At 43.9% G+C, this 43,534-nt stretch carries 32 protein-coding genes and 1 pseudogene; 10 read left to right on the top strand and 23 right to left on the bottom strand.

The window, feature by feature from the left end; genetic code table 11:
- Nucleotides 1–133 precede the first annotated feature (133 nt).
- Nucleotides 134–427 carry a hypothetical protein gene (locus M2470_RS17595; RefSeq protein ID WP_280746323.1) on the top strand — a complete coding sequence of 98 codons (294 nt, stop codon included), beginning with the start codon at nt 134–136 and terminating at the stop codon, nt 425–427.
- Here the strand turns inward: M2470_RS17595 and ispF are convergent.
- From ispF to M2470_RS17565, 6 genes are read right to left on the bottom strand one after another with little or no spacing between them, the layout of a single operon-like run.
- A complete protein-coding gene (gene ispF, locus M2470_RS17590; RefSeq protein WP_280746322.1) occupies nt 410–889 on the bottom strand; it encodes a 2-C-methyl-D-erythritol 2,4-cyclodiphosphate synthase in 480 nt (159 codons plus the stop codon). The two genes, M2470_RS17595 and ispF, sit on opposite strands and share 18 nt — an antisense overlap.
- Nucleotides 890–894: 5 nt before the next feature.
- The gene (porV, locus tag M2470_RS17585) at nt 895–2,079 is read right to left on the bottom strand and encodes a type IX secretion system outer membrane channel protein PorV (RefSeq protein WP_280746321.1); all 1,185 of its coding nucleotides are present in this window, start codon (nt 2,077–2,079) and stop codon (nt 895–897) included.
- A 49-nt stretch (nt 2,080–2,128) separates the two neighbouring features.
- Nucleotides 2,129–5,533: a type IX secretion system sortase PorU gene (gene porU / locus M2470_RS17580; RefSeq protein ID WP_280746320.1), complete on the bottom strand. Its 3,405-nt coding sequence runs from the start codon at nt 5,531–5,533 to the stop codon at nt 2,129–2,131.
- A gap of 6 nt (nt 5,534–5,539) precedes the next feature.
- Nucleotides 5,540–6,154, bottom strand: a complete 615-nt coding sequence (locus tag M2470_RS17575) for a fumarylacetoacetate hydrolase family protein (RefSeq protein WP_280746319.1) — start codon at nt 6,152–6,154, stop codon at nt 5,540–5,542.
- On the bottom strand, nt 6,151–6,807 hold the full coding sequence (locus M2470_RS17570) for a redox-sensing transcriptional repressor Rex (RefSeq protein ID WP_280746318.1): 657 nt from the start codon (nt 6,805–6,807) through the stop codon (nt 6,151–6,153). Before M2470_RS17570 ends, M2470_RS17575 begins: the two co-directional genes overlap by 4 nt.
- Nucleotides 6,808–6,834: 27 nt before the next feature.
- Entirely contained in the window at nt 6,835–7,602 is a 768-nt protein-coding gene (locus M2470_RS17565) for a DUF6383 domain-containing protein (protein WP_280746317.1), read from the bottom strand.
- 102 nt (nt 7,603–7,704) lie between these two features.
- Here M2470_RS17565 and M2470_RS17560 point away from each other — a divergent pair, with 102 nt between their 5' ends.
- Nucleotides 7,705–8,985, top strand: a complete 1,281-nt coding sequence (locus tag M2470_RS17560; RefSeq protein ID WP_280746316.1) for a S28 family serine protease — start codon at nt 7,705–7,707, stop codon at nt 8,983–8,985.
- 24 nt (nt 8,986–9,009) lie between these two features.
- On the opposite strand, the gene rnr is transcribed toward M2470_RS17560, so the two are convergent.
- The gene (gene rnr / locus M2470_RS17555; protein WP_280746315.1) at nt 9,010–11,184 is read right to left on the bottom strand and encodes a ribonuclease R; all 2,175 of its coding nucleotides are present in this window, start codon (nt 11,182–11,184) and stop codon (nt 9,010–9,012) included.
- A gap of 287 nt (nt 11,185–11,471) precedes the next feature.
- On the opposite strand from rnr, the gene M2470_RS17550 reads away from it, so the two are divergent.
- The 3 genes and pseudogenes from M2470_RS17550 to M2470_RS17540 all read left to right on the top strand — a co-directional run.
- Complete coding sequence (locus M2470_RS17550; RefSeq protein WP_280746314.1) at nt 11,472–11,996, top strand: hypothetical protein; 525 nt, start codon at nt 11,472–11,474, stop codon at nt 11,994–11,996.
- Nucleotides 11,997–12,002: 6 nt separating this feature from the next.
- Nucleotides 12,003–12,170, top strand: a complete 168-nt coding sequence (locus tag M2470_RS17545; protein ID WP_280746313.1) for a hypothetical protein — start codon at nt 12,003–12,005, stop codon at nt 12,168–12,170.
- A 14-nt stretch (nt 12,171–12,184) separates the two neighbouring features.
- Nucleotides 12,185–12,988: pseudogene (locus tag M2470_RS17540) on the top strand (Fic family protein); the annotation flags it as partial.
- A 61-nt stretch (nt 12,989–13,049) separates the two neighbouring features.
- Here the strand turns inward: M2470_RS17540 and M2470_RS17535 are convergent.
- The 3 genes from M2470_RS17535 to M2470_RS17520 are packed head-to-tail and all read right to left on the bottom strand — an operon-like array spanning nt 13,050 to nt 20,240.
- The gene (locus tag M2470_RS17535) at nt 13,050–14,897 is read right to left on the bottom strand and encodes a glycoside hydrolase family 2 TIM barrel-domain containing protein (protein ID WP_280746312.1); all 1,848 of its coding nucleotides are present in this window, start codon (nt 14,895–14,897) and stop codon (nt 13,050–13,052) included.
- A 6-nt stretch (nt 14,898–14,903) separates the two neighbouring features.
- Nucleotides 14,904–16,715, bottom strand: coding sequence for a sugar-binding domain-containing protein (locus M2470_RS17530; protein WP_280746311.1), 1,812 nt, complete (start codon nt 16,713–16,715; stop codon nt 14,904–14,906).
- 33 nt (nt 16,716–16,748) lie between these two features.
- On the bottom strand, nt 16,749–20,240 hold the full coding sequence (locus M2470_RS17520; protein WP_348524230.1) for a family 43 glycosylhydrolase: 3,492 nt from the start codon (nt 20,238–20,240) through the stop codon (nt 16,749–16,751).
- A 286-nt stretch (nt 20,241–20,526) separates the two neighbouring features.
- Here M2470_RS17520 and frr point away from each other — a divergent pair, with 286 nt between their 5' ends.
- On the top strand, nt 20,527–21,087 hold the full coding sequence (frr, locus tag M2470_RS17515) for a ribosome recycling factor (protein WP_280746310.1): 561 nt from the start codon (nt 20,527–20,529) through the stop codon (nt 21,085–21,087).
- Between the two features lie 5 nt (nt 21,088–21,092).
- Nucleotides 21,093–22,025, top strand: coding sequence for a ribosome small subunit-dependent GTPase A (rsgA, locus tag M2470_RS17510; protein ID WP_280746309.1), 933 nt, complete (start codon nt 21,093–21,095; stop codon nt 22,023–22,025).
- A 4-nt stretch (nt 22,026–22,029) separates the two neighbouring features.
- Here the strand turns inward: rsgA and dgt are convergent, their stop codons facing one another.
- The gene (gene dgt / locus M2470_RS17505) at nt 22,030–23,355 is read right to left on the bottom strand and encodes a dGTP triphosphohydrolase (RefSeq protein WP_280746308.1); all 1,326 of its coding nucleotides are present in this window, start codon (nt 23,353–23,355) and stop codon (nt 22,030–22,032) included.
- A gap of 337 nt (nt 23,356–23,692) precedes the next feature.
- Between dgt and M2470_RS17500 the strand changes: the two genes are divergently transcribed.
- Nucleotides 23,693–26,698 (top strand): SusC/RagA family TonB-linked outer membrane protein, encoded by a 3,006-nt coding sequence (locus M2470_RS17500; protein ID WP_280746307.1) that lies wholly within the window; start codon nt 23,693–23,695, stop codon nt 26,696–26,698.
- A gap of 13 nt (nt 26,699–26,711) precedes the next feature.
- Nucleotides 26,712–28,397, top strand: coding sequence for a SusD/RagB family nutrient-binding outer membrane lipoprotein (locus M2470_RS17495; RefSeq protein ID WP_280746305.1), 1,686 nt, complete (start codon nt 26,712–26,714; stop codon nt 28,395–28,397).
- A gap of 110 nt (nt 28,398–28,507) precedes the next feature.
- On the opposite strand, the gene M2470_RS17490 is transcribed toward M2470_RS17495, so the two are convergent.
- The 10 genes from M2470_RS17490 to M2470_RS17445 are packed head-to-tail and all read right to left on the bottom strand — an operon-like array spanning nt 28,508 to nt 38,998.
- Nucleotides 28,508–29,116 (bottom strand): L-threonylcarbamoyladenylate synthase, encoded by a 609-nt coding sequence (locus M2470_RS17490; protein ID WP_280746304.1) that lies wholly within the window; start codon nt 29,114–29,116, stop codon nt 28,508–28,510.
- A gap of 6 nt (nt 29,117–29,122) precedes the next feature.
- Complete coding sequence (locus tag M2470_RS17485) at nt 29,123–29,980, bottom strand: SDR family oxidoreductase (protein ID WP_280746303.1); 858 nt, start codon at nt 29,978–29,980, stop codon at nt 29,123–29,125.
- A gap of 33 nt (nt 29,981–30,013) precedes the next feature.
- Nucleotides 30,014–32,479, bottom strand: coding sequence for a bifunctional UDP-N-acetylmuramoyl-tripeptide:D-alanyl-D-alanine ligase/alanine racemase (locus M2470_RS17480; protein WP_280746302.1), 2,466 nt, complete (start codon nt 32,477–32,479; stop codon nt 30,014–30,016).
- Nucleotides 32,480–32,482: 3 nt separating this feature from the next.
- Complete coding sequence (locus M2470_RS17475; protein WP_280746301.1) at nt 32,483–33,469, bottom strand: GSCFA domain-containing protein; 987 nt, start codon at nt 33,467–33,469, stop codon at nt 32,483–32,485.
- 11 nt (nt 33,470–33,480) lie between these two features.
- Nucleotides 33,481–33,930, bottom strand: coding sequence for a VTT domain-containing protein (locus tag M2470_RS17470; RefSeq protein ID WP_280746300.1), 450 nt, complete (start codon nt 33,928–33,930; stop codon nt 33,481–33,483).
- Nucleotides 33,915–34,934: a hypothetical protein gene (locus M2470_RS17465; RefSeq protein ID WP_280746299.1), complete on the bottom strand. Its 1,020-nt coding sequence runs from the start codon at nt 34,932–34,934 to the stop codon at nt 33,915–33,917. Before M2470_RS17465 ends, M2470_RS17470 begins: the two co-directional genes overlap by 16 nt.
- A gap of 2 nt (nt 34,935–34,936) precedes the next feature.
- A complete protein-coding gene (gene purD / locus M2470_RS17460; RefSeq protein WP_280746298.1) occupies nt 34,937–36,211 on the bottom strand; it encodes a phosphoribosylamine--glycine ligase in 1,275 nt (424 codons plus the stop codon).
- Entirely contained in the window at nt 36,208–37,629 is a 1,422-nt protein-coding gene (locus M2470_RS17455; RefSeq protein ID WP_280746297.1) for a THUMP domain-containing protein, read from the bottom strand. The genes purD and M2470_RS17455 overlap by 4 nt, the downstream gene beginning before the upstream one ends.
- 19 nt (nt 37,630–37,648) lie before the next feature.
- Nucleotides 37,649–38,545, bottom strand: coding sequence for a serine acetyltransferase (locus tag M2470_RS17450; protein WP_280746296.1), 897 nt, complete (start codon nt 38,543–38,545; stop codon nt 37,649–37,651).
- 3 nt (nt 38,546–38,548) lie between these two features.
- On the bottom strand, nt 38,549–38,998 hold the full coding sequence (locus M2470_RS17445) for a hypothetical protein (RefSeq protein WP_280746295.1): 450 nt from the start codon (nt 38,996–38,998) through the stop codon (nt 38,549–38,551).
- A gap of 591 nt (nt 38,999–39,589) precedes the next feature.
- Here M2470_RS17445 and M2470_RS17440 point away from each other — a divergent pair.
- The gene (locus M2470_RS17440; RefSeq protein WP_280746293.1) at nt 39,590–39,784 is read left to right on the top strand and encodes a hypothetical protein; all 195 of its coding nucleotides are present in this window, start codon (nt 39,590–39,592) and stop codon (nt 39,782–39,784) included.
- 139 nt (nt 39,785–39,923) lie between these two features.
- Here the strand turns inward: M2470_RS17440 and M2470_RS17435 are convergent, their stop codons facing one another.
- Both M2470_RS17435 and M2470_RS17430 read right to left on the bottom strand, forming a co-directional pair.
- Nucleotides 39,924–42,185 carry a leucine-rich repeat domain-containing protein gene (locus M2470_RS17435; protein WP_280746292.1) on the bottom strand — a complete coding sequence of 754 codons (2,262 nt, stop codon included), beginning with the start codon at nt 42,183–42,185 and terminating at the stop codon, nt 39,924–39,926.
- 152 nt (nt 42,186–42,337) lie between these two features.
- Nucleotides 42,338–43,414 carry an AraC family transcriptional regulator gene (locus M2470_RS17430; RefSeq protein WP_280746291.1) on the bottom strand — a complete coding sequence of 359 codons (1,077 nt, stop codon included), beginning with the start codon at nt 43,412–43,414 and terminating at the stop codon, nt 42,338–42,340.
- Between the last annotated feature and the right edge of the window lie 120 nt (nt 43,415–43,534).

Genomic DNA, 43,534 nt, shown 5'->3' with positions numbered 1-43,534 from the left:
AGATAAAGATACTAATTCTTGCAGATATAAACAAGAAATAATCAAACTAATATATTGTCAATCAAATAAATGAAATGCTTTTAAGGATAGACTATGTAAGTTACTGTTCGATACCGGTTCAAGCCCTTTTTCTTTGGCGACGACAAAAGAAAGAGCATTGGAAATGTCAAATGCCGTTATCATCGACTCTTTGAGTGGTCCCTTATGGTGGGGAAATGAAATCACCTTTTACGGACTCGAAATAAACAAACCCGTAGAGTTTGGAGGACAAGTTTTTGCAAACGGAATGGTGTATTACGACAAAGAAGGACTTTGGGAGGATAATGTCTTTAATCCTTTACAGGTTTGGGGATTAGCCGGAAATGCTTATTTCTTCGACAGTATCGTGATTATTGATTATAAAAATAGATTATTCCGTGTGAAGTAAGACCGTAGCGTAGGCGGCAACTCCTTCTTCGCGGCCGGTGAAGCCGAGTTTTTCGGTAGTGGTAGCTTTGATGGAGATGTCGGCTTCGCTTACTTGCATTACTTCCGCCAGCTTTTGTTTCATCGCTGGGATGTGAGGGTTTAGTTTGGGGCGTTCGGCGGCTACTGTGGCGTCTATATTGCCCAGTTCGTATCCGGCTTCGCGGATAAGTTTCATAGTATCGCGAAGCAGTATTTTGCTGTCTATGTCTTTGTATTCTCCGGCTGTGTCGGGGAAATGGTAGCCGATGTCGCGCATGTTGGCGGCGCCTAATAAGGCATCGCAGATAACATGGATCAGGACGTCGGCATCGCTGTGTCCCAGCAATCCTACGGTATGCTCAATCTTGATGCCGCCTAACCATAAATCGCGGTTAGCCGCAAACGCATGTACGTCATATCCGAAGCCTACCCGTATCTTCATTCTGATCAGCGGAAAAGGTTCTTAATACCGTCCATGTCGAAGGAAAGAGAGAAGCGCAAAGTCTGATCCAAGGGGTTGCTGGGCACTGTACTGATCAGGTAAGCAGCATCCAACTGGAATACGCTCATGCGAAAACCTGCCCCTACGGAGAAATACTGGCGATTTCCCTTGTTGGGATTCTCATAGTAATACCCTCCGCGAACAAAAAACTGCTCATTGTAGCTGTATTCGGCACCAAGAGAGAAATTGATTTCTTTTAATTCTTCTTTAAAGCCTCCGGGAGCATCATGGAATGATTTAAAAATACCGGTCATGAACGACATACTGTTATAATCTTCCACATCCTTCTCGTACTGTGCTTCTTCCTCTGCGTTGGTAGCTGTGTTCAAGGGATAAGTAGGCACCAGGTATTTGTTGATATCAAAATAGAAGCCCAGGCGATTATAGTCGTCCAGCGGATAAAGCAAACCTGTTCCCAGTCGCAGGTTGGTTGGTATAAACTTATTTGTTACTCCCCCGTCATACGACACCTTTGTACCGATATTGGAGATATTAAACCCAAACGTCCACAAAGCCTCACTATTGCCCAGTATCACATACTTTTCCAAGTAACCGGCTACGTCGGCAGCAAACGCATTATCAGGAGACATCTCTCCAGACTTATCACTCATGTCCGAACGAATATAGCGCAAGGCTACAGCCATTGAGTATGAATCTGATAGCTTGCGACTATAACTCACGTCGAGAGCCATTTCATAAGGATTCATATAGTAGTCTACCACATCGTTATTAGAGGTCATAGGTACCTCACCCAATGTAAAGTAACGAAGAGAGGCTCCGATAGCCTGATTGTCATTACTTCCGATCTTGTAATAACCGGATAGATAAGCCAAAGCCACATCATTTACCAGTTTACGCAACCAGGGAGTATATGACAAACCCACTCCTGCCTGACTATAACTGAATGCATATTTCGCAGGGTTCCAGTACTGAGAAGCAATATCAGGACTGGTAGCTACTCCGTTATCACCCATTGCACCTCCTCTGGCATCGGGAGCAATAGAGAGGGAAGGAACAGCCGTTTGAATCGGAGAAAAATCCTCCTGTTTATTAATCTGAGCATGTAACGTAGTTAAACTCGTTACAAACATGCAAACGATAAAAATATGTATTTTTGCTAATTTCGTCATATTACCCATTCTTTGATAGTGTAACACTTTAAACTGATTTTATCTGTAATTATTGTGCGAGGATTACTAATTTCTTGGCTTTAGTAGCCTCTTTGGAGTTGTCTGTACTGATTGCTGCACGATAGATATACACACCCGGCAACAAGCGGCCGCCGGCACTACTTCTAAGATCCCAGCTTACAATATAGGGGGATCCCCAGTCGGAGGCTCCGGTTTCTTCTCTTTTCCATACCAGACGCCCGTTCATATCAAACACCATTACATTTACTCGCAGGTTAGATTCCGGACGATTATGATAGATATAGAATTGTACACTGCTCCGCGCCGGGACAGGACTGGCAAATATTTCCGACATTACCGGTTTCATACCTTCAACTACCTCGAAAGTAAAGGTATCAACTGTTGAATTATTCAACACATCCCACACTCTGAATTCTGCCGAATACATGCCTGCTTCCAATGCTGGTATCTGGAATCCTACCAAACCCTCACCGTCTGAGTCCGGTATCAGTTTGTAATACGAGTTAAGCGTATGAATAGTTGTGGAGCTGATTAAGCTACTAATCGACAACGTTATATCATGCCCTACACTGCTTCCGCTGATATTAACTCCTGTCTGATCCCAAAGGCGAGCGATAAAGAGAGGGGTAGTATTTACCTTTCCTCCTTCTACAAAAGTAGTATCATTCAAATACAACTGACGTATCTCCGGGCCTTCGGTATCTTCTACTGGATTGTCTGCCGATCCTCCTACTACAAAGTTCTGATAATTCCCTTGCGCCTCAATACCGGAATCATCATCTGCAGCATACAGGTTCAGAATACCGTAATCATTGGAATAAGAGATATCTGTCGGGACAGTGAATGAGAACTCGAATGTTCCGTTCTTTACAACATCATTTCCTATATAGATTTTGTTGGGATAGTCCACATAGGTAAATGCCTCGTCCTGATTGGCATTCTGCAATGTTTTGATCGTTTGTTTACTGTCCAGGATAGTTATATCCAAACTACCGGAAAAATCAGACGCCAGATTACCATTCAGATCGGTTATTTCTCCGGTGATGGTTACTTTTGCCTCTGCTTTCAGCGAATCGGGTTGCTGTCCTACCGGATTCCCGTTTACAGTCTTCACATTTATGTGATATTCAGGATAAGCCAGCTTCATGGCCGGATCACCTATCAGGATAAAATTCAGCTTATTGGAGTTACTATAGGCCTTTGTTTTTCGCATAATATCTCCTAATGTAAGCCTGCTATTATCGCTATTCCTTTCAAACAAGGCATTAAGCAACTTTTGGTTCAGTTCAAAATTGTCGTTGGAATAAACAACACGGGTAGTGGTAAACAGGGCAATACCTCCACTCTTCTTCAAGAAAACATCTTCGCCGGCAGAGGTAGAAACATCATCAAAACGCGTAAAATCACAGGTTGCCGTTATCCAAAGCGGTAGATACGGATAGGTAAAGCCTGCGATATCCGTTTGATTCAAAACATCTTCGTCACTCCATGAACGGGTATTACCATGACCTGTGTAATTAATCATCAGTAAGCCGTCTTTTAATTGTTGCTGTATATTAGCCCTTACCGTCGGATAATTCGTATTCTTTTTATAGGCATCAAAGAATATCTTATTCACCAGAAATTCAGGATGATTACTTCTAACCATATCTGCCAACTTATTGGCTTGATCCATGTGATCATTTGTGAAAGTATCAGCTGCATTTCCGTCATCTGCTACAAAAGTAAGCTTGTTTTTCCATACACCGGTAACGGCATTGTCCATGTAAGATAATACCTTATCCACTGCTGCTGTGGCTTCTGCTACCGTACGTACAGGAAAACGGCCTATGCCTAACTGTATCGGTCCGTTGATGTATTTAATGTCTTCCAATGCTCCGAAGTAGTCATCGGTAACATACGATCCGCTATTTACTGAATTATCCGATTGATAAGTGAGCAACATATTTGTCCGGGAAATCTGTTTCCAGTCAGCCGTCACCCCTCGGTTATCATAGGCCCCGTCTCCAAAAAGAAGCAGATATTTGGGCTTGTCGACTTCCGAAGTATTCCGATCGTAGAACATCTTCATAAAACGGCGATAAGCCGTTGCGTCAGGCACACCACTTGAAAACTCATTATATATCTGTTGGGGGCTTACGACTAATACCGACAAACTATCTTTTTTTGTCCGATGACGCTCTGCCAGACGCTCTGCCTGCGTACGAAATGCATCCGGAGCAATGATTACCATATCAATCTGTTGATGCGCATGCAGGTTCTGATGCGGGATATCTCCCTCTTCTCTTGTCCAGCCTGTAAGGGGCTGATTTGCCTGTACGGCTACAAATTCACGCAATGTATCACTTGCCGGGATAGTAAATGTCAATTCGGATCCATTTAATTGTGCATCCATCAACCTGGGATTTTCTCCATCCGTGATATCAAAGACAAGGGTATTGGCATTGGCGTTTTGCAGAATAAAACGAGAAACATTCCCTCTTGTACTGAGACTACGGAAGAAGGTATACTCTCCATATTGCTTTAATTCGCGTTTCACATGCAAACGGATATAATCCAGATGGACATTTTCATCTCCTGATTTGTTATAGGAAACTACAAACTTAGGCTTCTCTGTTTTACTCCCATTCCAGGCTAAACTACCGGAAACTACTCTTGCTTTTGTGTATGTATCATTAACTGAAGTACCTACATGAGGAATGGATAGACTCATCAGATTATTCCCGTCTACACTTAAGCTTACCAATCCGGAAGTAGATTTCGGGCGGGCGATAAACCGCATGGTTACCTCTGCTTCATCATCTGTAATACCCGGAATGTTCGAGATAGGAGATGTAGCTGCTATTGTTCTGGAGCCTCCTGCTTCAAATGATTCTCCAAATAGTTCACGTCCTGATTTGTTGACAGATTTAAGGTCTTCTTCGTGTACCCTGTAATCATCAAAAACAGTAATCCCTAAAGCGGCTTCTCCTGATACGGAAGCGACTTTTTCCATCTCTTTCGGAGCAATACTGTCTGTCAGGAAATAAGCGCCATACAAGGCGTATGGGTTGTTCGTATGAACAAATGCTTTTACTCCGTAGCTATCATCATACTCCCATTTAACGGGTCCTTTACCGTAGAAAAGCAGGTAGTCGGAACCTTTGTATACTGCAACAGCCGGCAGATCGTCTATATATGGATACTTGGAGTTTGAGCTGAAATCTTCATCCAGCGGCCAGCCTCCATAGCCATGTACAGATACCTTTGAAGGATCAGAGAAACCCATCTTCTTCAGGTCGTCATACGTGATTTTATAAATACCTGTTTCTCCTACCTGTATCTTTACCCATTTACCACCCGAAAGGACAGACTGGGAAGCATACCGGCTACCATCTGCTTTTATGGAAGTAAGGAAACAAAGGCTTATCAGTAAAGCAATTATTATACGCATGCTAAATCATTTTACATAAAAATCCAATAGCTTTCTTTCGCCGATATAGCCTTCCAAATGGTCGTTTATCTGTACGGGGCCTACTCCTTCCGGGGTGCCTGTATAGATAAGATCACCTATTTTCAAGGTAAAAAAGCGGCTTACATAAGCTATTATCTTATCTACCGGGAAAAGCATATTGATTGTGTTACCCTCCTGTACCTTTTGTCCGTTAATATCCAGATGAAAAGAAAGATGATTCACATCTCCTGCTTCCTGAAGCGGAATAAAAGTACCTGTTACAGCCGAGTTGTCAAAGGCTTTACTTATCTCCCACGGCAGGCCTTGTTTACGGAGGCGGCTTTGTAAGTCACGAGCCGTAAAGTCAATTCCTACAGTTACTTCGCTGTAATACCGGTGAGCAAAACGCTCTGCAATATTTTTCCCTAACCGGTCTATCCTAACTACAATCTCCGTTTCGTAATGTATCTCCGATGAAAAATCAGGAATGAAAAAAGGTTTCCCGTCTTTTAGCAGAGACGAGTCGGATTTCATAAAAATAGTCGGTTCTGTTAATTCTAACGAATGATGCATCTCTTTATTGTGAGAAGCATAGTTCATTCCTACGGCAATGATCTTCATTTCTTCTTATCTAACATGCTCAGACGGTTAAACATTACTGCCAGATGCGCATACATGGATGTGTTCTGTACTACTACATGGCGGGGTACGCGGATGCGAAAGGGGGTGAAATTCCAAAGGGCTTTGATACCTTCTGTAATGATAGAATCAGTTACTTGCTGAGCTTGGTCTACCGGTACGGTTATCACTCCTATGGTAGCATTCAACTCTTTCTGCCGGGCAGGGAAATCCTTTAGGTGAAATACAGGTATCCCATTGATCACTTTCCCGGCTAATTCTTCGCGGACATCAAATCCGGCGACAATTTCCAAGCCATATTGCTTGAGTCCGGAGTCTTGTAACAGAGATGCTCCCAAGCTCCCAACTCCAAAGATAACTGCTTTATGCTGAGAAGTAAAACCCAAAAATTCTTCCAATACGGCAATCAAGGTATCAATCTCATATCCTACCCTGGTTTTGCCTGAAATATTTACATAAGACAAATCTTTCGCTACCTGACTTGAGTCTACACTGATTTCCTTGGCTATTTGTGTAGAAGAAACATTCGTCTCCCCTCTCCCTTTCAGGAGTTTTACAAAGGCAAGATACCATGGCAATCTTCTCAGCGTAGGCTCAGGGACATTCCATTGCTGTCTCAGTTTTTCATTAGACATTGTTGTCTGTTTTATTTTATTGTATGCTTATTTTACCCAAACTTTTACAGCAGGCTGATTGTCTATCGCGACAAAAGCAATACCGGATGGAACTGAAAGGCTTACTTCATTCGAGCTTACTATTTGTTTTGTAATTGTTTGTCCATATACATCTGTAACAACAGCCTTTTTACCATTGGCGCCTTTAATGATGATCCTGCCATAATCGGCTGTTACATCAAACAGATTAGCTGCCATCAGCACATCATCCATATTTTCCGGAAAACTGTTTTCAATATTAAAGATATCAGCCTCACTTTTCAGCGCCTGGTCTGCCAATGTTTTTATCAGAACAGGAGTTCCTTTGTCTATCTTTATCCACTCGCCTTCTCCTTCATTGTTACTCCAGGCTTCGATCAGGAAATCACCCTCTACATCATCCTTATTTACAAGGCGAAATGAAAACAAGGCTGACTCAAGGGTTAAACCTGCATCTTGAAGTACCAGGCTGTTATCTTCATAGAGGCTACCGTTTACAAAGGCCAGACGCGAGGTCTCTCCTTCTTGCACGCGTACCAGGAAGCGGGAACTTATATGATCAATCTCTTTCCGTACAGACTTGGTAGACATAATCAGATATTGAGGTTTTGATTCACCTTGCATGTATTTTATTGACATCTCTGTATGTTCACCATCCGAAAGATATTCATTTATCTGATTTACACTGAAAAATCTCAAAGCTTGCCCTTGCGCATTTACCGCTGAAACGGTAAGTAATAAAACACAAACCCAAATAAAAGAACTTAGTTTATTCATGATTCACAATCTTATTATTAATAAACTTATTAACAAACTGATGCAAATATAAAAAAATATCAACCTATTTTTTGTAGGTTTGCGAAATAAAAATAAACGCTTATGAAACGAATATCGAATTTTCTGCTGATTCTCCTCTTCTGCTTGTCTACTTCTGTCTCTGCAAGCGAGCTGAAAGAAAAACTGTCACAGTTAAAGGATATCAGCCAAATAGAGGCTTTAGAATCGGAACATTATGCCGAAAAATATGTAGTACGCATCACACAACCACTGGATCATAAACAACCACAACTCGGATCGTTCACACAACGCGTTGTTGTCAGTCATGTAGGCTTCGATCGCCCTACCGTTATTGTTACAGAAGGGTATGGCGGACGTTACGCTATGAATTCACGCTATCAGGAAGAATTGTCTAAGCTGTTCAACCTTAATGTCGTATTTGTGGAACATCGCTTCTTCCTGGAGTCAACACCCGAACCGCTGAACTGGGATTACCTGACAGCAGAAAACTCGGCTTACGACTTGCACCACGTAACTACAACATTCAAAAATATATACTCGAACAAATGGATCAGTACAGGGATCAGCAAAGGAGGGCAAACAAGTATGATTTATCGTTCTTATTTCCCGGATGATGTGGACTTTTCCGTACCCTATGTTGCCCCCTTGAACCGGGCAGTAGAAGACGATCGCCAGGAAGTTTTTCTGCGCAAAGTAGGCACAAAGAAAGAGCGGAAGCAAATCCAGAAATTTCAGACGGAAATACTTAAACGAAAAGAGCTTATGTTGCCATTACTGGAAGCATTCAGCAAAGAAAAGAATTATACCTACAGCATTCCACTGGCCGAAGTACTGGACTACTGTGTGTTGGAGTATGCTTTTGCTTTCTGGCAATGGGGAGCATCTGTAAGTTCGATACCTGCCTTAGACTCAAATGACAAGATGTTATTCGACCATCTGATGGATATCAGTGGCTCTGATTACTTCTCAGAAACACAGCCTAACGCCTCATTCTTTGTTCAGGCAGCTAAAGAATTAGGCTACTATGGATATGACACTAAGCCCTTCAAAAAGTATCTGACTATTAAAGATGCAAAAGGATATATGGAAAAAATCATGCTTCCGAAGAGCGCTGGAAAGATTACTTTCGATCCTGCCTTATATCACAAAATACACAATTACCTGAGAGATAACGATCCGAAGATGATCTGGATCTACGGAGAAGTAGATCCCTGGAGCGCCACACGCGTCCCCCACTTCAAAGGAAAAGTAAACGAACAAATCTATATCCAGCCAAGAGGTAGCCATCGTGCCCGTATCAGCAACATGCCCAATGATATGAAAGCAAAAATCATGGCTCAGATTGAAGCTTGGCTTCAATAATTGACAATTAGATTTTGCGCTTGTTTAAACAAGCGCAAAATCTAATTGTTTCCGTTCCAGATTGGCATTGGCTACTTTGATGGTGATAGGGTCACCAAGCCTGTATTGATGCTTTCTGCGTCTGCCAATCAGACAATAATTTTTATCGTCGAACTCGTAATAATCATCATGCAGATCCCGGATGGGGACAAGGCCTTCGCATTTATTTTCATTCAGCTCTACGTATAAACCCCACTCCGTAACACCGGATATCACACCGTCGAAAACCATCCCCAGTTTGTCGCTCATAAATTCCACCTGTTTGTATTTGATGGAAGCACGTTCGGCATTGGAAGCGGTCTGTTCCATATTGGAGCTATGATCGCACAACTCTTCATATTTACCTTTAGGAGCACTACGTCCGCCACTCAGATAACGTTCCAATAGGCGATGAACCATCATATCGGGATAGCGTCGGATGGGCGATGTAAAGTGTGTATAGTATTCAAATGCCAGACCATAATGCCCTACATTGTCTATCGAATAACGGGCTTTCTGCATGGCGCGGACAGCTAATGTCTCGATCAAGTTCTCTTCCGGTTTGCCTTTTACTGTGTCAAGAAGGCTATTGATGCTCTTGGAGACATCACTTTTCTTTCCTTCTGTCTTCATTTTGTAACCAAAACGACGAACAAAAGTGGCGAAATTCTCCATCTTTTCCGGATCGGGAAGATCGTGAATACGATATACAAAGGTCTTCTTAGCCTTTACTTTCGGCTCTTTACCTACAAACTCGGCAACTGTTTTATTTGCCAGCAACATAAACTCTTCTATCAGCTTATTCGCCTCTTTTGCTTCTTTGAAATAAACACTCAGAGGTTTACCCATTTCGTCTATCTCAAATTTCACCTCGTAACGGTCGAAGTTGATCGCTCCATTCTTGAAACGCTTGGCACGTAATATCTTTGCCAATTCGTTCAAGGCCAGTATCTCTTCTTTATAATCTCCTTCGCCTGTTTCTATTATTTGCTGAGCTTCTTCATACGTAAAGCGCCTGTCGCTCTTTATAACGGTACGCTTCAAGCGGTAGTTCTTTACTTCCGCATTCGCATCCATCTCAAAGATAGCGGAGAAACAAAGCTTTTCTTCATCAGGACGGAGTGAGCAGATCAAATTGCTCAGGCGTTCCGGAAGCATGGGTATCGTACGGTCTACCAAGTAAACAGACGTAGCCCGGCTTACCGCCTCTTTGTCAATGATACCATCCGGCTTTACATAGTGAGTCACATCGGCGATATGCACCCCTACTTCCCAGTTTCCGTTTGCCAACTTACATACCGACAAGGCATCGTCAAAGTCTTTCGCATCCTTCGGGTCAATCGTAAAGGTAAGTACTTCCCGGAAATCTTCCCGCTTGGCAATTTCCTCTTCCGATATGGTATCGGGTATCTTATCAGCCGCCTTTTCTACAGCCGCCGGATATTTATAAGGCAATCCGAACTCTGCCAGAATTGCGTGCATTTCCGTTGTATTTTGTCCGGCTATACCCAGGATATCAACCACTTCTCCCAATGGGTTTTTGGCTCCTTCCGGCCATTCCATGATACGCACAATCGCCTTATCACCGTTTTTCCCTCCCTTCAGTTTTTCTTTCGGGATAAAGATATCATTGGCCAGGGTTTTATCTTCTGTTATAAGGAAGGCAAAGCCTTTAGCTACCTGCAGTTTACCCACAAAGGTCTGTTCGGAACGTTCCAGTATTTCCACCACTTCGGCTTCCGGTTCGGCACCTTTTCGCTTTGCTAATAGCTGCACCCTTACCTTATCACCTTGCATGGCATGTCCGGAGTTACGCTCGGCAATAAAAACAGGAGCTCCTCCATCTTCTGGAATAAATGAATTCTTACCGTTACTTCTACGGCTAAACGTGCCTACAGCAATGGTTCCCAAGTTGTTCAGGCGATAACGCCCCCTATCTATTTCCGAAATAAAATCATCGGCAGCCAGGTCGTACAAAATGTCTACTACCTGTAGTTTTTGTACCTGTCCTTCTATACCTATGATTTTGCTTATTTGCTTATAATTAAAAAGCTCTTTAGGAGAGGATTGGAATGCCGAAATAATGGCATGAAGCATCGCCTGCTTCTTCATTCTCTTTACACCCTTCCGAGGCTCTTTTTTCTCTTTATGTTCTTTTCTTTTTGATTTATTTTTTGTCATAAATATTCCTATTAGTTAGGCTGTAATGTGTTCTTTAACATCACAAATATAATTAAAAAAGCAGATAGTCATAGCCGTTTGTCTTTTATATAATAACAATCAACTTGATTTTAAGTTCTGTCTATTTTAAAATCCCACAACTGTTGAACATATGTTCTACAATTGTTGAATTCATGTTCTACAGTTGTTGAACACAAGTTCAACAGTTGTGGGACGATATTCGTTTTGTTGGAATGATACCTCCCTGATTAGTTGCATAACTGATGTTTTTTTCGTATTTTTACAACATGAGAAGAGAAAAAAACGCAGGACTTGACTTTGAGATAGATAAACTGACAAATTCTATCGAAAATGTTCATTCTGGAGATAGTTTTCCAACCGAAGTTTCTCTTTTGTCAAAAACAGAACTCAAAAAGCTCACCCAAAAAAACGGTTGGAGATTTGATTGGAAGAATGAGTTTAAATTTCCTGAAAAAGAAGTTTATAAACTTACAATAAGCAACAATCCGAATATTATTCAAGGGGTAGTTAGTTTAGAAGTAAAAGATGATCATGTTTTTATGCATTTGATTGAAAGTGCACCATTTAATATTGGAAAAAGCAAGACCTACCTTGGTGTACCTGGAAATTTAGTTGCATTTGCCTGTAAGTTGTCTTTTCAACGCGGAGGAGAAGGTTATGTATCATTCATATCCAAAACAAAACTTATAGAACATTATGAAAAAAGTTTAGGAGCTGTTCATGTTGGCGGGCGTTTGATGATAATAAATACAGAAAACGCATTAAAATTAACAAACAAATATTTTAAATAACTGATTATGGGATTTATAAGAGAACCTCTTGATGTGGATTTTATAGTAGAATCCCGTCCACTTACTGATAAAGAAAAATCAGCTATTAGCGAATACATTCGTGCTGATAAAGAAAAACGCAGACAAATAGGTTTGCAACGAAAATCAAATCAGAAAAAAATAAAACAGGTTTAGGTTGAGTAAGAGCGATGAGTGATTTTGACGAATATATCAGGCAAGGCGAACCGGAGAAGAAGGAAAAAGGGTACGCCTGGCAAACGGCGATTGGTCTGCAAGATGTTGATGGACTGAAGCCTTCGTCGTATCTTATCGAAACCGCAAAGCAGAATATTGAGGGCTATATTAGTATTGGTGAAGCTAAAGATCGTATTGACAGTTATTACAAGGCAAAACCTGTTAGAGATGAGAATGATAGATCGGAGGAGGCCGATAAAGTATCTGTACAAATAGCCGAAATTTTGTCGGAAAAAACATTTACTTTTTCGCCGGCTGAATACCTAATTATCCACAAACGGCTTTTTGAAGGAATTTATTCATTTGCCGGAAAAATACGCGACTACAATATCAGCAAAGCCGAATGGGTGCTGAACGGAGAAACGGTTTACTACGCAAGTGCCGACAGTATTCGCGCAACACTCAGCTATGATTTTGAAAAGGAAAAACAGTTTAGTTATAAAGGGCTTAGCTTGCCTCAAACGGTTCAACACATAGCTGATTTTGTATCAGATTTGTGGCAAATTCACGCATTTGGCGAAGGTAATACAAGAACTACAGCTGTATTCACAATTAAATATTTGCGAACATTCGGTTTTGACATTAATAATGAGCTGTTTGCCCAACACTCATGGTACTTCCGAAACGCCCTTGTCAGAGCCAATTACAACAATTTCAAGAACAATATTCATGCTACAAACGAATATCTAGAACGCTTTTTTGGCAATCTCCTGCTAAACGAAAATAACGAATTAAAAAACAGAGAGTTATTAGTTAATTCTGGCGCTAAAGATTAAAAGAAGGATGTGCCCTTTTTGAACACATCCTTTTGATTTTGCTTTATTCCGGATCCTGGCTGAAGATGGTATGGATGCGTTTCATGTCGAACTTAGGCTTGCGGTCGTAGTAGTAGATGCCGTTTTGCTCTTGTTCTACATCGGTTAGCTGGGTGTAGCAATAGCCCCAGATATCAGCCGATAGGGATAATACATTGTTTACCTGTCCTTCCAGGCGGGCATAGAATTCTTCCAGCGATCTGGGCGGTTCGCCATATCCCCAGGAGGTGTTCTGTGCGCTTTCCATTTGCTGAGCAGGGTTCCATTTTATACCTCCGAATTCATCTACAATATAAGGCATGTCTTTCTTGTATTCCGGGAAGGTATACTGGTCGGTATATTTCAGTCCGTTAAAGCCTATATTCATGGGTTTAAGCTGGATTTCCCATACGGGTGTTTTAGCCAGCTTTCCGCCATTGTACAGGTTTTGTTTCAGTTTGGCAGGATCTTGCTCATAATCATGGATCGTCCAGATATCTGTTGCGATGTGTGTTCCACCGCTTGCTCCGTGGAAGGGGCGAGTCGGATCAATCATCTTTGTGAGTTTGTACAGGTCTTCCATCATACGGGGATACTGGATGCGATCCGGCCAGAACTGTTCGTTGGCAGGTGTCCATATAAGGATAGAAGGGTGATTCATATCGCGATAGACAATCTCAGACCATTCGGTGATAAAATTGCGGGCTACAACCGGATCGTTACAGTCCATCCCCCAACTGGAAGCCTCTCCCCAGGTGATATAGCCCAGCTTGTCTGCCCAGTAGTGGAAACGTTCTTCAAATACTTTCTGGTGCAAACGGGCTCCATTGAAACCAGCTTCCATAGAGAGTTCAATGTCCCTTTTCAGGGCCTCATCATTGGGAGCTGTCCAGATGCCATCGGGATAGAAGCCCTGGTCTAATACCAGGCGTTGGTAATAAGGTTTGTTGTTCAGGTGTACCTTATTTCCCTCGATATGTACTTTGCGCATGCCTACATAGGCTTTTACTACATCTACTACCTCTCCTTGCTTATTCAATACTTTGTACTCCACATCGTAGAGGAAGGGGCTTTCCGGACTCCAGGTCTTCAGGTTCTTCACCGGAAGTATGACAGTAGCTAATGAACTGGCCGACACAGCCTGTTTGGCTATAACTTTGCCATTATCCAAGAGTGATACTTCCAACTTACCTCCCAGTTCCTGATAGAAACGGGGACGGATCACCAGCTGCTTCTGGTCGATATCAGTCAGCACCTGTACCGAGCGTAAGCCTTCCGGATGAACAGCTTCCATCCACACCGTCTGCCAGATACCGGTAGTACGGGTATAGTTGCAGGCATACGACTCGTATTGCAAGTTTTGCTTTCCGGCCGCTTGCTGAGCACCCCGCACATCACTTTCCGCATATACCACCAGGCTATGCTCCTGCCCCGGCTTTACCAAGGAAGTAACATCTACCGAGAAAGAAGAAGTTCCTCCGAAATGACGGGCTGCGAACACCCCATCGATATAAATTTCGGCTTTGTAATATACCGCTCCGAAGTTCAGCAAAACCTTCTTCCCTGTCCAGCTCTGCGGCACGCTTATTTTCCGCTGATACCAGAAATGCTGGATAAAGTCTTTATAGCCTACTCCTGACAAGTCGCTTTCAGGGCAGAAAGGAACAGTAATTTTGCCGGCAAATCCGGTAGATTTGTAAAACTCCCGTTCCATACCGGAACCACTGAAATCATGTGAATACGTCCACTCCCCATTGAGGTTTACCCAGTCCGTCCGCTCAAATTGCGGACGGGGATATTCTGCTCGTGGTATGGCTAAAAGGGTTAATGTGCAGCATACCAAAGCCAGCATGCCGATCAGTATCTTTCTCATATTGTATTATTTAGATAATTCGTTTATTACTTCCAGGTTGGCCTTTCGTACCTCTGCTTCGTTTATTTTAATCTTCTTACGGTCATAGGTCATCAATCCGTTTACTTCTCCCTCTACATCTGTGGTTTGGGTATATACGGCTGCTGAGAAACCACGCTTTACCATCTCTTTCAGTTCCTTGGCATACTTCACATATTCGGCAGTTACTTCTTCTACGTTTTTAAACTGGATATATCCCCAGTTCCGCTTCTGCCACCAAAGATGCTCTTCCAATGGCAGACCGATACCGCCATACTCGCCCAAAACATTGACACGTTCGGCATCAAACAAGAACATTTTCGGCCCCGGATAGTTGTGTAGGTCAAGGATATCTCCACAAGGACGATGATTCCCTCCACTGGCAGGATTAACCAGACGGGAAGGATCGTAGGTAGCTGTCCATTCCGTTACTTTCTCGGTGTCAAACTGTCCCCAAGCCTCATTAAACGGTACCCAAACGACAACAGATGGGTTAGAGATACACAGATCCATAATCTCTTGCCATTCCTGGTAGTAGTTGGCTATTGATTCAGCCGAACGCTTTTTATCTGTTCCTCCATTATACACATGAGGAGCCCAGTTGTTACCCATGTCTCCGCTCGGCATATCCTGCCAAACCAGTATACCTTCCTTGTCGCAATGGTAGTACCAACGAGCCGGCTCTACCTTTACGTGCTTACGGATCATATTGAAGCCCCAGTCTTTCGTTTTCTTGATATCATAAAGCAAGGCTTCGTCTGTAGGAGCGGTGTACAAACCATCAGGCCACCATCCCTGATCCAGCGGGCCATAGTGGAAAAGGTCTTTGTTATTCAGCTGCATACGCATCAAGCCATTGGCATCACGTTTGGCCGATATCTTGCGGAAAGCTGTATATGATTTTATCTCGTCAACTACCTTACCGGCAGATGATACCGATACTTTCATATCATACAGGTAGGGGTTCTTGGTATCCCACAAGGTTGGATTCTTCACCGACAAGCGAAGCTCTTTTCTCTGTAAACCTTTGGCAGAAGCAACTACCTGTCCTTTATCCAATAACTTCACTTCTACAATGTCTGTTGCACAGCATTGAGCCGTTGAAACCGTTACATTCAGTGAGCCACTATCTACACAAGGGATAGCCTTAATAGCTGTGATATGATTGGGAGCTACCGGTTCCAACCATACCGTCTGCCAGATACCTGTAACAGGCGTATACCAGATGCTTTCCGGGTTCTTCACCTGCTTTCCGCGTGGCTGGAAGCCTTTGTCTGTAGGGTCCCATACACGTACTACCAGTTTATGTTTGGTTTTTCCACTCAGGAAAGGGGTAATGTCAAACGAAAACGGCGTGTATCCTCCCTGGTGCGAGCCAATCAGTATGTCATTAACAAACACATCTGCTTTCCAGTCTACGGCTCCGAAGTTTAGTTTTACATTTTTTCCTTTCCAGGCGGAAGGAACTGTAAACTCACGTTTATACCATAATTCATTGGTTTCGCCTACCTCTTTCATTACTCCGGAAAGGGATGATTCGATGGCAAAGGGAACCAGTATTTTGCCGTCAAAAGCTGATGGCTCCGCTGCTCCGCGTGTGGCGATAGCATAGTCCCATAAGCCGTTAAGGTTTGTCCATTCGCTCCGTTCGATCAAGGGTCGTGGATACTCCGGCAATACATTGTTCGGGTCGATCTTTTCCGCCCAGTCCGTCTTGATTTTATCACCAGCCGGTTTCCATTGTGCCTGTAGGCCTAAAGCCATTACCAAAGCACAGATTAACATTGTTACTTTTCTCATGATACGTTTAATTAATTATTATTGTAAAGTATGTTATTGCTTAAATACAGGTGCTTTCGCATCCAATGAGGGGGCATTACCCTTCACTTGCGGCCAGCCGTCTTTCCACAGAACCTGATCCATCATCAGTACACGTCCTGCCGGGTTTTCTTTATCTATGGCATGGTAGAATATCCAGTCATTGCCTTCGTCGTCCGATACTATTTCTGAGTTGTGCCCCGTACCTACAAAGCGGTTATTTCCTTGTATCAGTACCTCGTGATGATTGTCAAACATTAGTTGGCCCTCTTTGTCCATATAGGGGCCAAACAGCTTTTCCGAACGGCCAACTACCGTTGTATAGGTACTGTTTATTCCTTCGCAGCACGAGCCGATAGAAGCAAACAGATAATAGTATCCATCCCGTTTGTGGATATACACTCCTTCGTAAGCCGTACCTGCTATTTGTCTTTTTTCTGCCCCTTCTTTGACGGAGAGCCCATCGTCAGACAGTTCAATGGCATAAATGCCCCGGAAGCTACCCCAGAAAAGGTATTTCTTGCCTCCGTCTTCTATATAGAACTGATCAATCGAGTTTTGTACCTGTATGGTGTTACTCCTGAACAAGGCTCCTTTATCTATGAAAGGCCCTTCCGGAGTATCAGACACGGCAACGCCTACCCCGCATGTCCACTCGCCTCCCCAGACCGACATAGAGTAATACAACACATACTTGCCGTTGATATAATTGATATCCGGCGCCCACAAGCCTCCCTTAGGCTCAAACGAGGGGCGGGTATTGTCTGTAAAAGCAGTTCCTACAAACTCCCAGTCTATCAAATTAGCCGAACGGTGGATCGGCGTATTCCGGATATCTTCTGTTGCATACAGATAGAAGTAACCGTCTTTTGCCCGTATAATAGTAGGATCGGGAAGGCTATAGTCTATCACCGGATTCCGGTATGTTTTTTGTCGTTTCACTAAAGGAGCTGCTTTTTGCTCAGGTTTCTTTCCGTACGAAAAGGTTTTAGCTCTCATCATCTTGTCTTCCAACATCTTCATGAAATAACCTCCCACTACCGAGCGGGCACGGAAACCGACGGATTCACCGGTTGTTGTTTCGTGCCAATCGCTTAATGGTATCCTCGAAGCTGTCTCATTCACATATTTATACACCGGAGAGATCAGGGTGTAAAAGTCTTGCGGATTATCGGCCAGACAAGCGCTCCACATAATCCAGTCGCTCTTTGTATACGTTTTCCGGCTGTCTAATGGCAGGCCGTATTTTTGTTGCTTGGTTACATAATAGGAGACTTCTTTCATGGCTACATCTTCCGGGAAGATATTCATTCCGAACAGCTTATCCCATATCAGATTGTATTTCTGGCTCCAGGTAGCAGGTTGGTCAAAGGTCAGGCGGAAATGGTCGCCATCATCGGCCATCCTGACCCATTCAGCAGCCATTCTCCGAGCCGCTCCGATATATTTCTGAGCAGTTTCTTTGTTTCCCAGCATATCAGCCAGTTTGCCATATCCGGCAATCCCCATAATGGCTTTAACAGATAGATTGGCATTATGAGCAAAATGCCCGGCAAAGTCGTCTGTGCATAGTTGATTTTCGGGGTCAAGTCCTTCTTTCAACAGATAGTTAGCCCAAGTTGTCAATGAGGCCCAATGCTGTTTGGCATAATCGGCATTTCCTTCTACTAAAGCGAGAGCTGTTGTCAGAATAAGCATATTGCCTGATTCTTCTATCGGCATATCCCCACCATAGGTTTGCCCGTTAGCTATCGGATAGGTTCCCACGTCGTGCGCCGGAAAAGGCTTATTCCACTTTCCGCTTTCGCTGTAATAAAAGATAGGATTCATCATCCCTTTCAGTAGTTCAGGATTATAGATTAAAAACAAAGGAGAGGAGGGATATGTAATGTCTACAGTTCCGATGGATCCGTTGCTGAAATTCTCTTTCGACAGGAATAACAAATTGCCTTCTTTATCTTCTACCAACTTATGAGCGGCTACTGCCTGACGATAGGCCAGGGCACATAGTTCGGCATATTCTTCTCCGCCTACTCTTCGCGCATCCTCCATCATCTGAGTATCAAACTCAGCACAACGCCTCATCACCTTATGATAGTTTTTGTTGGCCGCTTCTAATGCCTGTATGATGTCTACTTCCCCATTCTGTTTCCAATAGGCCGGGCGATTGTCCTGGAAATACTGGATAGAGTAAAGGTCGTCATAGGCAAGCATAACAAAGCCTTCCTTGGGCGAACGGACACTCCCCAGTTCGCGGCAATAGCCCAAAACGGTAGGATTATCCTCTTTATTGTCACTGTCTGTGCTGGCCGAGTGAACAAAACCTTCCTCCACAAAACGCCTTTTAATCCAATGGTATTCTCCGATATTGATGTCTACATCCGCCTTTTTTTCCGAGGCAAGATAGAAGTACCCCCAGTCTATCCGTACGTTATCCCCTTTTTTCTGAAGAATGGGTTGTGCAACGGTTCCAACCTTGGCATAGGTCAGTTTAGAGCCTTCGTCTCCCTGATAAACAGAGGTTTTTACCTCCTGCTCCGGGGTATTGGTAGCCCACTCATGAGATGCTTCAATATATAGTTGCGTATCATGTGGTTTATCATCTATCGACCGGACCCGGTAGGATATGTAATTAACAGGGGTAGACATCAGGTTCAGATCGTCTAAAAGCAAGGGGGAAGTAAATACCAAATCCAACTCTACAGGCCCACAAATGAAGGTATAATATGTCTGAGTAGGAAGCACCTGTACCGATTTCTGAATAGCCAGCGTATGACACGAACTTCCTACCTCCTCCTTTACATAAAGGCCGCAATCGGCATAGCCTCCTCCGGTTTGGTTATGCACATGCATCGCTATCACGTTTTTCCCGGTTTTCAAAGAAGCCTTCACGCGTGAAGGGAGTATCAGCAAAACATTATCGTTCCACGAGTAATCCGTGTTTACAACCTCAATACCATTGATATACAACTCAAAAATGTCGTCATGAGAATACTCCAGAAAGATTCTTTCCCCTGCTAAATCCTGCGATAACTCAAATGTACGGCGTATCCAGATATCCTTGCTTTCCCAAAGGGTGGAAAGATGCTTCATTCCCTCTGTACCAAAAGCAGCTTTTCCTTTTTTCCACGAGGCATCGTTAAAATCATTCTCCATCCAATCAGCTCCCGGTTCTTTTTCGGTATAAACAGCTTCCCATTTTTCCGAAGCGGCTGTCGGAAGAATCGTTTTCAGCGAATAGTCCTCTACTCCCATAAAGCGGTATGAAGTTCCATCTACACGCAAACCACCTAAAAGGGCATGCCGCTGTCCCGTCCAATGCCTCACAACATCCGTATTCAACCTACTCTTAAACGACCAGGCATTTATATAAGGATCCATCATTACCAAAGGGTAGGCCGGAGCACGTAATCTGCTCCTTTCCGCAGGCTCGAAATAATCGACAAAGGTGTTGCAGGCACTAAAAATACCGACAAGCAAGATAAACAATAGAAAGGCTTTTTTCATGTTTCAAAATGGTATTAAGATCATCCCACAAAGAAAGAAAATCAGGGGAAATCCGCCTTTCACTATTCATTCAAAACCTTTCAAAGATCATGCAAAAAAAGATTTTTTTCATTTGGATGAGAACTTTTTCTCAACCGGATGAGAATCTTTTCTCATGCAGGTGAGAATTTTTTCTCATGCCGATGAAATTTTTTCTTTCCGTTGAAGCTTTAGCCAGACAAGCATGTTTGCAAAGTTGGAAATCTTTACTATTTTTGTTTACTGTTAACCAATAAACAATTTAAATATGGTAGATACAAAACAATTTATACAAAGCGCAGAGCAAAGAATGAATGACTCTATCGGTCATCTGGATGAACAACTGGCACATATCCGTGCCGGAAAGGCTAATCCGAAGATCCTTGACGGAGTAAAAGTACCTTATTATGGGAGCATAGTGCCTCTTACAAATGTAGCGACAGTGACAACCCCGGATGCGAAAACAATCCTTATCACACCTTGGGAAAAGCCGCTGATGAAAGACATTGAGAAAGCAATTATGGACTCCGATGTAGGTATTACCCCTGAAAATAACGGTGAGGTAATTCGTCTGGGTATTCCTCCGCTTACGGAAGAACGTCGCCGCGCTTTGGCTAAGCAGTCCAAGCAAGAGGCTGAAAATGCTAAAATCAGTGTCCGTAATGCTCGTCGCGATGCCATTGAGCAACTAAAGAAAAGTATCAAAGACGGAGTTCCCGAAGACGTAGAAAAAGATGCTGAAGCCGAAGTACAAAAGATACACGACAAATTCATCAAAAAAGTAGACGAACTGTACGCCGCAAAAGAAAAAGAAATAATGACAGTTTAATTTAGGTGAAGGGCTTAGTAGTAAAAAACACAGGGAGTTGGTATACTGTCCATACGGATGATGGGCGTGATATTGAAAGTAAGATAAAAGGGAATTTTCGTCTGCGCGACATACGCAGCACCAATCCTGTAGCTGTAGGAGACCGGGTGCAAATTGATATCAATCCGGAAGGTACAGCCTTTATTACCGAGATAGAAGACCGGAAAAACTATATCATCCGGAGAGCTTCCAACCTATCTAAACAGTCCCACATTATTGCCGCCAACTTAGATCAGGCTATGCTGATCGTGACGGTTAATTATCCCATTACTACTACCGTCTTTATCGACCGTTTTCTGGCTACCGCCGAAGCATATAGCGTTCCCGTGAAACTGGTTTTCAACAAAATAGACCGGTTTCATGGGGCCGATAAAGAGGCTATGGAAGCCCTCATCAAGTTATATACCGGAATTGGTTATCCTTGCTCCAAGCTATGCGCCAAAAGCGGCGAAGGGATGGAAGAGTTAAAGATAGAGCTAAAGGATAAGATCACTCTGCTCTCCGGCCACTCGGGAGTAGGGAAGTCTACGATTATCAACAAACTGGTACCCGGTGTAAACCTGAGAACCGGGAATATTTCAGAATACCATAACAAAGGGGTTCATACCACTACCTTTTCCGAGATGATTGTTTTGCCCGAAGGTGGATATCTGATTGATACCCCAGGGATTAAAGGGTTCGGCACAATCGAGATGGAAGATGCCGAAATATCTCACTACTTTCCGGAGATATTTTCAGTGTCGGAGAATTGTCGCTTCGGGAACTGCACACACCGTCACGAGCCGGGCTGTGCCGTACTGAAAGCTGTCAGTGAGGAGCAAATCAGTCCATCCCGCTATAAAAGCTATCTGAGCATATTGAAAGACCGGGAAGAAAGTAAATACCGGGAAGAATACTAACTCCTTACACTGCAGGAAGACTCATTCCTGTAATTTTACGATAAATATCCAAGGCGTAAATATCCGTCATACCGGATATATAATCCAACACACATTGAATTTTGCCGTAAGTGGTAGGAGCATTGGTATCGTACTGTTCAGGCACACGCTGCAACAATAAACGGCTGTATGCGCTTCCGGGATTGATAACAGCATCTGTGAAGCTATCGATCAATTGACTGAATATATGGAAACCAGCCAGTTCTATATCCAGTACTTCTTTGGCGCGATATATTTTAGTGTAAGCTACTTTGGAACACGCTTTATATGCCTGTTTGGCATGATCGTTGATTTCTTCAATCAAGGTACTCTTGAACGTTCCGTTGAGTATCTGTTCTTCATTTTCCAGAAAGACCCGTGAACATTCATCCACCAGTAAACCGATAATACCTGAGCGCAAATAGGCGATCTGTTCGTTTATATCGTCTACTTTATGCATCACTTCATTGATACGATTCAGCTTGTCACCTTCAAAGAAGCCAAGCAAAAGACCGATAGTCTCTTCGCTGGTAAGTATCCTTAGCTTGTGGGCATCTTCAATATCCATCACTTGGTAACAGATATCATCTGCTGCTTCTACCAGGTAAACCAAGGGATAACGGATATAGCGTACCGGCTCTGCGTCGCGCACCTGTATTCCCAGTTCAGTTGCTATCCGGTGATAGGTTTCTTCTTCCGACTGAAAAAAGCCGAATTTCCCCCCTTTTTCCGACAAGACAGAGGAATAAGGATATTTGACAATAGAAGCAAGTGTACAATACGTCAGGGCAAAACCACCTTTTCTTCTCCCTATAAACTGATGGGTGAGCAAGCGCATTGCATTGGCATTTCCCTCGAAGTGTAGGAAATCCTCCCAACGCCCGCCTTCTTCGCGTACTTGTGCTTCCAGCTCTTTTCCGTTTCCTTCCGAAAAATAACCGGAGATTGCCCGTTCTCCGGAATGTCCGAAAGGGGGATTGCCCATATCATGCGCCAGACAGGCAGCAGACACAATAGAACCTATTTCCTGAAAGCTAATTTCTTCTCCCGGATATTTCTTCATCAACCCTTTGGTGACATTATTCCCTAAAGAACGTCCAACACAGGATACTTCCAAACTATGTGTCAAACGGTTATGAACAAAAATACTGCCCGGCAGCGGAAATACCTGCGTTTTGTTCTGCAAGCGCCGGAAAGGTGACGAGAATATTAAGCGATCATAATCACGCTGGAAATCTGTACGTTCATGCTTACGTTCATGATAGTCTTCCATTCCCAAACGTTTCCCCGAAAGAAGTTGTGCCCAATTCATATTCAATATTTTATTTATACAAAGGTAAGAATTATAAATGTATTAAGCGTATGTGTTTATTTAGGAGAACAACAGAATGAAAATAAAAAATAGACAATATGTAAACAATGAAGCATTTGTCATATTTACAATTATCATGCATTATTTTTTCATAATATTACTCGTATTATGGATTTTTGTCTATATATTTGCAAAATAACTTAGCCCCGTTACAAAGTTTTGTTAAAATTAATTGCGCAACTTATGTCTATTTATACAATAACTAAATCTAAACATATACTAATATGTATTCAACTATTTTCATTAATGTATTAAACTTACCTAAATTTCTAATTTTATGAGAAGGTACTTGGTCTTATTTGTACTGTTCTGTATCGGAACATGTACAAGTGCTTTATGGGCACAAAAGAAAGTTAGTGGAGTTGTCATGGATAAAGATGTCAACATGCCATTAATTGGAGCAAATGTTGTTATAAAAGGAACAACAAACGGTACAGTGACCGATCTTGACGGGAATTACTCATTGGAAACCAATGAGAATGATGTATTACAATTTTCTTATTTAGGGATGACTACTGTTGAAGAAATAGTAGGAAACCGAACGGTAATCAATGTTGATATGTCTTCCGACTCACAAAAGATTAACGAAGTAGTGGTTACCGCTATGGGTATCGAACGTAAAGCCAAGAGTTTGACGTATGCCACCCAACAGCTGGCAGGGAACGAGCTGACAAGGGCAAAGGACGCCAACATGATTAACTCGCTGCAAGGTAAAGCTGCCGGATTAGTAATTACGCCTAACGCTACCGGTGCCGGCGGATCTTCAAAGATTCTGCTTCGCGGTAACAAATCAGCTTGGGGAAACAACCAGCCGCTTATCGTAATCGACGGAGTTCCGATGAACAACCCTCAAACCAGCCAGTTGGAAGGTGAGTACGAAGGCCGCGACGGAGGTGATGCTTTATCAAACCTCAACCCCGACGACATTGCCAGCATGAACGTATTGAAAGGTGCTTCGGCAGCTGCTTTATATGGTAGTATGGCTGCCAATGGCGTTATCATGGTTACTACCAAGAAAGGACGTGAAGGAGCCGCACGCGTAGACTTTTCGTCTAACATTACGTTGGAAACTCCGCTAAGCGCTCCTAAATTGCAAACCTCTTACGGAGCAATTAAAACGGGTAATCAACTGAGTGAGAAAAGCTGGGGAGAGAAAATATCCGGAGAAGCTTTGGGCAAGGATCGCGTGAACGACTTTTTCCGCACAGGTTCTACGTATATCAATTCTGTTGCAATTAACGGAGGAACCGAGAAGACACAGAGTTTCCTGTCATATGCAAACACGACCTCTTTGGGCATTATGCCGACAAATGACTTCCAACGTCATAACATGACGGCTCGTCAATCATTCAAATTATTCGGAGACAGGCTGTCGGTAGATGCTTCTATCTCTTATATTACTCAGAAAGCCAACAACCGTCCGCACGGGGGAACATATATCAATCCTTTGACAGGTGTATATACCTTCCCGGCAAATGGAGACTTCAACCATTACAAAAACAACTTCGAGGCGTTTGATGGAGGACGCAATATCTACGCACAAAACTGGTACACTTCTCTGAACGACTTCACCTCTAACCCTTACTGGGTGCTGAATCGCAATAAAGCAACAGAGAAGCGCGACCGCATCATGGCTTCGGCTTCTGCTAATCTGAAAATCACTGATTACCTCAATATCCAGGGACGCTTGAGCATCGATAATGCTAAAGATAAGTTTGATCGTAAATGGCATGCCACAACAACCGAGACATGGGCACCGGGTGGTAACGGACGTTACAGGGTAGAAACCTTCGATCCCAAACAGTTCTATGGCGATATCATGCTGAACTTCAGCAAAACATTCAATGATGTCTGGGAAGTAAATGCGTCTGTAGGTAGCAGCTTCATGGATACAAAAACAATCCGTTCTATAATAGACAGTAATAAATTCGGCTTGGATCAACCTAACTACTTTGTTCCTGAAAACATCAGGGGTAATGGTAACGAAAGAACCGAAAGCCCGAGAAAACGCTTGAACTCTGTGTTCGGAACAGCGCAATTCGGATACAACGGAATGATCTACGTAGATGTAACCGGACGTAACGACTGGTCGTCGGCCCTGGCTTACACAAACAATATGTCTTACTTCTACCCGGCAGTTGGTCTAACCGCTTTGTTGAGCGAAATGATCCCGATGGGCGACTTGGTAAACCTATTGAAGCTTCGTGGTTCGTACAGTATTGTAGGTAACGACGTTCCTGCATATATTACCCATCCGCTGGACGGTGTCAACTTAGGTTCATTAGAGCCGAATACGAAAGCGCCGTTTACGGAAATGAAGCCTGAAAAGATGCATTCTATGGAATTTGGTTTTGACCTGACTATGTTGGAAAACCGATTCAACCTGGATTTCACGTATTATAAGACAAATAACAAGAACCAGTATTTCCAGATCTCTGCTCCGTTGGCCAGCGGATATGATAACTATTATATCAATGCCGGAGACATCCAGAATACCGGTTTCGAAGCATCTGCCAGCTATCGTTTCGACATTAATAATGATTGGAGCTGGCGTACGGATTTCAACATTTCGTACAATGACAACAAGATTAAAAAGCTAGACGACCGCTTGTCTGACGGAGTACAGCTAGGTAGTGGAGCCGGCTTCCGCTTCATGCTGAAAGAAGGAGGTTCATACGGTGATATCTACGGGCGCATCCTTGAAAGAGATGACAAGGGCGTTATCCTGCTGAATGAAGACGGAAACCCCAAATTAAGCGACAGCAACAGCAACTATTTAGGCAATGTAAATGCTAAATGGCAGCTAAGCTGGGGCAATAACATTTCATACAAAGATTTCTCTTTCTACTTCCTTTTTGACGGAAAAATTGGCGGTAATACAATCGGTATGACGCAGAGCTACCTGGATGCTTACGGTGTATCAAAAGTATCCGGTGATGCACGCGACAAAGGCGGAGTAGATTTAGGAAACGGCACCAAGATTGACGCGCAGAAGTTCTACGAATCAACAGGAGGTAAAGACAAAGCAGGAAGTGAATACGTATATTCTGCAACAAACTTCCGCCTGAGAGAGCTTTCGTTAGGCTATACATTCCGCAACCTGATTGCTCCTTCAAAGAACCTGAGCGTATCATTAATTGCACGTAACCTGTTCTTCCTGTACAAAGATTCTCCACACGATCCGGAGATGTCTGTTTCTACTCATAATGCCTGGCAAGGTTTCGACATCTTCGGCTTGCCTGCCACACGCAGCTATGGTATTAACCTGAAAGTAACATTCTAAAAAGTATCCCGTTATGAAAAAAATAAAAGATCAACTAAAAAAAGCATTGCCTCTCTGCGCATTGACAATGCTTGTGGGTGCAACGGCTTGTACCGATAACTTTGAATCAATCAACACGAATCCGAACGGATTGGAACCGGAAGACATTAAAATCTCCGCCCGCTTCTTTCAGCCGATGAGTTCTATTTACTGTAACTTCCAGAACAGAAACTGGGAGTATCAGCTGCAGCAGAATCTGAATGCCGACTTATGGTCAGGTTACATGGCTGTGCCTACTCCTTTCGGCGGAAACTATAATAATTCCACCTATGCGATGAATGACGGATGGAATGAGTATCCGTTTTTGTGTGGCGAGCTGTATGTTATGAAGCCTATCAGTGAAATTCTTAAGTCTACCGAAGAAGCTGATTATGTTTCCGTAGCAAAAATTGTTCGTGTAACAGCCATGCACCGCGTATCTGATGTGTACGGACCAATCCCCTACAGCCAGGCGATGCAGGGAGGAGAAACAGTGCCTTACGACGATCAGGAAACGCTATACAAGACATTCCTTCAGGAACTGGAAGAAAGCGTAAATGCCCTGACAACATTTGTAGACACCAACCCGGCAGCAGAAAGCAAACGTATGTCGGAATTTGATATCATCAACCGGGGCGACAATGTATTATGGATCCGCTTTGCCAACTCATTACGCCTCCGCCTGGCGATGCGTATTGTAAAGGTAGACCCGGCTCTGGCAAAAAGTACTGCCGAAGCTGCTGTTAATCACAAATACGGAATCTTAACTTCTGCGGATAAGAATATCGAAGTGGTTGACGCCAGTTTACAAAATCCGCTGAACGAAATCAACTTTTCATACAGCGACATCCGTATGAGCGCTTCAATGATCAGTATGCTGAAAGGATACAGCGACCCTCGCCTGCCTAAGTATGCCACTCCGGTAGGCTGGTTTGAAGAAGGCGGCGTGAAGAAAGACATCCTCAATAAGGATGGAAATGCAACCAATAAGATTGGAGAATACGTAGGTATCCGTCAAGGTGTGATTATCCCGGACAAGAATAATTATATCATGTATTCTACCATCAATATGCCTTCCAGCAGATATACCGACCAAAACGGCGGACAAAATATGATAACAAACGCATTGCCTATCATGAAGGTTGCCGAAGTATATTTCTTACGTGCCGAAGGTGCTTTGAGAGGTTGGAATATGGGTGGCTCTGCAAAGGATTTGTACGAGCAAGGTATTAAAGTCTCTTTCAATGAATATGGTATTTCTGAAGAAGACTATGCAAAATACATCAATAACAGCACCGGAGTTTCTGTAGACTACGAAGATCCGTTTAATCCTTCCAACAATATTGCCGGCATAGACAAGGCTACCGTTAAGTGGGAAGAGAGCGTGTCTCAGGAAGAGAAGCTTCATAAAATCATGAACCAGAAATGGCTGGCCATGTTCCCGGAAGGACAAGAAGCATGGAGCGAATTCCGTCGGACAGGATACCCCAAATTATTCCCTGCTGTAACAAACTATAGCGACGGCAATATTCCGAAGGGTGAGTTCCCGAAACGTTTACGTTTCCCTCGCAACGACCGTAATTCTAACATGGCTGAAGTGGAAAAAGCCCGCACCATGCTGAAAGGTGACGACCACGAAGGAACCCGCCTATGGTGGGACGTAGAAGGAGGAAACTTCTAACTTAACGCCGATTTATATATATCTCTCGATTGCGTGTGTCCGAAAATAAGTAGGATGCACGCAATTTTTTTTCAGACACGTCCTGCATTTTTTCGGACGTGTCCTGTTTTTTAAAGGATTAATTCGCCTTTTCCCTGGCGGATGATTTCAAAGTCATCGGTTGTACAATTTACAATTGTGGATGCTTCTGTCCCGCCATAGCCACCATCTACTACAATATCTACTTTGTCTTCGTATTTTTCAAAGATCAGTTCCGGGTCGGTGGTGTACTCTATTACTTCGTCGTCGTCGTGTATAGAAGTAGTCATGATGGGGTTTCCCAGCTCTCTCACTAGCTGGCGGATTATGTTATTATCGGGTACGCGAATCCCCACTTCCTTTTTGTTTTTATATATTTTGGGAAGTTCGCTGCTGGTTGGAAGAATAAAGGTAAAAGCGCCCGGCAGGTTCTTGCGCATCATCTTAAAGGCGGCATTGCTTACCTTGGCATATTCACTGATATTAGACAGGTCATAACAGATAATAGACAAGTTGCTTTTCTGCGGATTGATCCCCTTCAGTTGGCATATTTTCTCTACGGCACGAACGTTCATGGCGTCGCATCCCATAGCATATACCGTATCGGTGGGATAAATTACCAATCCGCCGTCACGCAACACGTCTACTACCTTATTGAGCTCCCTTTGATTCGGGTTCTCGTCGTAAATTTTTATCAACATAAAAATTTAACCATAAATGATTTTTCCGTTTTCGTCACAATAGGGTTCGAGTCCTTTGCTGTACTGATTCATGGCGCGTAGGCTCATACCCATACTTGAGAACCCTCCGTCGTGATACAGGTTCTGCATCGTTACTTTACGGGTGAGGTCTGAAAAGAGGGTGATACAGTAGTCCGCACATTCGTCGGCTGTAGCATTACCCAGGGGACTCATCTTATCCGAGAAGTCCATCAAATCTTCCATTCCTTTCACACCACTACCGGCTGTTGTTTGGGTAGGTGATTGGGAGATGGTGTTGATGCGCACATTCTTCTCGCGTCCATAGATATATCCGAAGCTGCGGGCAATAGATTCCAACAAGCTCTTTGCATCTGCCATATCGTTGTATCCGAAGAATGTACGTTGGGCAGCTACATATGTGAGGGCTATTACAGAACCGTAATCGGCTATGGCATCCTGCTTTTTGGCAACCTGTAGCATTTTATGGAAAGAGATGGCTGATACATCAAGCGTCTTTTCCAGCAAGCCGTAGTCCAAATCGTCATACGTACGTTTCTTGCGTACGTTCGGGCTCATGCCAATCGAGTGTAATACAAAATCTATTTTACCTCCTAATATTTCTACTGATTTTTGAAAGACCATTTCCAGATCTTCCACGCTTGTTGCGTCGGCGGGAAGCACTTCTACATTCAATTTCTTGGATAAAGCATCTACTTCACCCATACGAACCGCTACAGGGGTATTGCTCAATGTAATAGTAGCACCTTCTTCTACGGCTCTTTCCGCTACCTTCCAGGCAATAGACATGTCGTTTAATGCTCCGAATATGATCCCTCTTTTGCCTTTTAATAAATTATAACTCATACTATTAAAATTAATTCGGAGCAAAGGTACGCATTATTCCCGAAAGTAAATCCGTTTGACGCGCGGGGATATGGAAGTTAGTACTTCGTAAGGGATGGTTCCCAGCTTATCCGACAATTCTTTTACCGGAAGGCTTTCGCCGAAAATAACAACAGAATCTCCTTCTTTGGCATCTATATCGGTAACATCTATCATGGTAGTATCCATCGATATATTGCCTACAACCGGACAGCGATTACCATTTATCAATACCTCTCCCCTACCGTTACTCAGGTGGCGGTCGAAGCCATCGGCATAGCCTATTGGTATAACGGCAATGCGGGAGTCACGGGTTACATAGCTCATGCGGTTATAGCCTATTGAGTCACCTGCCGGAACTTGCTGTATTTGCAGGATAGTTGTTTTAAGGGTAGTTACATTTTGCAGGTTTTTCTTGTCTGACACGCTCACGCCATATAAACCGATACCCAGACGTACCATATCCATCTGATGCTCTGTGAAACGTTCTATGCCGGCAGAGTTGAGGATATGTTTCAATACCGGATAATCAAGGCTCTGCTCCAATTCGGTAGCCGCTTCCTTGAATATCTGTATCTGATGTTGGGTAAAGGTATCAAACTCGGCAGAATCGCTTCCCGCCAGATGGGAGAAAACGGAACGTACCACTATCCCGCTTTGAGACTGCAAACGTTCTGCAATTGCTTCCATATCTCCGGGCTGGAATCCCAAACGATGCATACCGGTGTCTATCTTTATGTGAACCGGATACGAGGTGATCCCCCGGTGTTCTGTCTCTTTGATGATGGCGTCCAGCATGCGGAAACTGTAGACTTCCGGCTCCAGATAGTTCTCAATCAGCAGGTCGAAACTGCTGAACTCCGGATTCATCACCAGGATGGGGATGGATATCCCTTCTTTCCTGAGTTCGGCTCCTTCGTCGGCTACGGCAACAGCCAGGTAGTCGCAGCGGTATTCCTGCAATGTCTTCGCCAGCTCGTTCGGTCCTATGCCATAGCCAAAGGCCTTTACCATCGCTATGATCTTCGTTTCCGGCTTTATCAGGGAACGGTAATAGTTAAAGTTATGCACAATGGCATCCAGATTCACTTCCAGAATGGTTTCATGTACCTTCTTTTCGAGCAACTCCGATATCCGTTCAAAGTGAAAGCGCCGCGAACCTTTCAGCAGGATCAGCTCATCTTTGAATTGGCGTATGTTGGGCGATTGAAGGAAGTCATCTGTTGTCAGGTAAAACTCTTTTCCCATGTTGAAAAGGGAGGCATACTCCGACAAGTCGCGCCCGATTCCTATGATGCGGTCTATCTTCTTCCGGCTCACCAAATCGGCCACTTTTTTGTAAAGAGACTTCGGCAGAGTTCCCGATTGCAGTATATCAGAGAGGATAAGCGTACGCTTCAGCTTTTTCCCGGCTTTCCGGCTTTGCAGGAAGTCGAGGGCAATATCCAGCGAATTGATATCCGAGTTATAGGCGTCATTGATCAATAGGCAGTTATTCTTTCCCTGTTTCACCTCCAGGCGCATGGCTACCGGTTCCAGACGGGTAAATGTAGACGTATCCCGTATACTTGTAGGCTTCAGGTAGAGCATCAGGGCCAGGCAGTGAATCACATTTTCAATGGAGGCATCGTCTGTAAACGGAATGATATAGGTACTTTGCATACCCATTACAACACAATCTATCTCTGTTTCCGTTCCTTTTTTGTGAATAGACTTTACAAACAAGGGCGCCTCGGAATTGGTACGGCTCCAGGCTATCGCTTTGTGCGACAGAAGAGAGGACTCAATACAGTTGGCTATAAACACATTGTCGCCATCATAAACAATGGCTTCACATTCGCTGAACAACATCAGCTTCTCCATACACTTCTGGGTAGTGGAAAGGAAATTTTCCTGGTGTGCCTCGCCTATATTTGTCAGGATTCCGATGGTAGGCAGCAGGATGGGCTGCAACTGATCCATCTCGTTGGGCTGTGAAATGCCGGCCTCAAAGATCCCCAATGTATGTTTTTCGTTCATTTGCCAGACAGACAGGGGAACTCCCAGTTGGGAGTTGTAGCTGCGGGGCGAACGTACGATGTTAAAGTCTTTGTTCAACAACTGGTACAGAAACTCCTTTACGATTGTTTTCCCGTTACTTCCCGTTATTCCGATAACCGGTATGTCAAAGTGGGCTCGATGGTAGGCAGCCAGCTTCTGCAAAGCTTTCAGTGTGTCTTTTACCAACAGGAAATTAGCCTCCGGCATTGTTTCAAAAGCCGGATGCATCTCGCTGACTACAAAATTGCGAACCCGAAGATTATACAACTCCTGTATGTATTTATGGCCATCATTTGTCTTTGTTTTCAGGGCAAAGAAAAGGCTTTGTTCAGGAAAAGAGAGTCGGCGGCTATCTGTAAGCAGAATGCTGATATGATCGTCATGTAGCTTACTTGCTTTTGCGTTTACAACCCGGGCTATCTCTTTTATTGTGTACTTCATTCCTTATTTCATTTTAGACCGTAATAGCTCTATTTCATTCTCGATATGAATGTACGGAAATTTATTATTTATCTGTTCAGCTTTTAACAAAGTTTGCGATATGAAACGGCGATAGGTTTCACTCTCCGGCTGGAAAGGCTTATGATTTATGGCTTTTTGCACCTCTTGCCATTCTTTCATTATTTGTTGAGATTCAGCAGAAAGAAAAGAGGCTGTAAAGCGCTCCCATATATAAGCTACGGCCAGCGGAGAGGGATGCAACATGTCGTCGGCATAGAAACGGTAATCGCGCAATTCGTCCATCACAATCTCGTATGCCGGAAAATAAGCGATCCTATCGGGATAACGGTTTTGCAACTCATCTACTGCCAGAAGCAGGCTTGCCTTACTCAGCTGATTATGATGTGCTCCGTCTTTCCAGTGGCGGACAGGGCTGACGGTAAATAAAATTTTTAGTTCCGGATTCTGCTCCCAGAGGGAAAGCAACAAAGCATTCCATTCGTCTACAATTGCTCCTGCAGACAAGCGTTCACGCGTAAATAGTTTTTCCGGCAACTTATGGCAGTTGGAGACTACTTCTCCTGTACGTTTTAGCCGATATACATAGGCCGTTCCGAAGGTTACTATCAGACGGGAAACCGTTCCCAGATTGGCGGATGAAACAGCCAGCCGATGATTGATTTTGTCAAGTGACTCAGCCTCCGAATGAGACGAGAAGCGGCTATGATGGGTAAAACTGTGATAGACTCCTTCGTATTCAAATAAATCGCCAGCCACAAGGTGTGCCGGATGCAACAACATCTTAAGAGATTGGGCAATGGAAGCCGGATTGTAGAGTACTCCGAAGGGATTGACATCTACTGCCAACTTATTCTCTTCCATCTTCCCACCTATGTTTTCGGCAAAACAGGAACCTATAAGCATGGTTTCATCCTGATAGGAAAAGTCAAACGCTGCCCGGGGGATCGATACCTCTGTCCTGAATTCCATAGACATTCTTATTAGAACATTGATTGAACTTTAAATACAAATTCCATCCATACCCAGTAACGGATTGCTTTTCCCAGAAACATGGAAACCGCTACAATCCATACATTGGCGCGAAGGAAACCCAGCGCTACGGCAATAAAATCGCCTACTCCCGGCAAAAAGACAAAAAAGGCGGTCCAGGCGCCTTTGTTCTTTACCCATTCCTGCACTTTCCGCAGCTTTTCTCCGTCCAGCTTCAGGTATTTTTCGATCCATTCCGTTTTTCCCAGCATACCCAGCCAGTAGCAAGTCATACCCCCCAGAAAATTACCCAAAGTAGCAGCTATCATGCAAGGCCAGTACGAAGCGCCTGCCAGCATTACACCGGTCAGCACTACCTCGCTGCTGAAGGGCAAAATAGTTGCCGCCAGGAAGGAAGCAATAAACACTCCTATATAGCCGTATTCTATAAAAAATTCCATAAACGGACAAATGCCAATATAATATACAGGAAAATAAAGATATTAAAACTCCAATACTGCTTCTTCCCTTTTCTTACCGTGAAAAAGTGGCTCAGCAAAACAGAGATCGGCATGCAACAGATTGCCAGAAGCTCGTCGGATGATTGTTCATAAATAAAGAAAAGGAAAAAAGACAGGAAAAAAGACATAATCAGGAAAAACAGGTATTGCCTCGAACGCAAGGTATCATCGTGTTCGTGCGTTAGTATGTAAACAGACGATATCAGCGTAAGGAAGCCAACGTATCCTATCATAGCCCAATCAAGTGGCGAAATGCCTGTCATTGGGCGGTAGCCTATTTTAAGCAAAGCGGCAAATGTAACCGTAAAAGGAGAAAAATCCTGGCGGAACAAACACCAGCTCAGCAAGAACCAATAAATCGTGACCAGTCCGGACAAAGAAGCCAGGAATGTACGTGTATTCAGTGTTTTAAAGTTGTACATGCCAACCCAGAACAGGGGGCAAAACCACAGGATATGTACCCAGAACAAGCTGCCGATCCCCATAAACAAAGCGGCATTATACGCCTTACCCACGGCATAGGTTTCGTGATAGGAAATAAACAGCTGATACATAGCCAATATAAGGCAGAAAATACCTACAGACGTTGATTTCAGCGGAAGGAAATCGGGATCCGTACTGATAAGCAATACATAAAACAGGAAAGGGAATAACGTCTTTTCTCGGACAATCGCCAGTATGTAGTTCATCCGGTGAATCAGAAAAGCTCCTCCGGCAGTCAGCAGCAAGCCGATACCGTAGGCGATGCTCTTATTGGGCAGTATATTGCACACGGTATTCCACAAGGGCGTATTTAATACCCCCCCGTATACCGGATAGCCGATAGAAAATACATATCCTACGACCCAAAAGGTAAGCGAAACGGCCAGTAAACATATATAAATAAACGGAGTATCTATATTATATGACTTGCCGTAAGCCGACTGTTTTCCTCCCCATTTCATACTTACAGGTCAAATCCTATATCGGTGCGGAAATACATGTTTTCAAAGCGGATCAATGCAGCTGTTGCATACGATTGAGCCAAGGCTGCCCGGCGGTCTGCTCCGTAAGAGCTGACGGCTATTACACGGCCTCCGCTGGTAAGTACCTCACCTCCCGAAGCAGCAGTTCCGGCATGAAACAGGATGCTGTCGGTGGCTGTCGCTTGATCAAGCCCGGCTATCGGTTTGCCTTTTTCGTAATCCTCCGGATAGCCGCCGCTTACAAGCATAACAGTTACGGCGGCGCGGGGGTCAATCTCCAGCCGGCGGTCTTTCAAGTTTCCTTGTGCTACTCCTTCCAGCAGGTCTACCAGGTCGCTCTGGATACGTAGCATCACTACTTCTGTTTCAGGGTCACCCATCCGGCAGTTGTATTCAATAACCATTGGTTCTCCTTCCACATTTATCAGTCCCAGGAAGATAAAGCCTTTATAATCGATTTTCTCTTTCTTCAAGCCTTCTATTGTCGGGCGGATGATGCGCTCTTCTACCTTTTTCATGAATGCTTCATCGGCAAAAGGTACAGGTGATACAGCACCCATTCCACCGGTATTCAATCCGGTATTTCCTTCGCCAATTCGCTTATAATCTTTGGCTACCGGTAGTATTTTGTAGTCATTCCCGTCAGAGAGTACAAATACGGAGCACTCTATACCGTCCAGGAATTCTTCTATCACGACTGTTTTGCTGGCATCGCCAAACATGCCGTGTAGCATGCCTTCCAGCTCTTTTTTCGCCTCTTCCGGATTGTCGATAATCAATACCCCTTTTCCGGCGGCCAGTCCATCGGCTTTCAGTACATAAGGGGCTTGCAGTGTGTCCAGGAAGGCGTAACCTTCGGTCAGGGTTTCGGCAGTAATGCTCTTATAGCGGGCTGTCGGGATCTGGTGTCGCTGCATAAAGGCTTTCGCAAAATCTTTGCTGCCTTCCAGGTGAGCTCCTTCCTTGCTGGGGCCTATTACCGGGATATGTTGCAGGGAGACATCGCTTTTGAAAAAGTCATAAATTCCTTTTACCAACGGGTCTTCGGGGCCTACCACTAGCATATCAATCTGATGGGTCAGTACGAAGTCTTTTATGGCAGGAAAATCGGAAACAGTTATTCCTACGTTTATGCCGGCATCTGCCGTTCCCGCGTTACCGGGGGCAATATACAGCTTGTCTGTTTTCGGACTTTGCGCTATTTTCCAGGCCAGCGCATGTTCTCTTCCTCCTGATCCTATCAATAAAATATTCATTTTTTATCTTCTCTTTTACTGTTATTAAACCTTGGTCTTTCGGGTCTTTCGGGTTTCCCTTTCGAGGGCTTGAAGGCTAGCTTTTTAGGTGCCAGGTACGCACGCTCGTCATCCTCGTCATTCCCTTCAGCATGAGCGGCTGCAAAACGGCGGTCCGGACGATCCATTCTGGCCGTTTTAAAGTCTACCGGGCGCTTGTCTTTCCGCTTGAAGTCTTTCTTCCGGTCTGTATCCGGCAAGCCTCTCCGGCCTTCTTCTCCCAGGCTCTTTTTATAGTCTTTATTTTTTCCTTCAAAGATCTCGTAACAACGGTATTCGCATTCCAGTGAGCCGTTCATTAGCTTTACCTTCTCGTTGGGGCGAAGTGCTATTTTGTCGAAACATTCGTCTTTGTAGCTCAGTATCCATACCTTATAGCCGGTAAAGACATGCTTCATGCGTTCGCCTATCATGCTGTACAGGCCCATCAGGTCGCGAGACGAGATACGTTCGCCGTAGGGTGGATTGGTTACCATAATGCCCGGTTTCGGTGCCTCTGCATATTGTTGGAAAGGCAAGACTTTCAGCTCGATATACTTCATCAGCCCGGCATTGCGCACATTCTTTTCCGCCATTTCTATAGCCGCCGGAGAGATGTCGCTTCCGTAGCATTTAAAGGTAAATTCGCGTTCCTGGCTCTCGTCGTTGTATATCCGGTCGAACAAGTCCTGGTCAAAGTCTACCCATTTCTCAAAGGCAAACTCTTTCCGGTGGATACCCGGGGCAATGTTGAGGGCTATCATGGCTGCTTCGATAAGCAGAGTGCCCGAGCCGCATAAAGGATCCACAAAATGCGAATCGCCCTTCCAGCCTGTTTTCAGAATCATACCGGCTGCCAGTACCTCATTCAGAGGCGCTTCGTTTTGTTCGATGCGGTATCCCCGTTTGTGGAGGCTTTCGCCCGAACTGTCGATAGACAGGGTACAATCATTATGCGATATATGGATATTGATATACAAATCGGGCTTGTTTACCCGTACGGAAGGACGCTTTTTCCCTTGCTCGGTAAAATAGTCTACAATAGCGTCTTTGGTACGATAGGCTACAAACTTGGAATGGTTGAAATCTTCGGAATGGATCACCGAGTCAATGGCAAACGTTTTATCCTCTGAAATGTACTCTTCCCAGGCTACTTCTTTTACCTTTTTGTAAACCGTATCGGCATCTTTTGCTTTAAACTGATAGATAGGTTTCAGTATGCGTAAGGCTGTCCGGCAACAAAAATTGGCTTTGTAGAGCAATTCCTTATCCCCGGAAAAGGAAACCATCCTTCGTCCGATCTGTACATCATTGGCTCCCAAAGCTATCAGCTCATCAGCCAATATCTCTTCCAACCCATAAAGGGTCTTTGCTACCATCTCAAAACTCGCTTCGCTCATTCTTTAATCAATTGAATATTTAACGTTTAAAGTTATTTTGTTGTGAAACCGTTGTTCCTGCCGCCACATCGCTTGTTACCCACACATTGCCGCCGATGGTGGCGCCTTCGCCTATGCGGATACGCCCCAGCAGGGTGGAGTTGGAGTATACCGTAACATGGTCTTCCAGCACCGGATGGCGCGGAACGCCACGGGTGGCATGCCCGTTTTCGTCGGGTGGAAGTTTTTCTCCGGCAAGGCTTACACCCTGGAATATACGTACATAGTTGCCGATAATGCTGGTTTCGCCAATCACCGTTCCGGTACCATGGTCTATGGCAAAGTGATGCCCGATCCGGGCGCCGGGATGAATATCTATACCCGTTTCCGAATGAGCCATTTCCGATATCATACGTGGAATGAAAGGTACCCCCAGTTCGTATAATTGGTGGGCGATCCGGTAATTGATAATGGCACGGATACCCGGATAGCAGAAGATTACTTCGCCCGGATTCTGTGCCGCAGGATCATTGTTGAATGTAGCCTCTACATCGGTAGCCAGTATCTCGCGCAGTTCGGGCAATGCCGCAATAAAGGAGCGCGACAGCCCCTCAGCTTTTCCCGAAACAACCTCTTCCGGACAATCGGCACAATTTTTATCCGAAAAGCACAATCCGGCATATATCTGGCGAGATAGCAGGGTATGCAAACTTTGTACATTTACCCCGATATGATACGGAAGGGTCTGCCTGCTAACACGCGCTTTGCCGTAATATCCCGGAAAAAGGATGGCCCGGCAAATCTCAATAATCTTTTTCAGTATCTCTCCGGAAGGCAAGGCTTCGTCGTCCCGGTACGGATGAAACAATTGCGTGTACGACGATTCATCCGAGAGCCTGCCAACAATACTATTCAATAAGCTTTCGGGTTCCGGCATTGCTTAGTATAACATAACAATTCTGAAAGTCATATCCCCTGGGAAGTCCTTCGTATAAAAATCGCTTATATTAACATAGAATCTTATCGAACCAACCGTATAATCATACGTATACGTCTCGGTCCATATATTTTGGCCATCATGCACCGGAATAGAGTACAGCATTGGCGCCCATGCTCCGCCATCCAGATAATAGCCGATCAGCGCTCCACTATCAAAAATAAACTTCGAAAGATCCGGTTCATCAAAGTCATAATAGAAGTATGAACCTAATTCATCTACTTCACCAACACGCACCCAGTCCCGGCTCTTCACATCATACGTTTTAATGATCCAATCCATCCCTTCTCCTTGTGGCCCTTCGGGACCCATCGGGCCTGTTGGTCCTTCGCAAGCCATCAGGGTGATGGCCATAAACAGAGCAAACAATATCTTTTTTATTCCGGTAATCATTCCTTTTGTTATTTAATTGTTGATTCTTAGGACAAAAGTACATAAATATCCGATTCGCAAAAAGGAAAACAAGAAAAATAGGTAATAAGGAGTAAGCACTAAGGGCTTGGGGATCGTTAAATATACTTTTATCTATGAAAAAATAAAAATATTCAGACTTTTTCATAGATAAAAATCATTTTCAGGTAGAAAAGGTAGATTTGCGTCGCAGACGTATGAGGTTAATCAACGTTTTGCATCTGCGATGTAGTTTGTTAATCATTTTAATGTTAAAATATCTTATATCGATGCATGATTTTACAAAATAGCGTTTTTTGCTAACTTCTCTTTTCTTGAAAAGTGTCGGAAAAATAGAAACCGAAACGAATTTTAATAAAAACCGAATTGATTTTAACTAACATTTAGTTAAATCAAGGGTTTTCTTCCGATTCATCCAGGTGATTTTGCTTAATGATCCAAGTGATTTGGCAAAGTGATCTAAATGATTTACTGAAATCATTTGGATCATTTTGTTACATATTTCTGCCAGGTCGAAATATTGTGTCCGAAATATGTAATTTAAAAGGTTTATTAACCAAAAACAGGGGTGAAATGAGTACCGTTTCTGAAATAGCAAAAAGAAGGATATTGAACGAAGAATATCGAAAAATGAATGAAGAATATCGAAAAATGCGTTCTGCGTGTTCCGTTCTGCGTGCTGCAGCTTGCAAAGCGATAAAACTTAAGTGCCAAATAGAAGCCTTCTTTGCAAGCTCTCCCGGTTTTTGTCCGAAATATGGCCTGTGAGCAGGGGGTATATTAACATTTTGTCAAAAAGACAGAAGGTGGTACATGGGGTGGTGCGCATTGTTCCTGCTGCGCCCCACGGTCCACATACCACCCGTTAATAGAGACGAGGCATAGCCTTGTCTCAGTGTATTATCTGTTATCTGACAACTACCTTCCAGCGGTTGTCGCCTATTGCTACGATGTAAATACCCTTTGCTACAGGGATACGGCTTACGCCTTCTGCGGCCGGGGCAGATTTCAGTAGCTGTCCGTTTAGATTGTAGATCAGGATATTTTCACGCTGAGGCTTTGCTCCCTGAGCTATGAAGATGTATCCAGGGGTAGTATATACCTTAGCTCCTTGTCCGGAGGGGTCAGAGAGGGTGCCTGTTGGGTTCTTTCCGTCGTTCCAACTAAGTCCCACTATGCGGATTTGCATGTCATCCGTAGCCATGATGCGATATACGTAAACGGTTTCCCATACCTGCTGATTGGCACGTAGCAAGCTTTCGTCCGGACTGGCAGAGCGTGTTTCGGTGCGTATCGGGTCAAGCAGTTGATCGTTCAGGTACACGGCAATGCCACTTAGGTGTGTCAGGCTATCCAGCCACACGCGTAGCTCGAAAGGCTCTCCTTTGGTCATTTCGGTAGTACCTTCTACCGGATTCAGACCAATATGCTCACGCAAATCAGGATCTACCAAGTCTAGCGCCACCAATACAGCTACAGACTCCGGCTCCGGCTGCTCTCCTGCTTCTACCGTAAAATTGTAGATCAAAGCGGGGTCTCCAAATCGATCAACAGGAAAATCAGCCGTACTAATATACAACTCTACAGTACCGGTAAAACCGGCAGGCAATGTAAGTATATTATTATCTAGCGAATAACCACTTATCGGAAACCCATTTTCATCCAAACACTCAAAGCTTGCCTCATCAATAGCCGAACCTGCAGCAATAGCCGAAAGATCTATCGGTGAGGTAAGGGGAGAGGGTGCTGTAGCGTATTGCGGTGCATAAAGATAATCGCTGCATACTCCCACCGAAGGCAAACTACTTAGGGGTATATAATTCCAGTAACAATTCAATTCGGCTAATTGGCTACATCCGGAAACATCCAGAGAGCTAAGAGCGTTTCCGGAGCAACTCAATCCGGTTAATTGGCTACATCCGGAAACATCCAGAGAGCTAAGAGCGTTGCTGGAGCAATCCAATACTGTTAATTGGCTACATCCGGAAACATCCAGAGAGCTAAGAGCGTTGCCGAAGCAATTCAATACTGTTAAACTATCGCAGCCTGAGAGGTCTAATGATCCGCCTAAAGAACTATACGTCCAGCTTATTTCGCTGATCCGCATATCATCAGGGCTATCTACCCAAGTAATACCATCTATACTCCCCCAGGCAGCACTGCCGGCATCCAACGTAGCGGGATCCTGACTCATCCCCAATCTTTCCCAATTTTTTATTCCGGGAAGATTAGATTCCTGCGCTAAGAAGGCTTGCAGTTTCGTTATATCTCCCGAATTGAAACCTGTAACTACTGTGAATGTGTAGATCATAGCCGCATTAGCACCTTGTGCAGGAAAGTCACTTGTAGTGATATGCGCTTCTACAACACCGGTAGTACCATCAGGTAGGGTGAGGATATCGCCTGAAAGCGTACCTATATCCGCTCCGGACGCATTAGTAGCACTAGTTATACCCGTAGCAACACCCGAAAGGTCTACCGGATTAGTTGTAACTGATATTGTAATTACCTGCGGAGCATAGGTGTAGTTTTGTATTCCTGTGGGCAGAATGCGTAAGGGAATCCGGTTGTTAGAACAATCAAGAGTTGTTACAGTTTGTGGTATCTCCAATGAAGTAATCTGGTTATTCGAACAATCCAATGTTTTCAAGTTCGTACAACCTAATAAATCCAAATAATTCATTGACGTGTTCGAACAGTTGAGCGTTTCTAAAACTGTATTATCAGAAGCCCAGAAATTGGATAGACTTCCACATCCGCTCACATCAATAGATGTAACAGAGGTAGCTTCCAAATCCAGATAGCTCAGAGAGGTACAGCCTGTAAAATCGACTGTTCCTGCCAGTTTTTTATAAACATCAGAGCCTAAGAACCACCAAGTGATCCGAGTGATTCTTTTATTGTTAACGTCTCCTGTCCAAGTAAGCCCGGGATAGGTTTGCCATCTACTATCATCTTCATTCCATCCGGTAGGATCTGTATCGGAAGGAATCTGTTCCCAGTTTTTCTTCCCGTCTTCGACCGAAGTCTGATTAAGGAATGCTTTCAGTTTATTCACGTCATTTACGTTGTACGTGGGGTGGGTTGCACTTAGGGCTGTAGCTGTAGTGGCAAACAGCACAAAAAGGGCTATTAATAGCCTTTTAGATAGAGTAATCATTTGTTTCATAAATTCATTGATTTTAATGGTAGTTTTTTAACTATATAATGTGGCGTACAAAAAGCTAATCATTATCCCAAAAGTAGCTACAGGCTTGGAAAGAATGTATTGCAGAACGTAAAATTCGATTTACGTTCTGCAACATATTAATAAAATTCACATTATTTAACTGTCGTTTTTCTATACGAGCCGGGGGTAGTACCAGTCTGGAGGGTAAACTGCCGATGAAAACTGCTTCTGTCGGGAATGCCTACCAACTCGCCTACTTCGCGGAGGGAAATTTCGTTGTTTTCGTCCATCAGACGGCAGGCTTCCTTGATGCGCAACTCACGTATCCAGCTCTTGAAGTTATGGTTCATCTCGTGATTGATATGTTTGGAGAGGTAGGTGCGATTCGTTCGCAACTCCTCGGCTACGCTTTCAAGGGTGAGGTCTTTGTGCAAAAAACGCTTTTGCCCGATCCATACATTCAGGGCAGCCGAAAGATCGGAAGAAGATATCTGTTCTTCGTTTTCCGCTTCCAGTGCCGGTTCGATCCGGTAAAAAGTAAAACCGTAATTGATGTATTTAATAGCAAAGAGAATATAGAAGAGTGTATATCCGATTGTAAAGGCGATATATATGTTTTCGGGGAAAAAGCTGGAAGCAAGTGCCAGTATCCCAATCGTAAGCGCCATGCAGAAAGAGGTGATGATCCACCTGAGCCTTTTATCTTCCCCATCGGCAAAAAAATTGTCTATCTGCCGGCAATAACGCTTGTATTCACGCCGGAAAAGATAAACATAACCTAGTAATTGCAACCCATAGCATACCACAGCCCCATAGATGAGGTAATGAAGCCATGCAGCCGCAAACGGCAGGAAAAGACAAAATAACAAAACAACAGAAAACAGACTGATACACACCAGTTGAGCAACAACGCGACGCACAGCCAGGCGGCTTACATCTACAAGCATAACAATTGAACAGGTAAAGAAAGAGGCCTGAAATGAAGCGGCAATAAGCGTAAAAACCATCACCTGCTGCCAGGGAGCAAAGCCTCTGCCGGTATATACCTCTACCAGGCCAACGGAAGCAAGCAACAGGTAAGCAGCAGTCAACAGCCTACGCCCGATACGGTAATTACGCAACTTTTCACCCGCAGGCACATTGACCAACAATAGCCCAAAAGCCGCAGAAAATACCAGAAAAACCGACCCTAGTACAGCCGCCGAATAAACATCCTGCACAATAAACATTACCTCTTATTTGTATTAATCCGGCTCTAAGTAACTGTTAGGAAATTATCGTAAAGAGTTATGATAAGGTTGAAAAACATTGGGTATCAGTTGTTTAAGTAGATATTTATTCGTAAATTT

It is taken from the genome of Parabacteroides sp. PH5-46, from assembly GCF_029892785.1.
GTDB lineage: Bacteria > Bacteroidota > Bacteroidia > Bacteroidales > Tannerellaceae > DFXE01.
The sequence above is the reverse complement of the archived record's forward strand: the minus strand, read 5'-3'. Positions and strand labels throughout refer to the sequence as shown.

Bases quoted from the DNA above. Each gene is read 5' to 3' on its own strand.
- ispF (WP_280746322.1), bottom strand. From the start codon at position 889: ATGAAGATACGGGTAGGCTTCGGATATGACGTACATGCGTTTGCGGCT.
- porV (WP_280746321.1), bottom strand. From the start codon at position 2,079: ATGACGAAATTAGCAAAAATACATATTTTTATCGTTTGCATGTTTGTA.
- porU (WP_280746320.1), bottom strand. From the start codon at position 5,533: ATGCGTATAATAATTGCTTTACTGATAAGCCTTTGTTTCCTTACTTCC.
- M2470_RS17575 (WP_280746319.1), bottom strand. From the start codon at position 6,154: ATGAAGATCATTGCCGTAGGAATGAACTATGCTTCTCACAATAAAGAG.
- M2470_RS17570 (WP_280746318.1), bottom strand. From the start codon at position 6,807: ATGTCTAATGAAAAACTGAGACAGCAATGGAATGTCCCTGAGCCTACG.
- M2470_RS17565 (WP_280746317.1), bottom strand. From the start codon at position 7,602: ATGAATAAACTAAGTTCTTTTATTTGGGTTTGTGTTTTATTACTTACC.
- M2470_RS17560 (WP_280746316.1), top strand. From the start codon at position 7,705: ATGAAACGAATATCGAATTTTCTGCTGATTCTCCTCTTCTGCTTGTCT.
- rnr (WP_280746315.1), bottom strand. From the start codon at position 11,184: ATGACAAAAAATAAATCAAAAAGAAAAGAACATAAAGAGAAAAAAGAG.
- M2470_RS17550 (WP_280746314.1), top strand. From the start codon at position 11,472: ATGAGAAGAGAAAAAAACGCAGGACTTGACTTTGAGATAGATAAACTG.
- M2470_RS17545 (WP_280746313.1), top strand. From the start codon at position 12,003: ATGGGATTTATAAGAGAACCTCTTGATGTGGATTTTATAGTAGAATCC.
- M2470_RS17535 (WP_280746312.1), bottom strand. From the start codon at position 14,897: ATGAGAAAGATACTGATCGGCATGCTGGCTTTGGTATGCTGCACATTA.
- M2470_RS17530 (WP_280746311.1), bottom strand. From the start codon at position 16,715: ATGAGAAAAGTAACAATGTTAATCTGTGCTTTGGTAATGGCTTTAGGC.
- M2470_RS17520 (WP_348524230.1), bottom strand. From the start codon at position 20,240: ATGAAAAAAGCCTTTCTATTGTTTATCTTGCTTGTCGGTATTTTTAGT.
- frr (WP_280746310.1), top strand. From the start codon at position 20,527: ATGGTAGATACAAAACAATTTATACAAAGCGCAGAGCAAAGAATGAAT.
- dgt (WP_280746308.1), bottom strand. From the start codon at position 23,355: ATGAATTGGGCACAACTTCTTTCGGGGAAACGTTTGGGAATGGAAGAC.
- M2470_RS17500 (WP_280746307.1), top strand. From the start codon at position 23,693: ATGAGAAGGTACTTGGTCTTATTTGTACTGTTCTGTATCGGAACATGT.
- M2470_RS17495 (WP_280746305.1), top strand. From the start codon at position 26,712: ATGAAAAAAATAAAAGATCAACTAAAAAAAGCATTGCCTCTCTGCGCA.
- M2470_RS17490 (WP_280746304.1), bottom strand. From the start codon at position 29,116: ATGTTGATAAAAATTTACGACGAGAACCCGAATCAAAGGGAGCTCAAT.
- M2470_RS17485 (WP_280746303.1), bottom strand. From the start codon at position 29,980: ATGAGTTATAATTTATTAAAAGGCAAAAGAGGGATCATATTCGGAGCA.
- M2470_RS17480 (WP_280746302.1), bottom strand. From the start codon at position 32,479: ATGAAGTACACAATAAAAGAGATAGCCCGGGTTGTAAACGCAAAAGCA.
- M2470_RS17475 (WP_280746301.1), bottom strand. From the start codon at position 33,469: ATGGAATTCAGGACAGAGGTATCGATCCCCCGGGCAGCGTTTGACTTT.
- M2470_RS17470 (WP_280746300.1), bottom strand. From the start codon at position 33,930: ATGGAATTTTTTATAGAATACGGCTATATAGGAGTGTTTATTGCTTCC.
- M2470_RS17465 (WP_280746299.1), bottom strand. From the start codon at position 34,934: ATGAAATGGGGAGGAAAACAGTCGGCTTACGGCAAGTCATATAATATA.
- purD (WP_280746298.1), bottom strand. From the start codon at position 36,211: ATGAATATTTTATTGATAGGATCAGGAGGAAGAGAACATGCGCTGGCC.
- M2470_RS17455 (WP_280746297.1), bottom strand. From the start codon at position 37,629: ATGAGCGAAGCGAGTTTTGAGATGGTAGCAAAGACCCTTTATGGGTTG.
- M2470_RS17450 (WP_280746296.1), bottom strand. From the start codon at position 38,545: ATGCCGGAACCCGAAAGCTTATTGAATAGTATTGTTGGCAGGCTCTCG.
- M2470_RS17445 (WP_280746295.1), bottom strand. From the start codon at position 38,998: ATGATTACCGGAATAAAAAAGATATTGTTTGCTCTGTTTATGGCCATC.
- M2470_RS17440 (WP_280746293.1), top strand. From the start codon at position 39,590: ATGAGTACCGTTTCTGAAATAGCAAAAAGAAGGATATTGAACGAAGAA.
- M2470_RS17435 (WP_280746292.1), bottom strand. From the start codon at position 42,185: ATGAAACAAATGATTACTCTATCTAAAAGGCTATTAATAGCCCTTTTT.
- M2470_RS17430 (WP_280746291.1), bottom strand. From the start codon at position 43,414: ATGTTTATTGTGCAGGATGTTTATTCGGCGGCTGTACTAGGGTCGGTT.